Raw genomic sequence first — 57,671 nt, forward strand, 5'->3', positions numbered from 1 at the left:
AAGTAGGGGGTGGACAGTATTACGGACGGGATCAAGTCCCACGGGCGCTTACGTCCTACCCCGACTACCTAAAGAATAACCTATAAAACATAAGGTCAACCAGAAAAATATCATATTTCCGGTTGACCTTATAATACGAACGGGCGCTTTAACGGAATAAAAGAGCGTTCAAATTTCATTATCGGGCCATTATCTGGAATAACTTATTGTGGAGCGATGCCTTTAAAGAAAATTAGATTTGTAGGTTCAAGGTTGTGAAAATTTTGTATTTAAAGTAACGGGTAAAAGAATTGAACAAGGAATTTTAATTCTAAACAGAGAATGTTAAATGTTTTCCAGACGAAAGGGGATATTTATATGACCAAATGGTTAGGGTCTGCAGGAGTTTGTGTTATAGAAAAAAAGTACTGATGGTACTTCAGGGAACAACGGATGAACCAAAGCGTTGATCTGTTCCTTCTGGTAGCTTAGAAGAGGGTGAAACTTTTGAAGAATGTTGTGTTAGAGAAATAAGGGAAGAAACAGGTTATGATGTTGAAATACTTCGACCTATTTTTAAAAAGGAAAGTCAATACGGAGAAGCTAAATATTTTGAAGGGAAGATTATTGGTGGAAAAGCAAAAATTCAAGACCCTGATAATCTAATTTATGATATAGCTTGGAAATCAGCAGCAGAAATAGAGAACTAGATTTATCATTTCCAGAAGAAAAATTTTTTTAATCGATTACATTCAAAAAATATAATATTCAGCTAATGGGGGGCGATAGTAGGGACAATAAATCCCATAATATAGTTATTATTTTGAACAGGAAAGGAAGTTTATAGTAATGAAAGAAATAATGTTTGTTACCACTAATAAAGGGAAGATTGCTTCTGCTCAGAAAGACTTAAATAATATAAAAGTATTACCTATTGAAGCAGACTTGATTGAACCTAGAAGTGATGATATCAAAGAAATTGCTAAACATAAAGTTTTACAAGCGTATGAAATTGTAAAACAGCCTTGCATAGCCCTAGATTCAGGTTTTTTTATATCCGAATTAAACGGATTTCCCAAAGCTTATGTAAATCATATGTTGGACACTATTGGAATAAAAGGAGTTCTAAAATTGATGAATAATGTTCAGAACCGATATAGTGAGTTTAGATCTTGCTTAGCTTACTATGATGGAGAAATAATGGCATTCTTTGAAAGTAAATCTCCTGGTATCATATCAAATGAAATTAAAGGAATTGAAAATGACAAAAAATGGTCAGATCTTTGGTATATTTTCATTCCAGAGAACTTTGGTAAAACATTAGCTGAATTTAATGAAGAGGATTTTATGAATTATAAAAATGTAAAAGAAGACTCTTGTATGATTAAATTTAGAGAATGGTATAACGATACCTTTTAATTAATAGCTTTATTAAGCAAACGGGGCTTTTCAGGAATAAAAGTGCAGCCTACATACAGTAAAACACTCTTCCGCAAAAGTTTAACCAGAAATATCTGGTTAACCTTATATTACGAACGGGCGCAAATAAGGAATGAGCGCCCTTTCTTGCAGAAATAGGCAATTTTGCAAAACAAGGGGGGATTAAAATGCCTACTTGCGAGAATTGCAACAATAAATGGAGCTGGAAACAAACCATCAAAAAAACTGCTACATTGGACTCTGCAATAACCTGCCCTTATTGTGGAGAAAAACAATATCAAACACAAAAATCAAAAACAAAATGCGCTTTATTAACTCCTGTTATTCTACTACCTATGCTATTGAACTTTTTCTTTGAACCAGGAATACATGTGCCAATTTTACTTGCTGTTCTCTTCCTGTTAGCTATGTCGCTTTTTCCGTTTTTAGTGGAGATAGGTAATAAGGAAGAGTACATTAACTTTTTCGATAAGTAAGGACAAGAAAGACGGGATTTCCGGAATCGGGCTATATTGTCGCGCATATAGTGGTCATTTATTTTCAGGAAACGTTGTAAAAAGTCTAAAATAATTGAGTGGGTGAATTTATGAGGACTAGCCTTGTTAAAGCAACAGAAAATGATGCAGAATCTATTTTTGATATTCAAGTTAAGGCATTTATACCATTGTTAGGGTAGTACAGAGAATAAAAAGACCTAATGGTGGTTTTTATAAGATATTAGTTGACGGTGAAATTGTAGGCGCTATCTGCATTTTTTGGAAAGAGGATGCATAGTTTTGGATTAGTCCAATGCTTATTTTACCTTCTTATCAAGGCAAAGGAATAGGGACGTACGATAATGTAATTGGGATACGATGATGTAGCTGGTTCCAAGTATCATAAAGGAAATGATACAATTGCTTTATTAGTCGAGAAATAAGTCAAAAGGATAAAAGGTCATACGACAGTATTATTGTACTAAAACCATAGAAAAGGTGAGGCGGTTAAACCTCACCTTTTGTTGATTTTGGTTCAAAAGAGATCTTTTCATTTTTACCTGCAATTGTACCAAAAAAGGCAATACATAAGGAAGCTGTCATTAGAATAGCTAGCGGCACAGCCCAACCGTTTGTCCATCCCGCAATCGATCCAAGAAGAAATGGTCCAAGTGCTGCAATCATATATCCAATCGATTGTGCCATACTTGATAACTGTGAAGATTCCGAAACGGTGTTCGTACGGAGAACAAAGAACATCATTGCTAAGCTAAATGTTGTTCCAGCACCGATACCAGTTAATATGAGAAAAGCAATGATTACATCAGATGATGTGAGAGTAATTCCCAATAAGCCAAAGAAAAAGAGTAGACCAGAAATACATGCAATCAGGCGCTGACTTTGAAGTCTTGCAGCAATAATTGGTGCTATAAAAGTAGTCGGGATGAGCCCTAGTTGATAAATAGCAATGAGCCATCCAGCTTCACTCTCAGTAAATCCTTTTGTTAGTAAAATATCTGGTAACCATGTAAATAAACTATACGGTATTAAAGATTGTAGTCCCATAAAGAATGTTACTGCCCATGCAATTTTTGATTTAAATATAGCTTTAGATGGTTGGCTTTTTACTTCCACAAACACTTTTTTATTCGATGAACGAATCGCTGGTAGTCGAAGCAATAACACAATTATCGAAAGAAAAGAAAGTAAACTCCAAATTTGCATTGCATTTCGCCAATCTAATGTAGCTATTGAAGCTATGGGTACGGAAACGCCGGAAGCGAGCGCACCAAAAATATTCATAGAGACGGAATAAAGTCCTGTCATCAACCCGATATGAAAGGGAAAACTGGATTTTATTAACCCTGGCATGAGGATATTACCAACCGCAATCGCCATACCAAGCAAGAGTGTACCAAAAAGTAAGATGGAAATGCCACCTAGTGATCGAATAACGATACCTAAGGATAAAAATATCATGGCAATGAAAAGCGTTATCTCCATCCCAAATTTACTTGATAATTTTGGAACAAATGGTGAGAAAATTCCAAAAGCAAGTAATGGAAGTGTATTGACTAGACCGATCATGGAATTGGAAGCCGCTAATTCCTCACGAAAAAAGGGAATGAGTGGTCCAACAGAAGTAATCGGGGAACGTAATGTTGCAGCAATAAGTAAGATAACTAAAATTAATAATATTGTATAATAACGTTGTTTTGTGTATGTTGAAAAGGTAAAGCGAGGCATATAGATACTCCTTTAACAATAGACTTAATTTTTGATAATAAGAATATAATCATAACAAAAATCAAGGACTTGCGGAAGAAAAAGTTTATTTACAATTCGTGAGGATCATTTGTTGTGGAGATTGAGGAAGCAACAGGGGCACTGCGCTATTAAATGGGGTTACTATTGTATATACTGGTATAAGAGAAATGCTTCGTTCCACAGTTAGAAAAAAGGAGGTTTAATATTGGAATCAAAAATTCATGCTCATTTTTTAGAAAGATTGTTGGCTCGTTTTTTAGACTTCAATATCTTAACCGTTCTCATTAGTTTATTATTTTTTGTGTTAACAGGAGATTTCTCCATTGATTGGAGAAGCGGGATGACTTGGGATATATTTTACGCATTGTATTTAGTTGTTACTCCGGTACTTTGGTCAGGATTTATTATTGGAAAACGTATTTGTAAAATTAGATTAATACGTACCGATGGTAATAGTGTTCAGCTTTCAAATACTTTTTTTAGAGAAGTTATTGGTTTTCATCTAATTGGCATACTTACACTTGGATTATCGTTATTTATAAGTGTTTTTATGGTTCTATTCCGAAAAGACAAAAGGGCTATTCACGATATGTTGGGCGGGACTTACGTAGGTAAAGCCTATCCATCTTTTTAAAATCAATGAAAATTTGTAAGGGTTGATCCAAATGGAGAAAATGAAGAACGATTAAAAATTTGGAGAACTTCTGAGCTTTTTAATTTGTGCTAACGCTTTTGCAGCATTAAGAAAGGAGGGATAGTATGAACAAAAAATTCTTACGAACGGTTCTTTGGTCACTATTTGTATCGATCTTATTACTAGCATGTATATGGTTGTTTTTTAAAAATATGGAATTAGAAGATGAAAACGAAAGATACGAAAAATATATCGAAAATATTGCTATTCAATATATGGAAGAAGTGGATCAATCGGTTTTATTCTTAGATGATATTGTGCAGGAAGTGTCCAAACAAAATAGCTTAACTCAACATCAAAAAGAGGACCTTGTTGAAACGTTTAATAATTTTTCATTGCATATTCAAGATATGCAAGAACTACTTGTTGAAACCACTCCTATTGAAAAAGAAGAACTTCCAATTCAAGAAACAGTTAAGAAAGCCAAGAAGTACTGCAACCATTTCAATCGAGTAGAAATGTCTACGAAAGAAATCTCTTTCGATTATATGGAAATATCAACGTTAGAAGAAGTCAAGGATTTTACAGAGCAATTATCTAAGGTTGCAACAGTAAAAGAAGAAGAGAAAGAGAATACATGGACAAGTACCTATTGGAAAAGTAAGCTAGATTCGTATGAGAGAGCTACGTATGAATTTAAAAACAAGTATCACTTTTTAGATGCAGGCGATTTTTGGACGGAAACAAACAAGACTTGTGGTTAATGGGCTTACTAGAAAAAAGAACAATATGGCATCGATACAAAGGACAATCTATAGGAATAAGTAGTAATGGAAGGATGGAAGAAGGAAAGTGAAAATATAGTTATAGAATAGAAGAATTGGTTTATACCCATTTGCCATTCCCATTTTTAAAAAGTTCACCGTCTCCTATTGCTTCCATAATGATCAATATAAATTATAATTCATCTAATAGATAAATTTATCAAGAAATCGATTTTGAAAGGAGGAACAGCCAGATGTCAAGTGGTCAACCGGAAGAAAAGCTATCAGGAGGGAATATCTCTAGTGTCTATCGTTCTGGAGAAACGGTGAAACGAGACTTGAACCCAAATAGTACAAAGATTCATAAGTTATTAAAGCATTTGGAGGACAAAGGTTTTAGCTATTCTCCAAGATTTTTTGGAATGGATGAACAAGGAAGGGAACTATTATCATTTATTAAAGGGGAGGCAGGAAATTATCCTGTAAAAGAATACATGTGGGCGGATGATGTTTTAAAAGAAATAGCCAGCATGCTCCGTCTATATCATGATTCGGTTCGTGACGTTTCATTTAATGATTGGGAGTCAATCGATAACACCCCACAACCATATGAAGTTCTATGTCATAATGATTTTGCGATTTACAACATTATCTTTGACGATGAACGACCAGTAGGAATTATTGACTTTGACGTTGCTGGACCTGGTCCAAGAATGTGGGATATAGCGTATACCCTTTATACTTGTGTTCCCTTAAGTAGATTTTATCTTACAGAAAAAGGTGAAAAAGTGTATTATCATGCATCAAAGCACGCCGACCGTATAAAACAGCGAGTTCAATTGTTTCTTGAATCATACGGCGAGCGAATAGAAGATAAGTGTTTGGAAATGGTATTGTTACGATTAGAAGGATTAACCCAAACCATTATTAGAAAAGCTAATGAAGGTGATCGTGCTTTTCAAAAGATGATAGACGAAGGGCATCTGGAACATTATTATAAGGATATTTCCTTCATTCGTGAATATGGGAGAGATTGGATATAACTGAACTTCATTGGAGAATAGTAATACAATAGGTTAGCCAAATAACAAGGGGGATTAAAAGTTGGACACGTTAACTATAAAAGAACTTCAGTCAAAACATGAAATGATGGAAGCTTTTCCTGTCATGAAACAATTACGAACTCACCTAGATGAAGAAACCTATTTGGAGCTTAGCTTAGAAGCAAAAGAGAAAGATAGATATAAAATGTTTGCATTATTAGATGAAGGCGAAATAATCGCAGTAACTGGATTTAAACCGATGGTAACACTATATTATGGCAGATTTGTTTGGGTTTGTGATTTAGTAACAGACAAGAATAAACGTTCTAATGGCTATGGTGAAAAACTGCTTTCATATGTTCATAATTGGGCAAAAGCAAACAACTATGAAAGTGTTGCGTTATCATCGGGGTTACAACGCACGGATGCACATCGCTTTTATGAGAATAGAATGGACTATGACAAAGTCAGTTATGTATTTAAAGCAGCTATGGAGTAATATCAATTTTTGACCTTTTGCTTAAAGATAAATACGAATGGCTATATCTTAGTAGAGTTACATATGTAGGGGTAATGAACGCTAGTATTAAAAGATCCAAAAAAGGACACCTTTGGATAGCCAACAGGGGGAGAGCAAGCCAATAGTGATATTTCGGAATATTATCATTAAAATAATAATTATTATTGATATAAAGTATAATGATGGTATACTAATATATAGGAGAAATACGGAAGGTGGAATTGGAATTGCCAACATACTTGTAATGGTTTAGCAACTAAATAGTACATTTCTTTTTTGAATATTATTATTCAATGACAGGAGAAGTGTGCCTATTTTTAACCATTACAGGGAACGCAGGAAAGTCAGTTGTTTTACTTCCAGCGGGATGCCTATAAGGTATTCCGCTTTTTTATAGGAAATCTTTCTCCATTCAACCGTATTTTGCGTTCCTCTGAATAAATAGGAGGAATGAGTGTATGGGTTTCATTAATTTATTCACTTATGAGATTATTGCTCAGGAAACGCCTTTTATAAGAAGAAATTGTAATAAATGTAAAACGAACACAGAATTTTATTGTAGTGAGAAATTCAGGATGAATGCGAATCAAAAAATAGTTGATATTTGGCTTATTTATAACTGTATACATTGTGAGGGGACTTGGAATTACCCCATTTTATCGAGAGTAAATATTAATAAAATGGACTCTAAGGTAATTCGAAAATTTATGAATAATGATAAAGAGACAGTCTGGTACTATGCTTTTCAAATCAACAAATTAAGGAAACTATGTAATGGCGTTAATACAGATATACGATTCGAGTTAAGAAAAGAAAAGCTCGCCATACTATCTAATGAGATTACTATTAAACTTTGCTATAAATATGATTTTGGTCTTAGAACCGATAAGCTACTAGCAGAAATTTTTGGCATTTCAAGATCAAAACTAAAAAAATTGTATCAGAATGGAACTATTCTGCTAAATCCAAACATTAATATAAAGAGCAAAGTTATCGATAATTTACAAATTACAGTCATAGGTGATGGTACAAAGTTGATGCTTTGACAAAATAGTTTAAAAGGAGGTTGAAACAGCAAGGCATTCTCTAAAAAGGGGGTCAGCCAGTTTATATTGAGCAATCAGATGCGATAGTTACAAAGCGATCATCAAAAATGTTCGCTTTGTTTCTTTTTGTGAAAGTTCTATCGTATGTTTGGGTCATTCTGTTGAAATTAAATTAGCACAGCAGAATAGTTGGAGAATGTTTTTAACTTGTGTCAACGATAGCTGTATTACTTCCTTTAAGTATATTATGCAGATATTTTTAAAAATTAATTCTTGTGATAATATATGGAATAATAAAATAATGTAGATATATCATTGAAGGCTAACAGAGGAGGAATAAATATGGCTATTCACGCTAGGGGTGACCTCGAAGGTTCATCTGAATTAGGTAAAAGCAAACTAGCATTAGTTGGACCAGGATTGGTTGTTGCGGCGGCAGGTGTAGGATCAGGAGATTTAGTTGCTGCACTTATCGTAGGGGCCGATTTTGGTTTAGTGTTGATATGGGCAGTTATCCTAGGAGCTATTATAAAATATTTTTTGAATGAGGGAGTAGGGCGTTGGTATTTAGCCACAGGTCAAACCATTTTGCAAGGTTGGCGATCATTAGGGCGTTGGGTATCTGGTTATTACGTACTTTATGTCGTCTTATTTGGACTAATTTATGGTGCCGCGGTCACATCAGCATGCGCATTGTTTATGTCAGCCATGTTTCCGATTCTTCCAATATGGGGGTGGGCTATCATTCATGCCCTCGCCGGGTTGGTTGTAGGATGGTTTGGTCGTTATAGGAAGTTTGAACGGATCATGCAGGTTTTAGTGGTAGTCATGTTTATTACAGTAGTAGGGTCAGCTTTACTCGTATTTCCAAGTATAGGAGGACTAGTTAACGGACTCATACCTAGGATGCCTGAGGGATCTTTTATTCAGACGCTTGGACTCATTAGCGGTGTAGGCGGTGCTGCTTCAATCCCTTATTATTGCTACTGGATTCGTGAAAAGGGGTGGCGTGGCAGTTTGTGGATATCTGTGATGCGTTTAGATTCCGCTATAGCATATATTTTTACTGCTATTTTTTGCTTTTCACTTATAATAGTTGCAAATGAATTTTTACATGGTAGAGGGTTGACAATTAGCGGTACTGAAGGTCTTGTCACAATGGCAAATATTTATGGTGAGAGGTTTGGAACAGTGGCTACTTGGCTGCTACTCATTGGTTTTTGGTCTGCTTCATTTACGTCATTATTATCTGCTTGGAATGGTCTTCCTTATATATTCGCAGACTTTGTACAGATATTAAAAAACAAAAATTCAAACAAGAATATTTCAGAAAAGGATCCTGCCTTTCGGGCTTATCTTTTATGGCTTACATTTCCTTCCATGCTGTTTTTATTTGTTAATGATCCTATATTGCTTGTTTTTATAGGGTTAGCATTTAGCGCAACCATTTTGCCCTTTCTTGCGTTTACTTTGATGCTACTGCTAAACTCAAAAAAAGTAACGGAAAAATATAAAAACGGAGTAATCAATAATCTTATTTTAGGGGCTATAGTCATTCTATTTATAACTCTATCAGTTATTGAATTGTATCATTCTTTAGTATAAGTCCTGTTTTAGCATGTAACTGGCAGTACCCTTCTTTTTAACAGGAAAAGGCATAAAAAGGTAGCTAGAGCCTATCGATTCATCCTAATGATACTTCCTAAGCGCCTCCTGGAGGAAAGGAAGGCTTATTTGAAAATATGATTCGATATGGCATCGAACGATAAATAAAGGGGGGAATGACCGATGGGAAACTATGTTCTCAATTTTAAAGAAATCAATGAAGGTGATCTACTGTTCGTCGGTGGTAAAGGGCTAAACTTGGGGAAGTTATCAAGGATTGAAGGTATCCAGGTTCCAGAAGGTTTCTGTGTTACGACTGATGCCTATAAAAAAATAATCAATCAAAATGCAGAGGTCAATACCTTGATCGATCAGCTTTGCACGTTAAAGGTAGAAGATAGGGAGCGTATCACAGAAATCAGTCGAAAAATTCGATATGTGATCGAAAGTCTAAAAATTCCTACAGTGATAGAGGAAGAGATTTTCTACAGCTACACAAAGCTTGGCGAAGGTGAGGCTTTTGCAATCCGATCGAGCGCAACGGCTGAGGATTTGCCGAATGCCTCCTTTGCAGGGCAACAGGACACGTATTTAAACATCGTTGGGAAAGAGGCAATCCTGAAGCATATCAGCAAGTGCTGGGCCTCTCTTTTTACTGATCGGGCAGTGACCTACCGTATGCAAAACAACTTCGATCACCGTAAAGTCTATCTGTCTATTATCATTCAGCGAATGGTTTTTCCAAAAGGATCTGGGATTTTATTTACTGCAGATCCAGTCACTTCGAACCGGAGGGTATTGTCTATTGATGCAAGCTTTGGCTTGGGAGAGGCACTCGTATCTGGGCTAGTAACAGCCGATAATTATAAGGTTCGTGAAGGTGAACTGATTGAAAAAATGATTTCTACTAAAAAAATCGCTATATATGCATTGAAATCTGGCGGTACGGAAGAGCGTGAACTTGACCATGCGCAACAAAATCAACAAACGTTAACCGATGCTCAAATCGTAAATTTGGAACGTATGGCAAGGAAGATCGAGAGCTATTTCGGATCGCCGCAGGATATCGAATGGTGTCTGGCTGATGGGATGATCTATATCGTCCAGAGCCGACCCATCACGACATTATACCCACTTCCTGAGAAGAGTGATGACCAACTAAGGGTTTATATGTCGGCGGGACATCAGCAGATGATGACAGAGCCGATCTATCCACTGGGGATGTCCTTTTTCGAATTCATGAATTACGAAGTGATTACTGCAGGTGGAAGACTGTTTATCGATTTGACGCATGATCTCGCGTCACCGATTGGACGTAAAATCGGCCTTAAAACGATGGGGAAGAACGACCCCTTGATGTATCACGCCCTGTTCAATTTGCTGAAAAGGAAACAGCTCATTAAATCTCTTCCTAAAGGGAAGCGGATATTCAAGTTAGGTTCTGAGGAACTTTCTTGGTCATTGCTCGTTCATGCAATAAAGGTTTACCAGAGGAATGATCATTCGCTCGTCAAACAGCTTATTGCTAAAAGTGAAGACTCGATAAAGACTGTTCAGAGCGAAATCACAAATAAATCTGGGGATGAATTGTTTGCATTCATAATAGAAGATCAAAAACAGCTGAAAAGAGACATGTTTGATCCACGGAGTCTAGGCGTTATCATGACCGCGATGATCACAGCGTACCGGATCAATAAGAACATGGAAAAATGGCTGGGAGAAAAGAATGCAGCTGATACTCTATCCCAATCGGTCCCTGATAATGTGACGTCTGAAATGGGGCTTGCGCTTCTCGATGTATCGGATGTCGTACGGAAATACCCGGAAGTTATCGCCTATTTTGAAAAGATGGAAAACGGAGACATTTTTGATGAACTTCCGAAGCTGGAAGGCGGGGAGGCCGTTCGTGATTCGATGCAGGCCTTTCTTGATAAATACGGTATGCGCTGCTCTGGTGAAATCGATATCACGAAAACCCGATGGAGTGAACAGCCTTCTTTACTCGTTCCTGTCATTTTGAACAACATTCAGAACTTCGAGCCAAATGCGCGTATAGCGAAATTTGAAAAGGGGCTACTGGAAGCAAAAGCGAAGGAAGGTAATCTCTTAAAACGCTTGGAGAATCTGCCCAAAGGAAAGAAAAAAGCCAAAAAGACAAAGAAAATGATCTGTGTTCTGCGGAATTACATTGGTTATCGGGAATATCCAAAATATAACTGGATCTTCCGTATGTTTGTCTATAAAAGAGCATTGATGAAAGAGGCTGCCAAATTAGTCGAAAAGGGCATCATCAATGAAAAGGAAGACGTCTATTGCTTATCTTTTGAGGAATTCAGAAATGCAGTTCGCACCAGTCAGCTTGATTATAAGATCATCGCCGAGAGAAAGGAATCATACGAGTATTTTGAAACATTAACACCTCCACGGTTGATGACATCCGAGGGGGAGGTCATTTTTGGAGAGTACAATATGGAAAATGTGCCAGAAGGCGCATTGGCGGGAATTCCGGTTTCATCCGGCATGATCGAAGGCAGAGCCAGAGTTATAATGAAAATGGAAGATGCTGAAATCGAAAAGGGGGATATCCTCGTAACAGCGTTTACCGATCCGAGTTGGACGCCGCTGTTTGTATCGTTGCAGGGGTTGGTTACAGAGGTCGGTGGAATGATGACGCACGGTGCCGTCATTGCACGCGAATATGGTCTCCCGGCAGTAGTCGGGGTCGAAAGCGCTACGAAGGAAATCAAGACGGACAGCGGATCCGCATTAATGGGACAGAAGGATATGTTGAAATTTTAGATGAAACAGATTAACCTAAGTTTTATTGTAATTCCGAATAATCTCCGTCGTGTGTTGGGATTAACATAGAAATTATATTGACTTTTTACGAGATTTTATATGGGGAATATATCCATTATCCCCAAAAAGTATTCGATGTGTTTTCGATATAGTGATCGATGCCTATTTAGTATATAACGGCTACTAGACGTATTTGAGAAAATCATAAAGACGCTGTGACTACTGAAGAAAAATAGAGGTTTTAGGCCTGTACCAGCAAGTGAAAAAAGTCTGTATCCCTGATACACAGGGGATACAGACTTCTGCTTTATAATGATTCCGATTGGGCTCGAACCAACGACCTCCACCCTGTCAAGGTGGCGCTCTCCCTGCTGAGCTACGGAATCATAAATATGAAAAGATTAGATACTCTATTAATATACCTTCTAAATCATTATACTGTCAATTAGTATCTATCAGTTTTTATTAGCGCAGGATACTACGCTTTTTCTTCTAGTTTTTTTATTCGCTCTTTTAACCTTTTGGTTTCAGATATATTGGATAGAGAAAAGACAAAAGCAATGATTGCGAAAACCATCCACACCGTATCCATAATACAAAGTCCCTCCTTATTTATAAGTTGATCTTAATGTATATAGGAACTTTTTACAAGATAGTTAAATAATTGAAACAAACATAATCGATTATTTGTTATACTATTCCTAATAAAAAATATTTTTAAGTGCTTCTAACAGACGATATGGAGATGGGATATCGAATGAAAGTAAGGCTTGCTGAAGTGGAAGATATAAAACAATTAATAAAAATGAGATGGGATTTTACTGTTGAGTATGATAAAAGTAAGGGAGATTCGTCTTTTCGTGCATTTGAAATGGAGTGTCACTCTTTTTTAGAAAAGGCTCTTATTAACAATGATCAATGGTTCATTTGGATTGCGGAAGTTAATGAGGAAATTGTTTCACATATTTATATAGAATTAATAGATAAAGTACCTCGCCCTGGAAGAATAACATATCCTTTTGCATATATGACAAATGTATATACAATACCTAAGTATAGAAATAAGGGGATTGGAAGTAAATTACTTCAAGTGGTAAATAAGTGGTCGAAGAAAAATAATTTTGAGTTTATTATGGTATGGCCAAGTGAGGATAGTAATCATTTTTATCAGAAAAATGGGTATACTCCTTGCTCTGAACAAATGGAATTTTTTCCTCGCTAAGCAATAAGCTACTAAATTTGGAAAAGGAGCTTAAATCATGCATGCTGTCCTTTTTGGTTTAATAGGGATCTATATGTTCATGTGCCTTATTTTGTTCATCACATTAATAAAAGCAGCACAAACAAAAAACACTCCCAATAAAAAGTTAGCTTTGTGGGCTCTATTTACTATGTTCAGTGGTGGTGTATTGGGGTATCTTTTTACTAATGCAATCAGTTAGAAAAATTAAAGTATCATAGTTAAATGAGAATGGATAATTAAACTTAATATCGATATATTTACATCTACGATGATAGAAAGGGAGAGTACATTGGCAACTTGTCAGAATTGTAAAAGTAAATGGACGTGGAAGCAAGTGTTTAAGAAATCTTTTACACTAGATACCGGAATGTATTGTTCGTATTGTGGACGGAAGCAATATGTAACCTCTCATTCAAGAAAAAGATCCATGCTGATTACTATGGCCGTATTAACATTTGTGTTTATAATGAATATTTTGTTCGGTCCATCTACCTTTTATTTAATCCTGTTGTTGCTTTCTATTCCTTTAATAATGTTGCTTTATCCCTATTGGATAGAACTATCCAATAAAGAGGAGCATCTTTTTTAGCAAGCTTCCATTTAACATATTTTTGGGAATTTAAGATATATGTAGAGAATGAATAAAAAGGAGGGCGTTGTCCCCTCCTTTATTTATTAAACAGGCTTTTTAGTGTTCAAAATAACTTTGTCTGCCTCTTTATTATCCTTTTTTACAAAGAAAGAGCAGATAAGTCCAATAATCGAAATGCCTGTGCCTGTAATAAAATAGAAGGCATATTTAATTCCAGCAGCTAATATTTCTAGTTGAGAAGCGGCTGGAAAATCAATAGCAAAATTATGTTGACCTGCTGTAAATATCGTAATTGCTATTGCTGTACCACATGCTCCAGCTACTTGATTTAATGTATTCATAGCGGCTGATCCATCCGCAAATAACTCACGCGGTAACTGATTAAGTGCATTCGTTTGTAAGGGCGTGGTCACCATGGTTTGCCCAATGAATAAAATAACAAACGCGAGAATAATTTGCCAAACAGAGGTTGTTGCTAAAAACAGGATAAAGTTTTATAAGTAGAATAAGGTATTGCTGTCTTGTTCATGCAATTTCCAATTAGTTGTAAAAGTAGGTATAATTAATTATCTAGCGATTAATTAATAGAATTCAATATTCACCTAACAGGAAAAATGTTTATTTTGTCGTATAGTTACTATGAAAGGAGAGCTAAGGATTTGGAAGTAATTTACATCACCCTTATTGTCTTATTATTAGCCCTTTGTATATATATGATTGTTAAACAGAAGAAACAGAATAAAAGATATTTTGAAGAGTTAGCAGAGAGCCAGTCCCAAGCGGCAGCAACGATGGAGCGAACTGCACAGATGCATCAAATGGAATTTGAAACGATGCAGCAGCAATTAATAGATAAACATGAGAGTGAAATGGATAGAAAGAATGAAATATTTGCTGAAGAAATCTATAAGAAAGATCGTTATATACACATGCTTGAAAACTTCTCAATTAATAGAGGCGAGGTACAAACGCATAAGCTGCTTGTTAAAATAAAAAAAGATCTAATACAGCAGGGGTTAATTAATCAAGAGGAAATGATCTTATTAGGTAACCTGTTTGTTCCATTTTGGGTGAATGGAAATATACGTACGAGGCAAATGGATCATGTCGTTTTATTACCTACAGGGGTTTACATTATTGAAACGAAATATTGGTCAGGTACGATTTTACACGGCGTTTCCTATCAAGGAGAAGATCGTCTGTCGCCTGTTTTAGAAGCAATGTTCACTGCAAAAGAGTTGATAAAAGAAAAAACACTTGTCTTAAAAAGAATCGATAACAGAGATAAAGAAATAGATGACAAAACAGAAGTGAAGGTAGTCTCATACGGGGATCCAGCATCACAAGTGATGAAATCAGCTCTACAATTAAAAGAGCTTCTTCATAAAAAAAATGAAAAATATAATTTTGTGACTCCAATCGTGTACTATGGTTATCCAGCTGGCAAAGAGAATCGAGTAATTAATTACTCCAGTGATGAAAATGTAAATGTCTGTACAGACGAGAATCAGTTATACCACTTTTTTGAAAGAGTAATTGATCAAGATCAACATAGATATACCTCCTGGGAATTAAGCGACATAGAACAAATCATTAAAAACAAAAATGCTATTGCTGATAGTTAACAGTGTACTCGTAGAGGTGCTTGTTTAACTTAAATTTAACGAATTTGAAAGGCACGGGTGTTATAATGAACGGTATGATGATTGTTTTCGTATTTGTTATTTGCATGTGTATTAGTTCTATTTTAAATATCCTTTTAAAAACTACAGAGAAAAAGCACTGGGTGACTTCTTTTTTCGTTAGTCTAGCATTAGCAATTATATTTGTTATGTTAGATAGATGATACATTAAACAATGGTGGAAGAATCTTTAGTTATAAGCGAAAAAATTCCTTGAGCAAATGATCACTTACACTATCTATACAAAAACGAGACACGAAGGGTCTCGTTTTTGTATTCCATATTTAGGTATCTGAACTTACCGAGGGCATGTTCGCAAAAAGTATGACCTATTTCAGGCCTTTTGTTCACTGTTGTGGTCATTCTTGTTATTTTTCATAAACATATAGAAAGATGCACCAAAGATGATAACATAACCGATAATACTTAATATGTCCGGAATTTGATCAAAGAGAATAATACTAATTAATGCTGAATATACAACTGTTGAATAGAAAAAGATCGATATTTCTTTAGCGGGTGCGTACTTATACGCAATGGTAATGCCAAATTGACCAACGGTTGCGAAAACCCCAGCTGCTAGTAAATAAACCCATTGTTGCCATGACATGGTTTGATAAAACAAAATCACGAATGGGAGCAAGATCATTGTTGTAAAGAAAGAGAAATAAAAGACTACGGTATAGTATTGTTCTTTACTTCCGAGAACACGTAATACCGTGTAAGCTCCCGCGGCAAATACTGCTGATAGGAAACCTGCTAAGTACGGAACGGTATCTAAGGAGAATTCGGGTTTAATTATAAATAACGTACCAATAAAAGCAATAATAATCGCGACAACTTGGAATACCCTTGTCCTTTCCTTTAAGAAAATTGCTGCAAAGATGATGGTAAGGAATGGGCTTAGCTTATTTAACATATCCGCATCTGATAAAACGAGATGGTCGATAGCGTAAAAATATAAAACAATACCAATTGCACCTAAACTTGACCGAAGTAATAGTATTTTTTGATTCTCTTTTCTACCAAAAAGACGTTCTTTGTAATATTTAACGAAACCAAAAGCGATAATCATCGAAATGGCGTTTCGGAAAAAAGTCTTTTGAACAGTTGGTACATCTCCAGATAGTTTTACAAAAGCTGCCATCATTGAAAAGCCAAAGGCACTAAATAGTAATAAAATAATTCCTTTATTTCGATTGCTCAAATTACTCATGATGTCCTCCATAGTAAAGGTTGATATAAACAAACATATTCTTACATAAACAAGTTAGCTTGTCTAATAAAAGGGGTTAGGCTATAGATGATTGAATAATTAAAATTATATGAAACCCAATCTCCTTCATTTCCGTAATTATAATAGGTTATCACGAAAGGGGATTGTAGAGATGAAAATGTATGTAAAGTTGTCGATCCTGTTGTTGCTGATAGTCATAGGACTCATTGCATGTTCAGGAAAAAATAATAAGGAAGACGATAAAAGCGATTCTTCTAATGAAGCAACCATTCCTCCAAAAGATCTCCCCGACGCTTTCTTAGCTGGAGATTTTGAAAAAATTTATAATCAGACTAGCGAAGGTTTTCAATCACAATTGACTTTAAAGGGATTCGTTCAAACTACAGAAGCGTTCCATAAAGATATACGTAATTACTCGCTTGTTTCAACGATGCCATTACAAGGAATGTCAGAATATTTATGGAGAAATACGAAAGGTAATAAAGGGTTGCGAGGAATTTTTGCTGAGGATCATACTATTGAAGGATTACAAGTAATGCCACTTACATCAAATAAGGATACAGATAATCAATATACCGAAAATACGTACCAGTTGCCAATGGAGGGAGAATGGCTTGTTTTCTGGGGTGGAACCAATGAACTCGTCAACTATCATTATGCTACTGTATCACAACGATATGCATATGATTTAGTTATTCAACAAGAGGGTACAACGTTTAAAGGGGATCCGACTAAAAATAAAAATTACCATGCCTTTGGCAAAAAAGCCGTTGCACCTTTTGATGGGGTCATTGTTTCCAGTGAAAATACGATTCCAGATAATACACCTACCATCGACACGAATACGGAACAACCATTAGGGAATCATGTGGTTATTGAGCATGAAAACAATGAATACAGTTTTATCGCACATCTTCAGGAAGGCAGTCTAATGGTGCAGGAAGGAGACGAAGTATTTTCTGGAGAGGTAGTTGGTTTGGTTGGTAACTCTGGTAATTCGAGTGAGCCACATATTCATTATCATGTTGCAGACAATGAAGAGCTGCAAGAAGCAACGTCAATACGGATACGTTTAACCCAAGATAGGGAACCAATTCGAGGAGATATGACTGAAGGGTTTAATTTGGAGTAGGCAGACTTTAGTTAGGGGCAAAGTGTTAGAATTTAATTTTCCTTTCCGTCTCTTTACTACAAATATTGGGGAAGAGTAAATGTGATGTAATTACGTATCTGATAAGTATGGTTATGGTGACTATTAGCCTTATTGGTGCTATTTTATCTGCTAGGGAGGTATTTAAGGCGAAAGGCATCACATATAAGATAACGTTCACGGTTTTCTTATTATCCACTATATTCAATTATATGATAGGAACAACTAAATGATTAATTTTCATCCGCATGCAAAAAATGAATATGCTTTCCTTTAAGTTGTCTATGTTTGATGTCTTCGTTTTCTGGGAAAAAAATAGATACCAAGCTAGATTGAAGGAGAGATTCAAAAATGATTAAAATGACTCCAGCAGAATTCGAGAATGCGATTGAAATTGAAATACAAGGAAAAGTGACAGAAGAAGATATTCATAACTTTGAAGAGTTCTTCTTATTAAAAAGACAGCATCATGATAAAGTGAATATTCTAATGGTTTATAATGATTGGGAAGGGATTTCCTTGAAAGGATTACTGGAAGACTTAAAACTAATGAAATATACGCGCGATATTAATAAGATAGCGGTAGTTAGTGATAAGAAATGGATCGAGAAGGGAGCGAAGTTAGAGGGACTGATCCCAAGTATTTCAATGGAACATTTTCTCCCGGAAAATAAAGCACAAGCGAATCGGTGGCTAGCCACTTAAAATTTAAAAAGAGCTGATCGGTCAGGTGCTGCCGATCAGCTCTTTTTATCTTGCCAGTAATCTATTTATTTCCAGTATACCTAACTTGTCACGCCGCCAAATTACGTCACGCCAAGCGGGGTATACTAGTTATTTCATCAAAGAGAAAATAAAATGGGCAACGCCATTTTCTGTATTTGATAAGGTTACTTGTTGACAAGCCTCTTTAATTGCTTGTGGTGCATTTTCCATTGCTGCACTTTTGCCCGCGATACGTAACATGGACAAGTCGTTGAAACTGTCGCCCACTGCAGCTGTGTCAGTTAGATTAAGTTGAAAATGGTTAGCAAGTAGTTCTAAAGCTTGCCCTTTGGATGCATGCTTATGTTCTAGTTCAAAATTATGATCAGCTGAAGAAACAATGGACATGTCCTCAAATTGTTTAAAATACTCCCTACCTTTTAATAATCTATCTTGAAAGAAGGAAAACACTAAAATGTTATAGATATTTATATCCTTATTTTCTAGTTCTTTATAAGTTGGAATAAAAGAAAAGCCAGTTTGACTAAATTGTTTGTTCGCAGCATCGGATAGTTGGTCAACATCTATATCTGGATTTGCACTTTTAATTCTATCCACTTCAATTGCCAGTAAATCTCTTCCGTTCTCTGGTGTGTAAATCGCGCTATTACTAAAAATTTCATAATAAAAGTTATGCTTTTCTAGCCAAGCTAGACTGTTTAACGCAACTTGTTTGTCGATTGGTACAGAATGAAATACTGCACCATCTGGCTGATGAATGGTTGCACCATTTGCACCAATAATCCATGGCCGGAAGTTTGTATGTTCAAAGAGCGTTTGAACATCAAATTGGGCACGCCCGGTAGCAATAACTACTTCACTGCCTTGAGACTGTGCGAATGAAATTGCCTCTAAATTTTTTTCGCTTATCTGCTGCTTTTCATTAAGTAGCGTGCCATCTAAGTCAATTGCGATTAATTTTGTCAATTTAGTCATTCCCTTCATCTTGTTAATTCGCAGTTAGTAATTCTACTTTATATTTAATTAATAAGTCTCGAAACGATGGGGGCGGGATTTGATCGGTAATTAAAATATCAATGTCTTGTAAATCAGCAAACCGGTAAAAATCGGTAATTCCTAATTTGGTGCGATCGGCTAACACAATCACCTGTTTTGCCTGTTCCATCATTTTTCTTTTAACAACACCGTCCTCCTCATGAGCAATGGTTAAACCATGTTCTGATATACCAACAACACCAATAAAAACCTTATCAACAAGGTACTCGGATAGTTTATCAATAACCGTAGAACCATAGAGATACCGATGATCCTTTTCCAGTGTCCCTCCGAGTAGATGAATGTTTAATTTTGATTTGTTTGATAGCACTTCTGCTTGATTAATTGAATTTGTAATAATCGTACAGTTCAAATTCTCTAGCTGCTCGGCACAGGATTGTACGGTGGTTGATGCATCTAATATGACTCGATCACTGGGAAAAATTAATTTGGCAGCTGTTCTGCCAATCCTTTTTTTTTCTTCTGATACGAAGTTTAAGCGATTTGAATAACTCTTAATTTCGTCACGATAAGATGGAAGAATGGCACCACCTCGAGTACGTAAAATTGCTTTCTCTTCTTCCAAGCGGACGAGATCCCTTCTTGCAGTGTCTCTTGAAACATGAAATAAAGAGCATATTTGGTCTACAGAAATGCGATTATGCTGTTTAAGAAACTCGATTATCGAGACTAATCGTTCTTCCTGATACAAGTAAATCACCACCTATCAGTCATTATACATTATTAATAAGTGTTTGTAATTATTTATAAGTAATTTTAAGTAAAACTAGGTGTTGGTTAGATAGGGAGGGGAAAAGGGAACAATCGTCGAATACTTAAGTGAGAAGGATTGTAAAGGAGGAGAAATGTTGAGTAAATTTGGCTTAATTAATAAATTTACAGCTGTAGCCGGAAAAAGAGAGGTATTAGCAGAATACTTCATAGATGCTGCGAGTACAATGAAGGAATTAAACGAATGTATTTTATATGAGGTGGGTCTGTCTGAAGAGAATACCGAGGACATTTACGTATATGAAGTATGGATTAACAATAAAGCGCATCGTACTTCCCTGTCTATGGGAGCAACCCAAAAATTAATTCAAAACGCAAAGCCTTACATTCATGAAATAGAGAGAATCACTACATTTAAGCCTGTTGGTGGAAAAGGTATATAGGTACGTAAGAAGTAGAAGCTAAGCTTAGGTTACATATAATTCTTGGAATAGGGGGTCGATGGAAATAAAATTAGTACCCATTTATCGGATTAAAACCTATGTGCCACCTGAATATTTACAAAAAGTGATGGAGGGTATTCTGCAGGTTGATTCGTTGCGTTACGGAAATTATCAACAAGTCATGTGGCATTCAAATGGTGGGGCAGAACAGTTCGCTCCATCTGAGGATGCAATACCGACACAAGGTGATATTGGTGCGACAACAAAGCTAACATCCATACGCTTAGAGTTTTCTATTCCTAGAGAACAACCATTACTAGTGAGTATAATTGAAGAAGGGATCTATCCGAATCATCCCTGGGACGAACCTGTAATTCAAGTTGCAGAAGAGTTGGAAACGAGAAAATGGGAATAAGCGTCAGTTGGAATCATTTTGCATGCAGGGGAGGTTTCAGCATCCTTTGATTCTGTTGATATTTACACACATATTATTCCAATGTAACTACTTTATCTACGTACTGAAGTAGAGGAATGACACCTATGAAAATAGGTGTCACTTTTAGTTAAAGCAACTTTCAATTACGTTTACAATGATTTTTAACGTGGTATTACAAAAAATGTATTAATCATCTTGGAGGTAATTGATGTGAATGAAACAGGAAAAGAATCGAGAAAACGAAAACTAATTGATCACAAGATTTTTGCCCCTGCACTTATTATTATTATTGCAATCAGCATTCCATTATCCATGTATGAAGACGAATCGCTGCAATTATTAAATACTATTTTTGATAAACTTGTAGACGTATTTAGTTGGGGATATCTCTGGTATGGGCTTATTTTACTAGGAGCTGGACTCTACCTTTCATTTTCAAAATATGGAAAAGTTGTATTAGGTGATCCTACGGAAAAACCACGGTTTACTTTGTTTGAATATGCTTCTATTTTAATTGCGATGGGATTAGGATCCACCATTATGCGTACAGGCATAATTCAATGGGCAAATGTTGCAGTTGATCCACCTTTTGGTGTAGAACCGCAATCGACAGAAGCATTATTATGGGGGAATTCGTATAGTATGTTTCTGTGGAGTTTCCAAGTATTTGCTGTTTTTGTTATGGCTGCTCCAGCAATGGGGTATATTTTGCACGTGAAAAAACGTCCACTTATGCGTATCTCTGAAGCATGTCGTTCCATCTTTGGCGATCGCTTTACAGATGGTCTAGGTGGAAAAATTTTAGATATTATTTTTCTCATTAGTATTTTAGCAGGAGCAGCAGTGACCTTAGGATTGGGTGCGCCTATTGTGACATATAATCTGGCTGAATTATTAAATGTCGAATTAACTTTCGGATTAACCTTGATTGTGACCATTGTATGGGTATTTTTATTTTCAATAAGTGCCTATTTAGGAATAGAGCGTGGAATAAAACGATTAAGTACATTGAATATGTATCTAGCTGGGGCATTTGCTTTATTTATTATGTTTGTAGGTCCAGGAGTTTTTATTCTTAATTACTTTACAGACAGTGTTGGTTTTTTATTATCGCATTATATTGATATGTCATTTCATACAAATGCTTTAAATCCTGGGGAATCCTCCCATATTGAAAGTCATACTATATTCTGGTTTGCTTATAATGCGACATGGGCAATGTTGCATAGTGTTTTTGCAGCAAAAATCTCTCGTGGTAGAACGATTAAAGAGATGATTTTAACATACCTTATGGCACCAACATGTATTTCTTGGATTGCGACTGGTGTTCTTGGTGGTCTTGGTATACACAGCTATCAATCGGGTGAAGTGCCGGTGTTAGATATCGTCTCTAATCAAGGTGCAATGACAGCGATCCCGGCAATTTTAACATCATTGCCATTATCGAATATTATTCTAGTGTTGTTTATTGTCATCGCAATGATTTTCTTAACCACAACACTAGATTCAACTACTTATACGATTGCTTCCTATGCGGGTACTGAAAATATGAGTAAAGCAGAGCCATCAAAGCATCTTCGGATTATTGTAGCTGCGGTAATCGCTGTGTTATCACTTATTTTAATGAGAATCGGTGGTTTAGCACCATTAGAAGTCGTCTCAGGTTTGATGGGAATACCGATAATTGCAATTCAGTTACTAACCATTTATGCAGCTAAAAAAATGATCGATGAAGATAAAGCTTGGCAAACAAATGTGAGAGCAAAGAATAAGTAATAAAAACTTCTCGTTGGTGGGACGATACTGCCAAATGAGGATTAGTCTTTCTGAATGTGCTCGTTTCAGTAGAATTCTGCTTATTAGCATACAGATGAGGTCACGCTATTATAATCGTTTTATTAGTATCGTATTATTGGTATACTCTAAGTGACAAGCTAGAAAAAATGGTAAAGTAAAGAATTCACTTATAAAAGGAGAGTGTGCTCATATTGGTTGGCGTAGAAATTGATATGGTTGTTAAAGATAGTTTAAAAGCATTGGAATTATACGAAAAGATATTTGACATTGAACGTGTTGAGGTTTCAGATTTACCCAAAGGTGAAAACGAAGTAATTTTTAGCCTTTACGGTGTACGCTTTCACATGTTGGATGAAAATGCTGAATTTCAATTGATTGCACCAACCCAAGATGACCCAAAAACAATTTGGTTCAATGTCTCTGTCCCTGACATCAATGAAACGTATACAAAGGCAATAGATTTGGAGTGCACGGAGATACAACCGGTCACGGAGCTACCTGACTACGGAGTATCAAATGCAATATTTATGGATGCTTTTGGATATGTATGGATGCTTCACCAAATCCATAAAGTAGTGAGTCATGAAGAACGTATAAGACTCTGGGAGGAAAAAAGGGGTCGTTAATATTGGGATGATAGAATAAAAAATTGGTTCTTCAGACAATGGGTGCAAATATCACTATACAAGAATAGAACTTCCAATTTTATGGAAGTTCTATTCTTTGCGTAAAATAACTATAACCTTAACAGGATCTAACTATTCATAAAGCCTATTCCCGAAGGAGTGAGTTTTTCATCAACTTAATCGGTTTATAAAGAATAAGAGGTATAGAAGTTCTACTCTTTCTCTTTATCCGCTAATCGTACAAATCCTTCTTGTTGTAAGTAATCTGCAGCGCTTCTGTATGTCTCAAACGTTCCATCAAGCATATCACCAGCATACACATTCCACAAATCAAAGTCATGTACCAAGGAAAGAGTTTGTTCTTCTCTATTTACCCATGTTTCTGTAAACGGTTCGGCTTCCGAAAGTGAATCAATCGATTGTTGGATAATATGACGCAGTTCCTGTTCGCTGAAATTACGAATATTAACCATCCCTTTAGCGTCCATTGGATATTCTTCACTAATCATTCCTGCATAAACAAACCCATTTCCATTTGGATGTAGACGATAGACAACAATCTGCTTATCCATCACACTCCCTTCATAATGAAAATTCACTCGACCAAGCGACACATGATGACGTGTTAACGCAGGAAAAGATTCAATAATTTTTAGTTTTTCTTCAAATGTAAGCATGTTACCTCCAACGACTTGTTATTGTTCAATTTTTCATTATAGCATGTAGCAGGTCTGAAAGACGAGAGAAAGCTAATTCTCAAGTACAAAACGTTATGTTCGTATTAAGGTTCAAATGTGATTCTCACCTCACCTATATTGGTGAAAATGGCATTATAAGTTCCTATTTCTACAGGTACGGGTGAAATAAACGTCCCAGAGGAAATTACCATTCCTTTTTTTAAGTAAACATTACGTTGAGCAAGTTTGCTTGTTAACCAGGCAACAGAGGAAGCTGGATTGCTAAGCACTGTCGCAGAAAGACCTTCATTTATTTTTTTCCCATTATGGTATAGATCCATATGTATGGTTCCTAACCTGTCAAAGTTAGGCGTATCAATAGGGGATGATAGAACAACATGACCTGTAACACCATTATCGCAAAGCAGATCAGTAAGATTAAAGTTTGGAAACCAATTTTTATATCGAGAATCAGGAATTTCCAGGCCAGCAGCAATGGTGCTATTTGCTATAATTTCATCTTCTTGAGCACCAAGTGATAAGTCATTCGTAAGTACAAACATTAATTCAGGTTCCACAAGCGGCTCATTCATTTCCGCAAGTGAAAGCTTTGATGCATGATGGAGAAGATTAGTGCTTGTTAATGTACCATAAGCTGGTTCGTGCGTATCTGCCAAAGCTTGTGTTTCTGGACTAGTCATACTTATTTTTATAACCTGCAATTTGCTCATTAAATAGTTTACATTTTTTTAGGATCAATTGATCTTGAACATCATAAGCTAAATTTTCATCCAAGGTATGATTGTTTCTAATAAAATCGATTGGAATCCTAGATTCATATGCTTGTAGTATCTTCTCGGCAACTAATTCTATATTTTTTGACAATCCAAACACTTCCTTTGTTATGAAATAGCAGTAGTAGTTTTTAAATATAACATACATATGATTTGAAATGTTTCTCTCTAAAAATATTTATTCATTTTCTAAATATAAGTCAACCAATATTGAAAAGTTAGAGCAGAAGGTTATATTCGTTATAAAAGAAAAGTAGAACCTTACCAATCGATGTATCTGTGCTTGATTACGTAATTTGGAAGTGAACAATTGTCACAAGTGGACGAGGCTGATTATGAGCGAGGTTTCAAGCTACTTGTAAATGATGAAGTGATTGCTCATCAGCAATTACAAGCGGAAAATTCGGGTATTTAATCTGTGTTATCCAATTCCTACAGCGTTAACAAAAGGGAAAAAAAAGTTGCTGGAGGTATATATGAAATTCGTGTATAAATCGATATGCCACTTTTAACATGGAATAGCTTAACATGCGTTAATAACTGCTACCTGATTGACTTTACTTCATATTCATTCAAGGAAAGGTGTACTAATAAAACGAGACCGCTGAAGAGCAGGTCTCGTTTTATTATAAAATAGCTTATAATCTTACTTGCTTCCCCCGTTTTATTCTTCTTTAAAACCATTTTTTATAAAGTTTCCAAGGTCGTTAAGTACCCCGATATCTTTAAAAATAACACCGATAATCAAGATCAGTGGACCTAGGAATATACCTACACCACCAAATATTTGCAGCCCTACAAATAGTGAAATTAGAATAGCCAGGGCATGGAGATTCAAGCTCGTCGATAATATTTTGGGTTCAATAATTTGTCGAACTGCTGCGGTGATTCCGTATAGTAAACCTAATCCAATGCCCATTCCTATATCTCCGGTAAACAACATATACACCGCCCAAGGAATCAAGATTGTACCAGAACCTAAATAGGGAATGATTTCTGCAATGCCAACGATAATTGCGATTGTCAAAGCGTGTTCAGCTTTTATTATTAACAGCCCAATGAAAACAATAAAAGAAGCGATAAACATTAAAATTATTTGTGCTCGAATAAATCCAAATACACGATGTTTAAGAATATTCCAGAATGAAGTTGCTTTTTCCATTATCGATGTAGGAATGCTTTGATGAGCGCGATAGAAAATACGTTCCCAATCCTTTCCGATAAAATAAAATGCAATAAATATAAATAAAATAGCAAGCAAAAAGGAAGGGACAATTATAAACAATTGTGTTAATCCATCAACTATGCTGCTGCCTATTTGGGTTAACGAAGCTGCTAAACGGTTCCCTAATGATGCGATGCTGTCCTGAAGTTGGGCTTGTTGTTTAGGTGTAAACACATCCATCGCATTTCCAATTTTTTGCCATAATGGAAAAATAGAATCATTAAAGAAATGCTGTGCCTGTGTAGATGTTGTTTGAATCCATTGTGGAAGCACTTCAGAAATTCTTCTTACTCCAAAGATGATTAAGAAAACAATTCCGGTAATTGCACCAAACAAAACTGCTAAACTGATTAGTAAAACAACAAATACGGCCAATCCATTAGGAACGCGTACTTTAGAACGGATCAACCGAACCAGCGGATAGAACATCCAAACGAGAAGAGCAGCTATCCAAAAAGGGTAGGATACTTTAAATATCCACGTAGCAACCCAAGAAAGTGAAAGTATAGAAAGAAGAACGATTGTAAATCGTAATATAATCATCGCATGGTCTCTTGTCATGATATGCCCGCCTTACATAGTAAATTCATTGATGTATACTATGATATCAGATAATTGGTTTGTAGAATATTTTCAAGTTCGTAAGGGAAATTATTTAAGAACAGGTGTATGATTGGTATACTACGATAATAAAATTTAATGGTCAATATCTAACGAAGTAAGGAATGATGAATCATTGGCACAAACACATATATTTACGAAAGGTGAGGAAATAGCAAATGCGATAACACATGGCATAGGCGCATTATTAAGTATAGCAGCTTTAATTGTGCTTATTGTATATTCATCCTTATATGGTACGGCATGGCATGTTGTTAGCTTTACAATATTTGGTACGACGATGGTGATTCTTTATTTCTCATCGACCCTCGTCCATGCCTTCCCACCAGGAAAAGCGAAAGATCTGTTTGAAATCTTTGATCATTCATCCATATATTTGTTTATTGCGGGTACGTATACACCATTTACTTTTCTAGTCATTCAAGGAACTTTAGGTTGGACAATGTTTGGCATTGTTTGGGGACTTGCAATTGCTGGAACCGTATTTAAAGCATACTTTGTAAAAAAGTATTTGTTTACTTCAACCATGCTTTACATTGCTATGGGGTGGATGGTGACATTGGGTTGGAATCAGATCATTGAGAATTTACATCCGGGTGGGGTAAAACTGCTAGTTGCTGGAGGTCTCTGTTATACGTTTGGGGCTGTCTTTTATGTTTGGAGAGGATTTAGTTATCACCATGCAGTTTGGCATCTATTCGTTATTGCTGGAACAACAGCTCATTTCTTTTGTGTATTACTCTATTTATTGCCAATAAATAGTTGAAGAAGAATGGAAGGGGTATAATAAAGCAAGAAAATTTTTATATACGATGTACGATGTAAGTAACTTCTTCTAAATAGAAATCTATTGCCTTAAACCTGACTAAGGAATGGATCCATGCTGTAAGTGTTGCTTGACGTATAAATAGGTAATAGAATGAAAATAAAAACAGAAAGAAGTGAGATACATGCTTACAGAAGCAGAGATGAAAGCAAATATGCAACGTTACTTAGATGGTTTCAATAAAAATGATCCTGAGAAGGTAATCTCCCTTTTCGCAGCGGATGCTCAGGTAGAAGACCCCGTAGGAAGTGAGAAACTAATCGGAAAAGGTAGCCTCGCAGATTTTTTTCGCCAGTCAGTAGCTTCCGTTAAGCAATTAAAATTAGAAGCTCCGATTCGGGGTTCACATGGTAATTCTGCAGCGATGGCTTTTAGCATTCATGTAGAAAAGGAGGGAATAAAGACCATTATTCATTGTATTGATGTCATGACTTTTAATGATGCAGGAAAAATAATTGATATGAAAGCATATTGGGGACCAGAAGACGCTCAACAATTGTAATTGATGATTTTAAACAAACAGCAATATGATGCGTAACGAGAAAATCAATACTTTAATCTAGGATAGATATTGTAATATGGCTTTCCAACTAGCTTTGGGATACCTCTATTATCATTATAAATAATATGTCTAAAGGAAGGATATCAATAATAGTATAAAGTAGGAGGAAGGTAAGACGTGAAAAACGCCCTTCTACTGAATCGCACAAGTTATTTAAGGGGTAATCATCATGGCTATTATTAGGGTGCTACGTGAACTGTTGAGCCGTTATTTTTCTTTTAAGGTATATGATCTGTCTGCACAAATGGCCTATTATCTTCTGTTGTCTATTTTTCCATTTCTAATCGTAATCTATTCTTTACTTCCATATCTTCCATTAAGTGAAGATTATATTATTGAATTGATTCGGCCATTTGCACCACAAGGGACATATAGTCTTATTGAGGGGACGGTATCAAATATATTAGCAAATCAGCAAATGGCTTCACTTAGTCTCTTAATTAGTGTTTGGCTGTCTTCCATGGGCGTACAATGTATGAAACGAATCTTCAATGATATCTATGCTATTGAAGAAAAAGAACCTTTCCTTAAGCAAATTGTAGAAGGTCTTTTATTAACAATCGGATTAATGTTTGCTATTTTATTCACGGTTGTCATTCCTGTTGTTGAACGTATCATGCGTCAATATTTGCAGGATGTTCATTTTATGGAACGATTTCAAGGATATTGGTTTGTCATTCAATGGGGAGTAGGGAGTGTATTTATTCTCATTTTCTTCATTGGTTTATACTATTTTGCCCCAAACCTTATATTAAGAGTAAGGCAAGTGTTGCCAGGAGCAATATTTTCAACGATCGGCTGGCAAGTTGTCTCTATTATATTTTCTACTGTTGTCAGTCATAATAATTATTCGGCTTTTTATGGGCAGTTAGGGAGCATTGTTATTTTAATGCTTTGGTTTTATTTTTCTGCAATGATCATAATTACTGGTGGATTGCTGAATACGATTATTTATCCAGTAACCTCCAGCGATCGAATTTGATACTGAACTTCGGATAAGTAATCATAAGCTATGTATGCATTCAACTATAAAATGCGCGTACAAATTCTGAAACTTCCCCATTAGGTGTACGTAGTCTAATGGGGTTTTTTAGGTTAAAAATAACATCATGATATTTGAATCTTGAGCCATATTGTTGAGGAAATGGATGTGGCATTGAAAAATTTACAGTTGTTCATACTTACGGTTTACAAGAACGAAGCCAGTTAGTTATATTAAAAGTAAGATTTGGAATAGGGGGGAAAGAGAATTGAAAATGGATGTGAGATACCCAATTGGTAAATTACAGGTTCCTGAAAAGGTAACATTTGAAAACATTAAAGAATGGTTAAAGCAAATCGAAACATACACGATTCGATTAGGGGATACTGTCAACGCATTAAGTGATGAGGAATTAAGCAAAACGTATCGTGATGGTAGCTGGACAGTTCGACAACTTGTTCATCATATTGCTGATTCTCAGTTGAACATGTACCAGCGTTTGAAGCTGGCTTTAACAGATGAGAGTCCAACAGTACCAGCCTTTGATGAAGAAAAATGGGCTATTCAACCGGATACAAAGCTTCCCGTAGAATGTTCTATAAAAATGTTGGAAGGTATCAATGAGCGCATCGTATCTTTGGGTCATCGTTTAACTAAAGAGCAGTTAGATCGAGCTTTTGTTCATCAGATGAATGGTAAAATAACAGTTGCAACAAAGGTTGCAAAATTAGCTTGGCATGAAGAGCATCACTTGGCCCATATAAAAATCGCATTATCAAAATAGCATCTTAGTTAAAAATTGGTTTATCAAACTTGATAAGCCAATTTTTAAAATGGGGAAAGAAAACAGTAGTTCTATTCAATGTCCTTGAAGGGGTGTATGTATGCGAAAGTTGTTTGTTTTACTTTGTTATTCTGGTGCTCTTCTATTTTTAGTTAGTGCTTGTGGAAACACAGACGAGGATGCTTCAGATTCTACAAATACTGCAGTGGGGCTTGGTCAGCGTTTTATTGAAGAATTATATAGTGTTGACAACTCTAGTTTTGATTATAATGGTATGACTGCTGAATCACTTATTCATGCTCAAAACGAATTTTCATCTTATTTTACAGAAAAGGAATTTGAAGAACTAGCAAACAAACGATTTTTTTTAATGCCATTAGAGGCGGCAAGCAATCAAAATAATACCATTTCCGTTCAAAATATTGAATTCGAAAAAACTGGCGGTGATCCAGAAGAAAGTAATTCACTTGATTTTGATCATTCCTTCACGTTGATATTTAAGGATCAAGAAGGAAACGAACAAGATAAGGTGAAGATTGAGGGGCAGATGACTGTTATAGATACAGAGAATGGATTAAAAATAGATAGATACCATGATAGTGAAATTCCTATTGAGAAGCTAAACCATTAAAGTTGCCATTATTGTGATAAATATCGGTGAGTTATAATGACACCAGATAAACCAGATAAGGACATAAATAGAGGGATCTTAATGATATAAATAGAAATTAGTAATAAAATTTACTAATAAGTTCTGTGTACCTTTATTATGGAGGAGATGAAATATATTGCAGGTTCAAGATGTTCTATTGGATCAGTTTTTAGCAAATGCCAATGACCCAAGCTGGTACCTTCCATTTACAGGATCAGTTCAAAATTTATCAGAGGAAGAAGCATTTTGGAGGCCTACTGAAGATAGTCATAGTATCGCTGAAATTGTACAGCATTTAATCTACTGGAATGAAACATGGCAAATAAGATACCAAAAATCAGATTTTAAAGCTGTTCCGTCTATGGAAGATAACAGTAAAAGCTTTATTGTTCCAGATCACAAAATGTTTCATGAATTAAGTGGGGAATTATTAGAGGTACTGTTACAATGGCAAGGTCTGCTTACAGAAAAACAACTCGAGAGGGATGTAAAGGGATTCCCTGTATCCGCTAAATGGTATGAGTTACTTGGAAATGCGATTACTCATAATGCCTATCATATTGGTCAAATTGTTTATATACGGAAGTTGCAAAAAGGTTGGAAGCGTAGTGATAAGTAATTTTATTAATTCTTCTACTAGTGGGGGTAGCAATTAGGCCATTTCATCTATTTTAGCGTATCCATCTTGAGACGGAGTGATTACTACAACTTAAGTTTATTGTTCAAGCTTTTTATTTAGGATATATTCAACTTAAAAAGAATATATAGAGAAGGTAATCATATGAAGAAGAAAAATAAAATGAGTCTCTTGAAAATGATTGGATTTTTTTTGCTATTCATCATTTTAATCAGTCTATTATGGTTCATTTCCCATCAGGCAATGAACATATATGAAAAAAATTATTATCCTCCCATTGGTCAATTAGTCCGAGTGGACGGAGATCGAATGCATGTCTATACGAAGGGGGAAGGGGAAAACACAATTGTGTTGCTGCCCGGTCTGGGGACAACTGCTCCTGCATTAGATTTCGAGCCATTGGTAGATGAAATATCTAAACAGCATAGGGTTGTAATCGTAGAACCATTTGGATATGGGTGGAGTGATATAACGAACAAAGAACGAACTGTAGAAAATATAGTGGAAGAGATTAGGTTCGCTTTGCAAAAAGCGAATATAGAAGGTCCATATATATTAATGCCTCACTCTATTTCAGGGATTTATAGTGTGTATTATTCAAATAAATATCCGGACGAGATCGAAGCAGTAATTGGAATCGATGCTACTTTGCCGAAAGCAACAGCGTATTTTAATGAAGATCTACCTGCAATGCCTAGTATTATGAGATATGTTGCACCGACAGGAGTGGCAAGGTTATTATTATATATCGAAGCAGATGCTTATCTTCCTTTAGCGGAGACCGGAACATACACCGAAGAAAACCTACAGAAAACGAAAGTAATATCTGCTTGGAAGGCTTATAACAAGAACGTTGTTGATGAAGCAAATGAACTAAATAATAATATTGATAAAACAGATAATTTGTCATTCCCGATAGATATGCCAGTTTTATTTTTTACTACTAAAAAAGATAACGTAAATGATGAAGGCAAATCAAATGTAACCTTTTATCAATCCCAGTTAACAAAATGTCCTTTGAGTAAAATAGTCACTATAGAAGGGCATCATTATCTTCACTGGACTCACTATAAAGAGATGAGCGTTGAAGTAAACGAGTTCACAGAATCATTTAATGATAAGTAAGTATTATCTTAGGGGCTTTCCTTCAGAAATGTCTTCCAAATGATCTGCACCTGTTTAGAATTGTAAGATTGTTGAAGAACACAAGAATGATTTATTATTATATAAATGTTTGGTACTATAAAACCATGAAAATAACTATGTTGATGTTATTTCTGCCTAAACAAACGTTAAATTATTTGAAGTAGTAGAGAATAGCCAGACGTCAGATTGAAGGTCAGGGAGGATAATATGATGAATCAACTTGGAACACTACATGGGTCAAATGGCCGTTATGCTATAAGATTTAAACGTTTTTTCTTTTATCAACCGAAAGAAGTTTTCCGTGTCATTACGAATCCCAGTTACTTCTCCCAATGGTACCCTTTTGCAACAGGGGAGATGAACCTTAGATTAGGAGGTAAGATTGCCTTTGATGATGGTGAAGGGACGACATATGAAGGTATCATAACAGAATTAAAGAACCCCCATACTTTTGAGTTCCGTGAAGTTGATGATCTTATACGAATCTCATTACTGGAAGAGGATGAAGGATGCCAAATGGTCTTCACCCACATTTTCGATGATAAGGAAATGGCAATGTATATTGCTGCAGGATGGCATAGATGTCTGGATGCACTTCAACAAATAGTTAACAGACAACCAGTTGAATGGAAAGATAATTCAGCTGAGTTAAGGAAATTATATCGAGAAGCATTTGATAGATTTTGATAAATAGTATAGAAAAATCGTTATAGGAAGTTTCATTCTATATAAGGGCGCAATTCCAGAATATGAATTGTGCTCTTTTATATTAATATGTTCTCATATAATAGAGGGGGATTTATTTCGTAGTGATAATCAAAATGAAACAAATATAACTAAAAGTCTAGTATGAAGAATATTTCAAAAGTCTGCTGAAGAGCTGCTAAATATCCCAATTTTCTTATACAGTAAGCGAGGGTTTTTGAAAGTGAAACATTATATATTTGTAAGCTTAGTAACGTGGTTGTGTTTCGGTTTAATACTATCTGCCTGTAAAAATCAAGAAGACTCTAACAATGATTACTTGTTACTAATGGGTGAAAGTGAAAGCTGGAACTTAAATAGTTATGAAATTGAGATAACACAAAAGGAGTTTAAAGCAGGCCATGGAACACTAAAAATGAAAAATAACAAAGAATACAATACAGATTCTTTTCAATTCGAAACACATGCTATCATTAATGACGAAGATAAAACGGTTCATTCTGGTTCGGTATCAGGGTTAGGGATTGACATAGCAGAAAAAACCACGGGAACCATTGAAGGTGGTACATACCTAAAGGAAAATGGGGAACTTATTTCACTTGACGACGTCAATGATATATATATGATTATTGAGTGGTGGAATCCGATCAAAAACAGAAAGGTTAAAGAACGGATCGATTTATATCATTCAAAAAATAAATCTATTAGTTACAGCAAACATGTTGAAAACAACGAGGGGGAGTAAATGGATCCGAATGATTTAAGAAGAATGAGGACCCAACAAATGGCTATTACAAATGGTTTATTAATCATTTTTCTAATGCTTCTTTTTGTTATTACCTGTATTATGGATGTATCACTTTTTGTATTTGTTGGTGTTTTCCTACTGATTCAATCAATTATGGACTTGTTAAAGGGGGAGTCTACAAACAAATTCATTCCTGTTTTTGAACAGATAACAATTTATGAGAAACAAAAGATGGGAAAAGAATGGCTTAAACAACGGAAAATGAGCTATATATGGAATTTTATCCTCAGCAGTTTTATGTTTTTGCAATACTACTTTTACAGGAATTCGGAAGAGGTTCTATTTGAAGTAGATGTTACTTTTATGTTCATAATCACCTTTACTGTTATTATTCTAGTAAACATTAGTCTCCTTCTACATTTCAGAAAAGTTGATAGAGCTAACTCAGAGGCAGATTTGCAAGGTTATACATGGAAAACAATTCTTCTATCTATTGCTATAGGTGCTGTACTTGGGCTTTTATTATTTTTTATTATTCTATTTTATATCCATTCATCTATCTCATATTTTAGTATAAAAGGAACTAATTAAAGTAACTGCTTGCTAATCCATGCTTAGACTGTCTAAATTAAATGGGCTTGTTTCTCAAATGCATAAATGTGCCTTTGTATCATTAATTACAAAAAGTGACGAAGAAAAGGGAGGGGGAAAAATGAGTACACATAAACTTTTAAATGTAATTGGTTTAGTAACAATAGTGTCAGTAATCATTTATTTTATGGCTTATAACCACGAATATAGTAAAGATAAAATCATTTCAGGATTAATTTTTTACTTAGCAGCAACCGTGATTTATTTTTTATTTGTGTATCTTTATCACAAAAGTAAACAGGGACAAAAACTCGTATTATATGGGTTAGGAATCATTACTTTGATTCTAATTTTTCTTATCTTAGGATGATGAAATTCAAAGCTTTTAGGGGGAAAGACATTATGTTTAAGAAAAGCTTGAGATTTAGTTTAATATATTTTGCCATATTAACTCTTTGGCAGTTATTTGAAAATAAAAAGGTTAATTGGTTTGATAATATAGGGATAGGTTTTACGATGTTTTTAATTCTTCTATTTTATAATTGGTCAAAAGTTCCTTATAAATGGAAGAAACGCAAAGAGGAATAAGTGCATCTGAAAAGAGGGGAAGCAGGAATAAGAATGAAGCTATTTTTTAAATCAACTGGGCCTGTTACCGGAATAAAAGGAAAGATTCTGGATGTAAATAGAGAGGAAAGGCCTTGTAAAGCTAAGTAAACTGTATGAACAAAGCTGAAGTTCTTATTTTCCTTGGATATAAAAAATAAAAACCCCAATTACTAAGTATAAAAATGAAGAAATTGGGAGTCTAGTGGTGACATAAAAAAGGTTTTAATTGTTGTTCGAAGGCTCTTGAATTCGACAATTGTGGAATGCTGTTATCTTCCATTCTCCTCTATTTTTTACGACAACATTTGTGTTAATTGACTCTCTCTCGTCTGAATCGTGATTAGGGTCAGCAAGTTTCACTTCTCCCTCGCCATGAACAATGGCTACATCGGAGGTCACAAATCGAGGTTGTAACTCCATAGTAGAGTCTAGTTCCATCTTAGACCCTTTAAGTGGACCATCAAAAAGCCATTGATGAACATCGGAAATTTGTTTTCTCCCTTTTAAGTGCTGACCCATGAACGTAACGTAATCTGCGTCTTCAGTAAAACAATCTCCATATAGTGTACCATCCCCTTTGTTCCACGCCTCACCAAGATTTAAAAATAAGGTCTCGATATCCATGATATCTTTTTGCTTTGCCATATTTGGTGAACCCCTTTCTGTATTAAATTTGAATGCACATACGCGGTGTGATATAGTGAAAAGTATCTTGATGAATCAATTATCTCGATTAATCAAGATAATTTTATTATATGTAGGGAGGTACATTATGTCAAGTAATCATTTTTCTTCCGCGGAACTTACTTCAACACAAAGAGAGTTGATCCATGAATTACGTCTAAACAGCGGACGAGCTGTTATGTTTCACGAACTCCTCTCAGATAAATTAGGTTTGAATGCCACCGATCACAAATGCCTAGATTTTCTAAATCGCAGTGGACCAGTAACTGCAGGGCAGCTTGCTCAATTGACTGGTTTAACTACTGGGTCAATTACCAGTGTAATCGACAGATTGGAAGCTTCGGGATATGTTGGTAGAGATAAAGATCCTAAAGATCGTAGACGTGTTATAATTAAGGTGGTTTCCGAAGAAATGGAGAAAATTTCACCTATGTTCCAATTAATCTTTGAATCCACTGTTAAGATTTTATCTCAGTACAACGAAAGAGAAACAAAACTTATTCACGATTTTATCAAGCAATGTAATGAAATGACTTTAACTGTTATGAATCAATTTAACCAAGGGGAAAACGAGTCTCGTAAATGTTAAAGAGCCGCCGTTTCATTACATATCGAATGAAGTAATTTAAACTGTGTTAAATAAAGGTTTTTCATTTATACTAGAAATAAATCTAAGGGGAATGTGGAAGTGCATACTAATGTATGATTATTTAAAATCAGATTGTAATAATTGTTTTGGTTTATGTTGTGTAGCCTTACCTTATGCCAAATCGGCAGATTTTCCATTCAATAAAGACGGCGGAGAACCATGTCGAAATTTATGTTTAAATAATCGTTGTAGTATACATGATCAATTGAGAGAAAAAGGGTTTCGTGGTTGTGTTACTTATGAATGCTTTGGAGCAGGACAACATGTATCACAGAATATCTATGATGGTGGTGATTGGAGAAATAACTTAGAGCGTGCTAAAGAAATGTTTGCGGTATTTCCAATCGTTCAACAACTACATGAAATGCTTTGGTATCTCAATCAAGCTCTAAGCTTAAGGGAAACACAGTCATTTCATTCAAGTCTGCAAAACATTTATAAGGAAACGTTAAAATTAACGAAGAGAGCGCCTGAAGAAATTTTAACGTTAGACATTGCTGCACATAGAAGTAAAGTTAATGTTTTATTACTGAAAACAAGTGAATCGTATCGTATAGATCTAATTAATAAAGGTCAAAAGAAAAGAATAAAGAAAGGTTTAGATTACTTGGGAGCAAATCTAAAAGGGGAAGATTTACGAGGGATTAGTTTTCGAGGAACACTATTAATAGCAGCTGATTTAAGTCATGCTGATCTAAGAAAAGCTGATTTTATTGGTGCTGACCTCAGAGATGCAGACCTAAGTCATGCGAACCTAGCAGATGCTATTTTTCTGACACAATCTCAAATAAATTCAGCTAATGGAAATATCCATACGAAAATACCAAGCTTCTTAGAAAAACCAGAACATTGGTTGAAATAAAATTGCGTCACCGCATAACTATTATCGAACCATTTTTTAATTACAATCTTAAACAAAAAGGCGGAATAAGTTTTTAGTATAGAAAGGTCTATCTGAAATAAGGGGCAGCACCTCTATTGCTTATAGGGCCATGTTGTAGAGGAGACTTAATTTTATTTCTTGGGAGGAAGCACTGGTGAAACTAGTTCGAATAATTTTGGCGATAGTCGGGATCGCTTTATCCAGTTATGGTTTGATAACTGGTAAAACTGGAATAATATTACCTTATGTTTTATTGTCAATGGGAGTCATGCTTCTTGTAATGGGGATGACTGAATTTCAAAAACGAAAACCAATCGCTTTTACAACATTCCTTGCAGCTGGATTTAGTCTTTTCGTTGGAATCTATACTTTATAAAGCGATCGGTCACTTTTCCTGCATAAGGATCCGTGCTCTATTTTAGAGCCATATTGAATAATATAGGGAGTCACGTTTATGATAGAAAACGTAAAGAATTGGAAACATCCTTCCATATTGTTGTCTTCGATTGGAATTTCAAATATCGGCGACTTTATATACTTAGTAGCGATAAACATCATTGTTTTTCAGCTTACCAATTCAGCAGCGGCGGTTGCAGGGCTTTGGATTATCGGTCCAATAACGAATATCATAACAAAATTCTGGACAGGTAGTTTTATCGATTATCGAAGTAAGCGGAAAGTAATGGTGATAACTTACATCGTTAGAGCGGTGTTCATCGGTATGATTCCATTTACTTCAAACATGGTAATAATCTACGGGATTCTCGTTGTTTTAAGTGTGGCAAATGCTTTTTTTTATCCATCATCAATGACATATGTTACACTGCTCGTTTCGAAAGAAAAAAGAAAGCGCTTCAATTCAATTCGTTCATTTGCGAGTTCTGGAGCATTTATTATCGGACCTGCGATCGGTGGTTCGCTTATATTATTAACATCTGTGGAAACAACATTATGGCTCAATGCAACATTATTTGTTATCTCTGCGATTTTGTTATTTTTTCTCCCTGAAATTGAAAACATTGATAAAGGAACCATACCGACATTGACAGTTTCACAAGTAATTCATGACTTTAGGGTTGTTGGTAAGTTTATTTTTAACCATAAATATGTATCTTTTATTTATTTTGGTTTTATGATGATCATGATTTTTTCATTTGCCATGGATACACAAGAAGTTGTTTTTACTCAACAAGTAATTGGACTTTCTGAATTTGATTATAGCTTGTTAATTAGCATAACCGGGATTGGTTCTGTTGTTGGTGCCATTTTTCTGTCGATTTTTTCGAATACATTTTCACTCAGGTATATGATTTCAATTGGTCTAATCATGATGACTATTGGTTATGTCATCTATGCATTCTCGTGGTCTTTTTCATCAATTGTTGTCGGCTTCGTAATCTTGGGCTTTTTTAACGTGTTCTTAAATGCAGGAATGATGACTTTCTATCAAAACAACGTCCCTGTTGAAGTAATGGGAAGAGTCACAAGTATTTATCAGTTAGTCCAAAGTGCTATTCAGGTAATTTTTGTTCTTGCCATTGGAGTTGTAGCAGATTTTGTTCCCTTGCGGATTACGATTGTCACCTTGGCACTTGTTATGTTAATTTTATCTTTTATCTTTTCAATTTTAGTGCTAAAGCCAAATAAAAAATCGATTTACCGAGAAGACGATAGAGGAAAAGAGAAATTATATAAAGTAGTAAGTAGTAAAATAGATTGTTAAATCAAAAGGCCACTTAACATAAAAACAAACAGGTTATGAATAGCGCTTTGTTAAGTATATGAACGTATGAAATCGCAGATGGATCCAACAACTATAACTAATTTAAATTCCTTGCCCCTGACGTTACGTTAGGGGTTATGCTATGTATAAAAGATATGATGGAGGGGAGGTAATGATGGAGAAAAAAGCGTATGATACACCGAAAGTGATTTAGTTAAGCTACAAGACACAAAACCTGCTTCCTGTAGATACATTTTCCATTGTTGCACCTAAACCTAAGGGTGTGGAAATGTCCATTACGACTCAGGAATTTAAATGTATCACTTGTGAACCACTCTATCGTTTAAGTTGACGGTTAATTGAAGGAAAGCAGCATTATCTGTCAAGAATGTTTAAAGGAGTAGACTAAACAAGTGCTACAAAAAATCAATAACGTTTTGAGTTAAAAGTTTAGGGAAGATATTTATTGATTAAGAAGTATTTGAATGCCGTTTGAAAAACAGTGTTTATAAAAGACTTAAGAATCAGTATAACTGTAATTGGAATTAAAATTAGGTTCCTGTTTTTAAAGGGAAGTTAGTTTTACCGTTTTCATGTTATAAATCTTTTGGAGTTAAGGATGGTATGGAAATGAATAATCAAGAAAAAAAGAAGCAAAATTACAATTCAGAAATTGATATTGATATTGGAGACCATGAAATTATTATTAAAAAACGTTATGAATTCTACTACACGTTGAATGACATTCTTATTGCCGTTTGGTTTATAATTGGAAGTACGTTCTTTTTTTGGGAAGGTACTAAAGAGGCAGGAACATGGTTATTCCTTATAGGAAGTCTTGAACTTCTTATTCGACCGTTCATTCGTATTAGTCGAAATATCCATTTGCAACGCATTAGTACCAATGGTTCCGATTCATCCGCAAATGACTGGAAGATTTCAGAGATGATGGAAGAGACACAACAAAAAGTTAACAGCCTTGAAAGAGAAATCAGAAATCTAAAAAACAATAACAAATGATGTGATATTAACATTAAGGGGATCAAGAAAGGGATAAGGACTTGCACCAGCTTTACATTAATGTGAGAACGAGTAGACTAAATGAAGTCTACTCGTTTTTCATTCGCCAATAGACTGGTATTAACAGAAAAAATTAAGTCGAAATAATTCATCCATTTAATTGAGAATCATTATCATTTATAGTATATTAGATAATAACAATACAAATTCAATAAGTAAGGAGAATATATCATGCAAATATACTGGACTAAAATAAATAAGATTATTGAAGAAACGCCTGAGGTTAAAACGTACATGCTAGATTGCCCGGAAGACTTTACATGGGAAGAAGGTTCACACACCCACTTTGCAATGGAAGGATTTAATGCCGGAGAGAAACCAAACCGGAGCCTGGTTCGCCACATGTCCATCTCCACTTTGCCCTACGAAAATTCCATCGGTATTACAACGCGTATCAGAGAGCAGTGCTCTGAGTTTAAAATAATTTTAAGAAATCTTGAGGTCGGCAGTGACGTTGCCCTATTTAAAACGCATTCGAATGTACCATTGAAAAGAGAAGATAAAAATGTGTACCTGCTGTCATCAGGTGTTGGCCTGGCAACTTTCAGACCGTTAGTACTTGATTATTTCGAGCGTGCTGACAACGTTAATCAAATGCATTCATTGAACATCGATTCATCAAGTAATTTCTTATTCACTGACATATTTAAATCTGCACCTGACAAGCAGTTCACATCACATTTCGTTGATAACCGTAAAGACTACTATAATGAAGTGAAAAATCTTGCTGCGGACAAGGACGGCCTCTTCTATGTTGTCGGCAGCGACGAATTCCTCGTGCAGAATATTGAAGTATTGCATGATCAAGGGATCAAGCCGAAACAAATTATGCTAGACAAGCATGAACAACAACTGCCTGAGTTTTTGTCATTTGATTTGTCAATTTAAGTGAGACAAAATAGTTTCTTCGTAATCACTAAAAAGATGTTCCATTAAAGCGTAGCAGATAATCAATGAAAGGGTGGCTACATGGGTGTTTTTTAAAGAAAAGGGTGCATATCCGGAGGAGGGATATGCACCTTTTTTGCATGAAAGAGTCAGATTGTTGAAGGAATTTTTTGATCGGACCAGATTTGTTTGGAAGATTAAGTTGAAAAATTGCTGATTTTACTGTTAAATAAACAAATATAAAATTTTAAAAGGAGGAATCCCATATGAATAAAAGACAGTGGAGAGTAGGAATTTTTTTATTTGATGATGTAGAGGTTTTAGATTTTGCAGGTCCATTTGAAGTTTTTTCTGTAACAACATTAGAACATGATGTAAAGCCTTTTATTGTTGAAACGGTATCCGAAAAAGGCAACTTAGTATACGCTCGAAATGGTTTAAAGATACAACCAGATTACAGCTTTGATTATATACCACAATTTGACATTCTCATCATTCCTGGCGGACTAGGGGCAAGAGAACGAGAAATACATAATGAGATTGTAATAAAGTGGATTGTAAATCAAATGCAAAAAGTTCAATTAATGACATCTGTATGTACAGGTGCCTTACTGCTAGCAAAAGCAGGTTTACTACAAGGAAAAAAATGTACAACGCATTGGGCAAGTCTTGATAGACTAGAAAAAGAATTTCCGGAAGTAGAAGTACAGCAAGGAGTTAAATTCGTAGATGAAGGAGATTTAATTACATCTGGAGGAATTTCAGCAGGGATTAATATGTCTTTTCATATAGTAAAACGATTACTAGGTTCCAAAATAGCTCAAAGCACGGCTAACAGAATGGAATACGATATGGTCATTTAAATCATTAATAACAATCGAATACGCTGATCGAATCGTGCATCCTTCTGAATAGGTCAATTAGGAAGGAAGGATTTTTACATTGAAGATTGAGCATTTCTTAGTGAGATTGTAATTAAAAAATTGGAGGTCTGATAATGAAAATAAGATTAGTCCATGAAGAAGAATATAGTTTTATTGAAGACTTTGTATATGAGATATTCCAAAATACCAATTATTCGGACGGAGTAGCTGAAAAAGCGTTAGTAAGAGAGATCCGAGAAAAACACTATTATATTCCCCAGCTTGATTTAGTGGTTGAGAAAGAAGGTGTGATCATAGGTCACTTTATCCTATCAAAACTTCCAATTAGTAATAAGTATAAAAATAAGATATTGATGCTATCCCCAGTTTCAGTAGCAATTAATCATCAACGTCAAGGAGTTGGTAAGTATATGTTGCAGGAAGGTATTAAATTAGCTGCTAAACTGGGATATAAGGGAATAATTGTTGAAGGAGATAATCATTACTATCATCGCTTTGGATTTAGAACATCAACTGATTTCGGAATATATGCATCCGAGAAAAATCTTCCACCTTCTGAAGAGAATTTAATGGCTATGGAGTTATGTGAAAATGGTTTGGCCAATATTTCAGGTGAAGTGGATTATTCGATTTATGATGCATTGAGACATTGACAAGCAGTACGCAAGTTCCTTTTTTATTTTTTGTATTCATTTTTTGATCTAATTCATTTCCGTAAACGGAATTTTTGTGGATGATCATAGGAAGAGAATGATCAAACTAAAGTTAGTTGTTGGCTTCGCACAGTTGCCTATGCCCTAGAAAAAATACGTTTTAACGAACTTTCTGGATTTAAAAACGATATAAAGTTAGAAGAAGCTTTGTTGACAAACACAGAGCTTCTTCTTTGTTGTATTTTTCCTAATAATGTTTTTTCCTTTATTTATTTTCGGGTATAACTTCCACAGCGATTATCTGTGTGATTTGGCTTCGATTGAAGTTATTGTCTGAAACCAAAATTAAGGTTTCATTTCCGTTTGGAAGCTTTTTGCCCCAGCTCATTGCCTCTACATTGTCCACTTTATCAAGGCCAAGGGTATTTAAGTTAACGACCAGTTCCTTCTGCAATGGATTGATATTCTCTTTGTCTATTGTTTCCATGCTGCTGATGTCCGTTGCTCCGTTTACATTTATTTTATAAACCCTTATATCGTTGCTAAAGCTACCATCTTCTGCTTGAATACTGGCACGTTCTAGCACTAAAAGTTCCTGATCATTGATAGCTAAAATCTCAGTCACACCATTGTCTGCATGCTTGCCTTCGCCTGGTTGTTCAGGAATAGCATCAATCGGGTAGGCATATTCACCCAATGTATTCCCATTTCTGTCATACTGGGTGATACGTGATAATGATCCTGATCTAGTTGTTGGGATGGAATCATCTTGCAGGAGCGGCCCTTCCATTGCCGTCCAGTAAGTTTTCCCATCCGCAGAGAATGTGCTTCCCTCCAATGCTAAGTTATTCCGAAAGCCTCTTTCATTTTGTTCATCCATTTTTATAGTCCCTGTTAAAGGCAATTCGGAAAGAAAGCCGCCATTTGGTGTGGCTTGATGAACCAATGGATCCAAACCAAGGGAACGATCGCCTTCACTCGTATACCAGATACTGCAGTCCATTGGATCAAAGCGAATGGACTCTGGGTCTAAAACAATGCCATCTGCACCGTTAAGATACTGATTTTTATTCGGATAAACGGTCTCATCTGACTGTTTTAAGTAATTTACATCAACGAATCGAATTTTTTGAATATCTCTGGAATTGTAGTTCACTCTTGCTTCATAAAATCTTGCTGGATTATGGGCAGACCTATCATCGCTAATAATTAGCCATTTATTGTTGTAAGGGTTGTACGTGATACCGGAAAAACCGCCAACCACCGTCCCTTTGTAGGTCATTTCATGCGGGAGATTATAGGAGCCGATTAATCTTACATGGTTAATAGTTCGGGCCTGCTCTTCTTTTTTCTTGCTACCTAATTGCATGGCGGATTGAATTTCTTGGCTGCCGTTGGTTACTGAGTGAGATAGTGCAGAGGTCATCACTGCGTTTTGCCCTGAAAGGAACAAAGCTATCAAACCCATCAATACATACTTGCAAAACTTAATCATAACATCACTCCTCTATTAAACTATGATTGAAAACCATTATAGCGGAATGATATTAATAGTATTTAACTTTTTATTATAAATTGTGTAAAGCTAGAGTTAGGACTCCTTATACTTATGAACTTGAAGAAGGGGAAATAGAAATAACAAAACTGAGAAAAAAACGATTGAATAAAAGTAAGTAATTCTAATGAAGGAGTAGTACAATAAAAAAAATTAATACTTATATCGCCTCCGGTTATCCATACAGACAAAGAAAATTACAACAATGATCTGAATTCTTGCGTTCGTTTAGCAGAAAATGGGTGATTTAATTGTTTGTTTGTGTAATGTGAAGGATTTTTATTTTGTTTCAAATTCTCCTCTCTCCATTAACTTGTACACATGATTCCTTCTACCCTTGAATAGCAATAGTATAGAGATGTGAAATACATGCTATAGGGAGGAAATCAAATGGTGCAAGCCATTCTTGAATTATTTACAAGTGAGCAAAAAGCAGAAACAATCCTTACTAATCCGATGATTGAGTTTATTTTTATCGTTTTGTTTGTAACGTTTCTTGCCGCTTTGTTCATTCATTTGTCGTTGTTTAATAAGTTGAAGAAATTAAGAAATTACTTAAAAGAGACCGATCGGATGGATATCGAACCATTAGCTTCTTTTAAAGATCAATATAATAAGAAACAAAAACAGGAATCCGTAAAGGCAGAAACGTTTGTACAAGAAAAATTCTCAAGCTGGCGCTTGTTTCATATGCCAGTGGTCAGCTTAATTAAAATGATTCAAATGACTGTGTCGGCATTTATTCTCATTGGGGTATTAGGAACATTTATTGGGTTAACATCATCATTAGGAAGCATTGATATCGAAGGGAATGATCTAGTTGAAGGGGTAGCTGGTGTTCTAGCTGGTATTGATGTTGCATTTTATACCAGCATTGCGGGGATGGGTTTTTCATTGGTTATGACAGTATTGATGAAAGTCCTTAATACGGAATTTATGCTGACAGATATTATGTTAATGACAGAATCTAAGCTAGAAGGACATAAACAACATGGCATGAATCGACTAATTGATGTATCGGAAATGATAAATGATTCCATACGTAGTTTGCAAGAAACCAATCAACAATCATTATCAAATATGGAAGCTGCATTTTCTGGGTTTCAGGAGTATACAACAGGACTTCAAAAATCTGCAGAAGACTTAGCGGCATTTAATGACGGACTTTCTGAAAACCTTCATCAATTCCAACAATTGTTTGACTATATGACAGATGTTACGGATGGTTTTGCAGAAGGAACGAAACATTTGAACGAGAATTTTGATTCGTTATTTTCCTATTTCAAACGTATGGACGGTAGAAATGAACGAATGGCAAAAGCGTTTGAGAATACGTATGAGAAAGTAAGAGAAGTATCTAAAGCTCAACAAGAAACATTACAGCAATTTGATGATTCTGTTGGCGATATAAAACAATTTACTTCTTCGTTATTAGAAGATCAAAGCGGAATGCAGTCTAGATTTGAACAAATACAGGAAAAAAGCAAGCATCTTGTTGATCGCATGGATGAACATAACCATACATTTAGAAAAGTATTTGGTGAGGATGTTTCAACAAAATTAACAGGGATAATGACACAGTTACGGGAACTTTCCACAGAATTTGATAAGATGGGACACTCTATGGTCAAATTACCAGAGGCACTTCAGGTAATTAATCAAACACAGTCCGAATACAAGCATCTACTATCTGATCGGTTTACTGAATTAAAAGAATTTAATCAGCAGTTTAACCAACATTTAAAAGCTCATTTGGCTGATTCTATGACATTTGAGAAGCATATGCAAGAAGCTGCAAGCACCTATGAACAGATGGGGATGAAGAATAATCAGTTTATTCAAGAAATAAACGCAACAATGAATCAAATGAGTCAAGCTTTTCAACAAAGAGAGAACCAACTAGAAACGAGTGTAGGAATGATGAAAGATACCTTAGCTAATTATGTTAGTAATTTAGAAGGTTCGCTTGGTAATAAGCTGGATAAAGTTGGTCAGGCAATCCGCGATTATATGCAAGGGGCCAATGATGGAATTCGTAATGAGTTTCAAGAATTACGTCGGGTATCCGATGCAAATGAGCAAAATCAGGCCCGGTTTATTCAACAGACATTACAAGATTTAAATCGCGAAATTCAAATCTTAAATCAGCAGTTGACGGCTTTTGCACAACGGACAGCAACATCGAATAATCCGATAAGGCTGAGTCAAAATGAATACTAAGTACCAACGTCTGTTTAAACAAGACCAGGAGGATGGGCATTTCTGGCCCTCTTTTACGGATTTACTGACGACGATTTTACTTTGTTTTATGCTCATTTTTATTTGTATGATGGTGATTAAATCCTTACAAATTGAAGAAATGAAGGAAACGTTAGATCAAATTATGGGTGTGCGTGCAAAACTGGTGAATGATTTGAAAGAAGAGTTTAGTGGATCTGAACTCGGCGTAGAGGTTGATGAGAAGACGGGGGCAATTATTTTTAATACAGAAATTCTCTTTGAATATAATGAAGATAAATTAAAACCGGAGTCTTTTACTTTTTTAGATGAATTTGTGCCGAAATATTTGGACATTTTATTGCAAAGCGGTTATGAAGAATATATAGCGGAGATTATTATCGAAGGCCATACCGATCGAGATGGGACGTATTTGTACAATTTAAAACTCTCACAGGATAGGGCGTATAGTGTGGCATCGTATATATTAGGAGGTGACTTTCCGTATAAAAATATACAACAACATCTAAAAGATAAGCTTACTGTAAATAGTAAATCATTCTCGGATATTCGTACGGATAATAATGGTGATTATAGTGCAAATGCATCTCGCAGAGTAGAATTTAAATTTCGCTTAAAGGATGAAGAAATTCTTGAAAAAACACGAGAGATTTTAGGGAAATAAGATTGATAGATGCATATAAGAATTGTAGACTATAAGAAAATAGTTTTGCAATTCAGAATAAACATTGGTGCGGGAGTGGTTGGATTGAAAGTGATTGTTGTAGGTACGGGAATTGTAGGAGCAAGTGCTGCTTATCAGCTAGAAAAAGCAGGCGTCGATGTAACAATGATTGACCGGGTTCAAGAAGGAAAGGCTACATCAGCTGGTGCGGGTATTGTCTGTCCTTGGATTTCGAGTGTAGAGAATCCAGATTGGTATCGTATTGTAAAACGAGGGGCAGCATTTTATCCGTCATTGATTGAGAGTCTTCAAGCTGACGGTGAAACAGAAACTGGGTATAAAAAAGTAGGTGCGTTAAGTATTAGTACAAGTATGGACATATTGGATAGTATAGAGCAGCGAGTAAGAGAAAAACAAAAAACGGCTCCTGAATTAGGTGATATTCGACGATTAAACAAGACAGAAACACAAAACTATTTCCCTATGTTAGCTGATGAGCTCGAGGCAGTCTATGTATCTGGTGCAGCAAGAGTAGATGGACGTTTCTTGCGAGAAGCATTAAAGAATGCAGCACAAAAGCATGGAGCACAATTGATTCAAGGTACAGCAGGGTTAAAAGTTGAAAAAGGTCAAGTGACAGGAGTTGTAGTAGAGGGAGCGTTTTTCGAAGCAGATGCCGTACTTCTTACAGCAGGAGCATGGGCACCTGAATTACTAAAAGACCTGGGGTTGGAATTACATATAGAGCCTCAGCGTGGACAAATTGCCCATATTAAACTATCAAATCAAGATACCTCTAGTTGGCCAGTTGTGTTACCACAAACGAGTCATTATATGCTCGCTTTTGATGATTCGCGTGTAGTAGCCGGTGCGACAAGAGAAACTGGGTCAGGATTCGATCATCGTCTAACGGCCGGAGGTGTACATGAAATACTGCAGGAATGCTTGGAGATAGCACCTGGTCTACAGGAAGGCACATTACAAGAAATACGTATTGGTTTCCGGCCAATGGGACCCGATATTCTACCGTTAATTGGATCGATTAATAAGGTAAAGGGTTTATATATCGCAAATGGACTTGGGGCTTCTGGTTTAACTATGGGACCTTACGTTGGGGCTTTGGTGTCAAAATTAATCATGGGCGAAAGTTTAAGTATTGATTTAAGACCTTATGATCCAATGCGCGCCATCATTACAAAACCCGAGAGAGTTAATTGAAAAGTGCTGTTTACTGCCTCTTTGGCGCAGTAAACAGCACTTTTCTACTTCATCTAGTATAGGGATCGATTTAAAATTCTTCATATGTCGCAGGATCTTGGTCCTTATTTCTACCATCTGGACGAGTTAATTCTGATATAGCGTTCATATCACTCTCTGCTAATGAAAAATCGAAAATGGAAATATTCTCAAGCTGCCGATTATGGGATGCTGATTTAGGAATGGCAATTGCTCCGAGTTGATAGTGCCAACGTAGAATAACTTGAGATATGGTTTTCTGATGCTTGGCTGCAATTTTTCCGATTGTTTCATTTTGTAGTACTTCATTTGCCCGCGCTAACGGACTCCAAGATTCAGTCACAATATGATGCTGTTCATGCCATTTTCGCTGTTCTTCTTGATTAAAGAAGGGATGCAATTCGATTTGATTTATACTTGGCAGTACTCCAGTTTCTTTCTTCAGTCGTTGCAAATGATCGGGGAGAAAATTGCATACTCCAATGGAACGAATCAATCCCCATTTTCTGGCATCGATTAATGCTTGCCATGCTTCAACATACATGTTTTGTTTCGGATTAGGCCAGTGAATGAGGTACAAATCATAATAATCTAATTTCGCTCGATATAATGACTCTTGAATGGTAGTAAGTGCCTTATCATAGGCTTGATAACGACCGGGCAATTTTGATGTTATTTTTAACTCTTCTCTTGGAATAGCGCTTCGGCGTATCGCTTCACCTACTGTCCCTTCATTTTCATAGTTATACGCTGTGTCTATTAATCGATAGCCTGCTTGAATGGCATTACTGATTCCATTTGCACCTTCATTCCCATTTAATTTATATGTACCAAATCCAACCATAGGTACACGTAAACCATCATTTAGTGTGATTTCAGGAATTATTTGTTGAACCATGTAGAAACCTCCTTCTGCATTAAGCGTACACATTTAAGGATAAAAGTTCCAACTATTTAACTGCGATAATTCTACGAAAATAAACAATCGTAATGATTACTATTTACAAAATAGGGATCAGCAACTATAATGATAAAATCGTAATTATTACGATTCGCCTTTTAATAGAACAAAGAGTGGTAGGATATTTTAACAAAGAGAAGACGCATAGTGAAAAATCAAAGGTGGTTAAAGGTCAAAACACCAAGCCATTAAAACTTTGGAACTGCGAAAATTCAGGATGTTCCGATAGGCATTTAGAGAACATCTCATCAAAGGCAAGTTCCTGGGGGAAAAGTAACCTAGGTAAAGGTAAGAATATGTAAATGGTCAATATCATTCATTTTTGAGTTATTTCTTGCATATAAATCGTAATGATTACGAATTGATTTTTGATGATGGGGAAGTAAAAATGAAAAATTACGCTCGATTTAGTTTGTTTATTGGTTTGGTTATTCTACTTTTGACTTGTCGTGGCAATGCAGTGAAAACAGCAACTGTAAATAAAGAAAATATGCATGATGTATTACAGATATAAACAACAATGTATCCGTTAGGATATTTCATGAATGAAATTGGAGGGGGAAATCTCCTCGATTATATCATTTGACGCTGATGCCCATACATATACACCAAATTCTCATATCACAGGTGCAGATGGCTTTATCTATAAAGGTCCGAGAGGAATCTAGAAGTATGACCTACAGCCTTAGAAGATTCGTATTTTAGTAAATGAAAAAAACATACATGAGAATGATTGTCCTAAAAATTGAATGAAGGAGGAAAGAAATGCTTGGTAAAATTAGATCAACAGTAATTGATGTAACAGGGGTTCTTATTATTGGGTTAGCAATCTATTTAATTTCAATCAGTGGAACGATTCAAGGGGGCATTACATTGCCGTCCTCGATTTATAATATGAATACAATCTTTCTAAGTATTTTGATCGAGGCACTTCCCTTTGTATTAGTAGGTGTTTTAATTGCTGGGGGGATACAGATATTCATAACCGAAGACCATATTAAGCGATGGATACCAAAAAATCGATTCGCAGCAATTTTAATGAGTTGTGTAGTAGGTGCATGTTTTCCCGCTTGTGAATGTGGAATTGTTCCGATTGTTCGCAGGCTAATTGCCAAAGGGGTGCCAATTTATGCTGGTATTGGTTTTCTTCTCACTGGACCACTTATTAATCCAATCGTTATCCTGTCTACGTATATGGCATTTGGAAATGATTTGAAAGTTGCCCTGTCACGTATGATTATCGGGTTTATTGTCGCTGTTATTGTTGCATTTTTAATTAGCCTATTGTTTCGTACCAATCAACTGAAACAAGAGCTTAAAAATGCAAACCATTGTGAACATGGAACCGCTGCGGTAGGACAACCTGTTACAATGAAAATTTTCCATGTACTGACACATGCTGTGGATGAGTTTTTCGATATGGGAAAATACTTAATAATTGGTGCTTTACTGGCTGCTTTTGTACAAACATATGTATCTTCAGAATCGCTTGTAGCTATTGGAAATGGCCAGATTGCTTCTTCGACAATCGTGATGATGGGGCTAGCATTTCTATTATCTCTTTGTTCTGAAGCAGACGCTTTTATTGCCGCGTCATTTAGTAATTTATTCGCACCTACTGCAATATTGGCCTTTCTTGTATATGGTCCGATGATTGATTTAAAGAACATGATGATGATGTTAAGTGTTTTTCGGGCAAAATTTGTTTTTACCTTTGTAAGCATTGTAACCATTGTTGTTTTTGTAGTATTCATACTTTTAAACCAATTTTATTAGGGGGCAACCATGCGTTTTTATTTCCAACAGGCTGTACGAGCCTTCATATTAATTTTATTTACGATATATATCGTTAAATTGCACTACACAGGAGATATTTTAAAACTAATTAATCCAAAATATGGAACGATCAGTATGATTGGAGTAGTCATCTTACTTATATTGTTCGTCACTCAGCTTCATCGTGTGTTTTCTAAACACGATGAACACAAGCATAACCATGACCATGAAGACCATCATCATGACCATGGTTATTCACCACTAAATGGGAGAAAACTCGTTTCCTATTTTATTATTGTATTGCCACTAATTACCGGATTTTTACTACCACCCAGTACTTTAGATGCTTCCATTGCTGCCAAAAAAGGAGCAATGTTGTCAATTACGAATAACGCGATGCAAGAGCAGAATTCAGGTCAACCACAGGAAAAAGAAGAATCAGCAGATGAGAATATGGAAAATGAACAACCGATCCACCAAAATGCACCCGATCCCAATCTCGATTCCAACACGATAAGTATGGAAAAATATGACCAAATCGTTAATCAATTAGGGGAACAAGATTCCATTTTAATGTCAGAACAGGTTTATTCAACGTATTATGAAATGATTAACAAGGAAATGGATTCGTTTGTAGGAAAAGAAATTTCATTAAAGGGATTTGTCTATAAAGAAGATGACTTTAAAAGTAACCAACTTGTTTTGGGCAGGTTCTTAATTACTCATTGTGTAGCAGATTCAAGTATTATTGGTTTTTTATCTTCGGTGGAAGATGCGACAGAATTAACCGAAGATACATGGGTGGAGGCAACAGGAACAATCTATATCGAAGAATATAATGGTACACGGATGCCGGCAATAAACATTTCCGATTATCAAGTAATTGATGAACCTGAACAGCCGTATTTATATCCCATCACGATCAAATATAAATAAATGGGAAGCCTCTATTCAGATTTACTGGAAGAGGCTTTTACCGTAAAATTAAATTAACAGCAATAAAAATATCCTTGAATTAGACTAGTCTGAAGTACATGTGGAATATGTTTAGAATGAGAATATATAGGGGGGAAAGACGCATATGAAACAGTATATTGATTTAAGTCATACAATTGAGGATGGGCTTGTAACATATAAAGGATTACCCGCACCAATTATCTGTGACTATTTAAGTAGAGAAGAATCTCGTAAGCACTATGCGCAAGGCACCGAATTCCAAATTGGCAAAATTGAAATGGTGTCAAATACGGGAACATATGTGGATGTACCATCTCATCGCTATTCCGATGGGAAAGACCTAAATGAGACAGCAATAGATAAGCTGGCAGGTTTGGATGGTGTTCTCTTCCAGATGAACCATAGTCAACAAGCAATTGATGAAACAGTATTTTATAATTTTGATTTAAAGGGAAAAGCTATATTAATTTCAACCGGCTGGGATAGATATTGGAATACAGAACAGTATTATGAGAGGCATCCCTATTTAACGGAAAACGCCGCAAAGTATTTAGTAGAACAACAAGCAGCAGTAGTGGGGATTGATTCTGTCAATATAGATGATACTTCAGGGAATACCAGACCTGTACATACGGAGTTATTAGGTAATGAAATATTAATTGTGGAGCATCTATGCAATTTAAATAAGTTGTTGGATAAGCAGTTCTTGTTCTATGCTGTCCCCCCTAAAATAAAAGGAATTGGTACATTTCCTGTTCGTGCATTTGCCGAAGTAGTATCTTAATGAAAAATTATACAATACAAGAATAATCGTGTAAGCCAACAATGATAAAGGTTGAAGATAATTGGATTTTTCACAGATGACTTCTGGATAACAAATGAAATAGGCATGACTCCAATGGAACAGCACGGTTTGTGATGATCCACTCGGGTAAACAATCGTAGTTAACCCGAGCTAGCTGAAGTCATGCCCAGAGGAGCATGCTCTATTTCAGATGTAACGAATAATTCAATGATTCGAAGTTAGAGCTACTTCTGCTAGTATCCATGATATTAATTGGATACTACTTTATTGCGAAAGAGTCTCACAGCACCTCGTTCTATTGGACCATCTTTTATGAGGAAATATGAAATAATGAATGCTACAATACCAAATCCTGCAACGATATGAACAAAAGCCAAATGATCAACTACAATAAATTGGATTACCTTACTGATGTCACCGAATGTAACATACGTAATTAGAAGTAAAAGTACAACGGTGCTGCCCATTAATAAGCGGAATGTTCCAAAGTATTGCCATACACTATTAATAAGAAAACCAATACCAAACAGAAAAATTCCCCACAAAATATCAACCCACAAATAGAGGAAAAAGCCTGACTCATTTACTAAATCTCCCATATGGAATAATGTGCCTGAGCTAATTCCCTGTTCAATTAAATAATTATTTAAAACGTAAAGCCCATTTAGGACAAGCGATCCAATAAGGATAAAGATCCCCGCGTTGATAAATGCGCTGAACAAGAATTGTTTTCTTGTACCGCCAAACGAGATGATATATTTAAATCCTTTTGTGAAAATAAAAAATGGATATATAAGAAACATGCCGTAATACGGTCCAAAGCTAGCTCCTGCGTTAAATGAACCGTCTGATGAGAATAACATACCTAAAATGATATAAAAAATAGATAATACGGCTGTAATTGTAGTTAGAATATAAAATTGGACACGTAAATCTTCAAACATGACGCGGAAAGGTCCTTTAAATGTGTTCATTTCTTTACCGGCTCCTTTTTAGAAGTTATATTTACGAGATAATCTTGCAGTGGTGCCTTTTCAATATTAACTTTTGCTAGTTTGGCGCGAGCGATCCAATCTTCGTTATAAGGTACATCTAGCATGACATGTACTTGATTGCCTAATTTTCGTTCTTCTAAAATGGTGCTACCAGTAGTTAATTCATCTATTGCGTTTTTTGGACCGTTCAGAATAATTCCTTGCATTTTTAAAGATTCGGTTTCTTCATAACGTGTGATTGTTTGATTGTCGACAATGGCAATCATCTCACATAATGGTTCGATTTCATCAATATGATGTGATGATAAAATAATTAATCGTGGCTGCTCTTCATACGTGTCTAACAGTACATCATAAAATAGTTTTCGCATATGTGCATCAAGTCCATTTGTAGGTTCATCCATAATTGTAATTGGAGATTTGCTAGCTAAACCAATTACAATGCTTATCATTGTTTGCATTCCTTTCGAAAAATGCTTAATCTTCTTTTTCCTTGGTAATTCAAATAAAGACACAAGCTCATCTGCTAAGGCTTGATCCCAGTTTGCACTAAAGTAAGAACCGAATCGCAGGGCATCATTTACATTCCATAGCTCTGAAAAAGGATGATTCTCTTGAATATACGTTACTTCTTTCATTGTATTATTATTGTTATAAGGTGAGATTCCATTAACACGTATTTGTCCGCCATTAGGATTTTCTTGACCTGAAAGGAGTTTCATTAATGTGGTTTTACCAGCTCCATTTCTTCCCCAAAGCCCCATTATAATTGGTTCTGTTTCATGTAAATTCACCTGCTTTAATGCTAGGGAATCCCCATATGAAAAAGTCATGTCATGAATATCAATCATTGGAAGTAGCCTCCTTGATAAATTGAATAATTTGTTCTTCTGACAAGTGAAGTCGTTTTGCTTCAGCCACTAAGGGTTTAACATATTGTTTAAAAAAGTCTTGCTGACGTTCTAAAAGTAATTGACGAACTGCACCTTCAGCCACAAACATGCCTACACCTCGTTGTTTGTAGACTAAACCGGCATCAACGAGCATCGTCAATCCTTTTTGTGCTGTAGCCCGATTTATCTGATAAAACTTGGATAATTCTGTTGTTGAAGGAATCTGATCTCCTTCTGCTATCTCGCCATCAATGATGTCATCTGCAATCATTTCTGCGATTTGCTGAAAAATTGGTTTTGTATCATCAAAATTAGATTGCACATCTGTCTCCTTTCTACAACAAGACATACATAAGGTTGATATGTTGATTGGTTGATCACTCGTGTAATCAACTATACATTGATAATCAAATTTTGTAAAGTTCTTTCGTATATTTCCATATCTTTCTTTAGATATAAAAATCCAGTAAGGTTTGGAATTCCCTTACTGGCAGCAAAAATAAATTTGATTACTGCAACGTATGGGCTCAACCGTCTTTCTGTATTCCGTAATCGAAGCACGTCATGAAATCATTATTATGTACTAAAGCAGGTGCTATCCTATAAAAAAGGAAGGGACCTGTTTGAATACCTGTCATTGCTATCTTTAGTCCCCCTTTCCCTAATGAGTACCTAAGAAAAGAAAATTCTTTACTCTAAAAATGCTATTCACCTAGGTTAAATAAGATTTTATATCTTCCATTTATCATCCAATTCAAAAAATACTAGAAAAACATATTGAATGTACGTACGTTTTGTATTATTATTAATTAAAACGGAAAATATATACGTACAAGTATATATTTGGTTTAGGAAAGGTGTTGAATTTAGGATGCTTTACCAATTGAAAGAACAAGTACTTGAAGCAAACTTGGCTTTACCAAAACATAAATTGGTAACGTTTACTTGGGGTAATGTAAGCGGTTACTGCGAAGAGGAAGGAGTAATTGTAATCAAGCCAAGTGGCGTGCCATATAAAGATTTGACGGTAGAAGATCTTGTTGTTGTTGATTTAGAAGGAAACGTTGTGGAAGGGAACAAAAACCCATCTTCGGATACACCGACGCATTTGATGCTATACAAAAGTTTCCCCAATATTGGTGGAGTTGTTCATACACATTCGCCATGGGCAACGAGTTGGGCTCAGGCTGGAAGGGATATACCAGCTTTAGGGACGACACAAGCTGATTATTTTTATGGAAGTGTTCCTTGTACGAGAAAAATGACTGATGATGAAGTAAAAGGTTCGTACGAGTTGGAAACAGGGAAGGTTATTATAGAGACATTTGAAAATAGGGATCATCTTGCTGTTCCCAGTGTTTTGGTTCATAGCCATGCGCCGTTTAATTGGGGAAAAGATCCTCAAGATGCAGTACATCAAGCAGTTGTATTAGAGGAAGTGGCAAAGATGGCTTTGCATACGTACCAAATTAATCCAGAAACGCCAGTGATGCAACAAAGTCTATTAGATAAACATTATTTAAGAAAACACGGGAAGCATGCGTACTACGGGCAATAAACGATAAGGAGGGAGTTTCTAATGAAAGAAAAATATACAATTGGTATTGATTATGGAACCGAATCAGGGCGTGCTGTATTAGTCTCTTTAAAAGATGGTAAAGAAATCGCAGACCATGTAACTTCATATCGACATGGGGTAATAGATGATAGATTACCTCAAACAGGAGAAAAACTAGGGCATGAATGGGCGCTTCAACATGCTCATGATTATATAGAAGTCATACAGACCTCCGTTCCAGAGGTTTTACAACAATCTAATATCCACCCAGATGAAGTAGTTGGTATTGGTATTGATTTTACAGCATGCACGATTTTACCTGTTGATAAGGATGGACGCCCGCTTATGTTCGATCCAAAGTGGAAAACGGATCCCAATAGTTGGGTGAAATTATGGAAACATCACGCTGCACAAGCTAAAGCAAATAAAATAAACGAAATAGCGGAACAACGTGGTGAAGAATTCTTACCACGGTATGGTGGAAAAATCTCATCCGAATGGATGGTTGCAAAAATATGGCAAGTTCTAGATGAGTCTCCAGATATTTATTATGCAACCGACAAATTTGTTGAGGCAACCGATTGGGTTATTTCCCAATTATCTGGAAATCTTGTTCGAAATAGTTGCACAGTAGGATACAAAGCAATTTGGCATAAACAAGATGGTTTTCCAAGTAAAGAATACTTTAAGGCATTAGATCCACGCCTAGAAAATCTAGCAGAAACGAAATTACGTGGAGAAATCGTTCCATTAGGGACAAATGCAGGTGGTTTAACTGAAGAGATGGCTGATGTTACAGGGCTAAATCCAGGGATTGCCGTTGCTGTAGGAAATGTGGATGCTCATGCTTCTGTTCCAGCGATGGGGGTGACATCGCCTGGGAAAATGGTAATGGCAATGGGAACCTCTATTTGCCATATGGTATTAGGTGATAAAGAGAAAGAAATAGAAGGCATGTGTGGAGTTGTAGAAGACGGAATCATACCAAATTATTATGGATATGAAGCAGGCCAGTCAGCAGTAGGAGATATTTTTGCTTGGTTTGTTGATACATCGGTGCCAGCTTATATTAAAGAAGAAGCTGCACAAGCTGGATTAGATGTTTATCAATATTTAGAAAAAAAAGCAACAGGATATAAACCAGGAGAAACGGGGTTATTAGCACTAGATTGGTGGAATGGAAATCGTTCTGTTCTTGTTGATACGGAACTAAGTGGTCTTCTGCTAGGTATGACCTTACAAACAAAACCGGAAGAAG

General features: G+C 35.7%; 61 protein-coding genes, 1 tRNA gene and 3 pseudogenes (1 of these 65 running past the window's edge). 49 read left to right on the forward strand and 16 right to left on the reverse strand.

The genetic code is table 11. The features are described 5' to 3' along the window. Positions 1-357: 357 nt before the first annotated feature. From JKP73_RS20170 to JKP73_RS23730, 4 genes and pseudogenes are all read left to right on the forward strand, one after another. Positions 358-721 (forward strand): annotated as a pseudogene (locus JKP73_RS20170) (NUDIX hydrolase). A gap of 107 nt (positions 722-828) precedes the next feature. Continuing rightward, complete coding sequence (locus JKP73_RS20175; protein ID WP_200411735.1) at positions 829-1,398, forward strand: non-canonical purine NTP pyrophosphatase; 570 nt, start codon at positions 829-831, stop codon at positions 1,396-1,398. A gap of 188 nt (positions 1,399-1,586) precedes the next feature. Continuing rightward, positions 1,587-1,895: a TIGR04104 family putative zinc finger protein gene (locus tag JKP73_RS20180; RefSeq protein ID WP_200411736.1), complete on the forward strand. Its 309-nt coding sequence runs from the start codon at positions 1,587-1,589 to the stop codon at positions 1,893-1,895. A gap of 110 nt (positions 1,896-2,005) precedes the next feature. Beyond that, a pseudogene (locus JKP73_RS23730) lies at positions 2,006-2,190 on the forward strand (GNAT family N-acetyltransferase); the annotation flags it as partial. Positions 2,191-2,402: 212 nt separating this feature from the next. Here JKP73_RS23730 and JKP73_RS20185 read toward each other — a convergent pair. Next, on the reverse strand, positions 2,403-3,641 hold the full coding sequence (locus tag JKP73_RS20185; RefSeq protein WP_200411737.1) for a CynX/NimT family MFS transporter: 1,239 nt from the start codon (positions 3,639-3,641) through the stop codon (positions 2,403-2,405). A 226-nt stretch (positions 3,642-3,867) separates the two neighbouring features. Between JKP73_RS20185 and JKP73_RS20190 the strand changes: the two genes are divergently transcribed. The 7 genes and pseudogenes from JKP73_RS20190 (at position 3,868) to ppsA (ending at position 12,087) form a co-directional block, all read left to right on the forward strand. Beyond that, the gene (locus tag JKP73_RS20190) at positions 3,868-4,296 is read left to right on the forward strand and encodes an RDD family protein (protein ID WP_200411738.1); all 429 of its coding nucleotides are present in this window, start codon (positions 3,868-3,870) and stop codon (positions 4,294-4,296) included. 125 nt (positions 4,297-4,421) lie between these two features. After that, positions 4,422-5,060 (forward strand): hypothetical protein, encoded by a 639-nt coding sequence (locus JKP73_RS20195; RefSeq protein WP_021292334.1) that lies wholly within the window; start codon positions 4,422-4,424, stop codon positions 5,058-5,060. A 254-nt stretch (positions 5,061-5,314) separates the two neighbouring features. Then, on the forward strand, positions 5,315-6,103 hold the full coding sequence (locus tag JKP73_RS20200; protein ID WP_038245599.1) for a phosphotransferase: 789 nt from the start codon (positions 5,315-5,317) through the stop codon (positions 6,101-6,103). Between the two features lie 61 nt (positions 6,104-6,164). Next, a complete protein-coding gene (locus JKP73_RS20205; protein WP_021292336.1) occupies positions 6,165-6,602 on the forward strand; it encodes a GNAT family N-acetyltransferase in 438 nt (145 codons plus the stop codon). 479 nt (positions 6,603-7,081) lie between these two features. Beyond that, positions 7,082-7,669 carry a DUF1062 domain-containing protein gene (locus JKP73_RS20210; RefSeq protein ID WP_188944288.1) on the forward strand — a complete coding sequence of 196 codons (588 nt, stop codon included), beginning with the start codon at positions 7,082-7,084 and terminating at the stop codon, positions 7,667-7,669. A 342-nt stretch (positions 7,670-8,011) separates the two neighbouring features. Next, positions 8,012-9,274: an Nramp family divalent metal transporter gene (locus JKP73_RS20215; RefSeq protein ID WP_021292338.1), complete on the forward strand. Its 1,263-nt coding sequence runs from the start codon at positions 8,012-8,014 to the stop codon at positions 9,272-9,274. Between the two features lie 183 nt (positions 9,275-9,457). Beyond that, positions 9,458-12,087 (forward strand): annotated as a pseudogene (ppsA, locus tag JKP73_RS20220) (phosphoenolpyruvate synthase). 299 nt (positions 12,088-12,386) lie between these two features. On the opposite strand, the gene JKP73_RS20225 reads toward ppsA, so the two are convergent. Then, positions 12,387-12,459 (reverse strand) — tRNA-Val (locus tag JKP73_RS20225). Positions 12,460-12,830: 371 nt separating this feature from the next. On the opposite strand from JKP73_RS20225, the gene JKP73_RS20230 reads away from it, so the two are divergent. Together JKP73_RS20230 and JKP73_RS23660 are read left to right on the forward strand one after the other, a co-directional pair. Beyond that, positions 12,831-13,295, forward strand: a complete 465-nt coding sequence (locus JKP73_RS20230) for a GNAT family N-acetyltransferase (RefSeq protein ID WP_021292363.1) — start codon at positions 12,831-12,833, stop codon at positions 13,293-13,295. 289 nt (positions 13,296-13,584) lie between these two features. Next, complete coding sequence (locus JKP73_RS23660) at positions 13,585-13,905, forward strand: TIGR04104 family putative zinc finger protein (RefSeq protein WP_074436688.1); 321 nt, start codon at positions 13,585-13,587, stop codon at positions 13,903-13,905. An 86-nt stretch (positions 13,906-13,991) separates the two neighbouring features. On the opposite strand, the gene JKP73_RS20240 is transcribed toward JKP73_RS23660, so the two are convergent. Next, complete coding sequence (locus tag JKP73_RS20240) at positions 13,992-14,324, reverse strand: MFS transporter (protein ID WP_021292365.1); 333 nt, start codon at positions 14,322-14,324, stop codon at positions 13,992-13,994. Between the two features lie 243 nt (positions 14,325-14,567). Between JKP73_RS20240 and JKP73_RS20245 the strand changes: the two genes are divergently transcribed. Beyond that, complete coding sequence (locus JKP73_RS20245; protein ID WP_200411739.1) at positions 14,568-15,533, forward strand: nuclease-related domain-containing protein; 966 nt, start codon at positions 14,568-14,570, stop codon at positions 15,531-15,533. Between the two features lie 391 nt (positions 15,534-15,924). On the opposite strand, the gene JKP73_RS20250 is transcribed toward JKP73_RS20245, so the two are convergent. Continuing rightward, on the reverse strand, positions 15,925-16,797 hold the full coding sequence (locus tag JKP73_RS20250; protein WP_187370475.1) for a DMT family transporter: 873 nt from the start codon (positions 16,795-16,797) through the stop codon (positions 15,925-15,927). Positions 16,798-16,978: 181 nt separating this feature from the next. Here JKP73_RS20250 and JKP73_RS20255 point away from each other — a divergent pair, with 181 nt between their 5' ends. Next, the gene (locus tag JKP73_RS20255) at positions 16,979-17,959 is read left to right on the forward strand and encodes a M23 family metallopeptidase (protein ID WP_200411740.1); all 981 of its coding nucleotides are present in this window, start codon (positions 16,979-16,981) and stop codon (positions 17,957-17,959) included. Between the two features lie 369 nt (positions 17,960-18,328). Continuing rightward, on the forward strand, positions 18,329-18,682 hold the full coding sequence (locus tag JKP73_RS20260) for a SpoIIAA family protein (RefSeq protein WP_021292369.1): 354 nt from the start codon (positions 18,329-18,331) through the stop codon (positions 18,680-18,682). Between the two features lie 129 nt (positions 18,683-18,811). On the opposite strand, the gene JKP73_RS20265 is transcribed toward JKP73_RS20260, so the two are convergent. Beyond that, positions 18,812-19,678 (reverse strand): Cof-type HAD-IIB family hydrolase, encoded by an 867-nt coding sequence (locus tag JKP73_RS20265; protein ID WP_021292370.1) that lies wholly within the window; start codon positions 19,676-19,678, stop codon positions 18,812-18,814. 13 nt (positions 19,679-19,691) lie between these two features. Continuing rightward, complete coding sequence (locus JKP73_RS20270) at positions 19,692-20,450, reverse strand: DeoR/GlpR family DNA-binding transcription regulator (protein ID WP_021292371.1); 759 nt, start codon at positions 20,448-20,450, stop codon at positions 19,692-19,694. Positions 20,451-20,604: 154 nt separating this feature from the next. Between JKP73_RS20270 and JKP73_RS20275 the strand changes: the two genes are divergently transcribed. The 4 genes from JKP73_RS20275 (at position 20,605) to JKP73_RS20290 (ending at position 23,772) form a co-directional block, all read left to right on the forward strand. Next, positions 20,605-20,913 (forward strand): putative quinol monooxygenase, encoded by a 309-nt coding sequence (locus JKP73_RS20275; RefSeq protein ID WP_200411741.1) that lies wholly within the window; start codon positions 20,605-20,607, stop codon positions 20,911-20,913. Positions 20,914-20,971: 58 nt separating this feature from the next. After that, positions 20,972-21,328, forward strand: a complete 357-nt coding sequence (locus JKP73_RS20280) for a YqfO family protein (protein ID WP_021292373.1) — start codon at positions 20,972-20,974, stop codon at positions 21,326-21,328. A gap of 231 nt (positions 21,329-21,559) precedes the next feature. Continuing rightward, positions 21,560-23,125, forward strand: a complete 1,566-nt coding sequence (locus JKP73_RS20285; RefSeq protein ID WP_021292374.1) for a BCCT family transporter — start codon at positions 21,560-21,562, stop codon at positions 23,123-23,125. A gap of 212 nt (positions 23,126-23,337) precedes the next feature. Continuing rightward, entirely contained in the window at positions 23,338-23,772 is a 435-nt protein-coding gene (locus tag JKP73_RS20290) for a VOC family protein (protein WP_021292375.1), read from the forward strand. Positions 23,773-23,984: 212 nt separating this feature from the next. Here the strand turns inward: JKP73_RS20290 and JKP73_RS20295 are convergent, their stop codons facing one another. From JKP73_RS20295 to ytvI, 4 genes are all read right to left on the reverse strand, one after another. Beyond that, complete coding sequence (locus JKP73_RS20295) at positions 23,985-24,449, reverse strand: hypothetical protein (protein WP_038245595.1); 465 nt, start codon at positions 24,447-24,449, stop codon at positions 23,985-23,987. A gap of 104 nt (positions 24,450-24,553) precedes the next feature. After that, positions 24,554-25,150 (reverse strand): 2-keto-4-pentenoate hydratase, encoded by a 597-nt coding sequence (locus JKP73_RS20300; protein WP_234447148.1) that lies wholly within the window; start codon positions 25,148-25,150, stop codon positions 24,554-24,556. After that, positions 25,143-25,334 carry a hypothetical protein gene (locus JKP73_RS23265; RefSeq protein ID WP_234447149.1) on the reverse strand — a complete coding sequence of 64 codons (192 nt, stop codon included), beginning with the start codon at positions 25,332-25,334 and terminating at the stop codon, positions 25,143-25,145. Before JKP73_RS23265 ends, JKP73_RS20300 begins: the two co-directional genes overlap by 8 nt. A gap of 573 nt (positions 25,335-25,907) precedes the next feature. Next, entirely contained in the window at positions 25,908-27,029 is a 1,122-nt protein-coding gene (ytvI, locus tag JKP73_RS20305; RefSeq protein ID WP_038245592.1) for a sporulation integral membrane protein YtvI, read from the reverse strand. 175 nt (positions 27,030-27,204) lie between these two features. Between ytvI and trhA the strand changes: the two genes are divergently transcribed. The 12 genes from trhA to JKP73_RS20365 all read left to right on the forward strand — a co-directional run bounded on the left by trhA (position 27,205) and on the right by JKP73_RS20365 (position 35,310). Continuing rightward, complete coding sequence (trhA, locus tag JKP73_RS20310; protein ID WP_021292380.1) at positions 27,205-27,855, forward strand: PAQR family membrane homeostasis protein TrhA; 651 nt, start codon at positions 27,205-27,207, stop codon at positions 27,853-27,855. Positions 27,856-28,039: 184 nt separating this feature from the next. Further along, complete coding sequence (locus JKP73_RS20315) at positions 28,040-28,417, forward strand: steroid Delta-isomerase (protein ID WP_038245590.1); 378 nt, start codon at positions 28,040-28,042, stop codon at positions 28,415-28,417. 229 nt (positions 28,418-28,646) lie between these two features. Continuing rightward, positions 28,647-29,459: a YihY/virulence factor BrkB family protein gene (locus tag JKP73_RS20320; protein ID WP_021292382.1), complete on the forward strand. Its 813-nt coding sequence runs from the start codon at positions 28,647-28,649 to the stop codon at positions 29,457-29,459. 274 nt (positions 29,460-29,733) lie between these two features. After that, complete coding sequence (locus JKP73_RS20325; RefSeq protein ID WP_031335794.1) at positions 29,734-30,243, forward strand: YfiT family bacillithiol transferase; 510 nt, start codon at positions 29,734-29,736, stop codon at positions 30,241-30,243. Between the two features lie 100 nt (positions 30,244-30,343). Further along, positions 30,344-30,874 (forward strand): hypothetical protein, encoded by a 531-nt coding sequence (locus JKP73_RS20330; RefSeq protein WP_021292384.1) that lies wholly within the window; start codon positions 30,344-30,346, stop codon positions 30,872-30,874. 154 nt (positions 30,875-31,028) lie between these two features. Then, positions 31,029-31,514, forward strand: coding sequence for a DinB family protein (locus JKP73_RS20335; RefSeq protein ID WP_031335795.1), 486 nt, complete (start codon positions 31,029-31,031; stop codon positions 31,512-31,514). A 162-nt stretch (positions 31,515-31,676) separates the two neighbouring features. Further along, entirely contained in the window at positions 31,677-32,657 is a 981-nt protein-coding gene (locus tag JKP73_RS20340) for an alpha/beta fold hydrolase (protein WP_021292386.1), read from the forward strand. A gap of 231 nt (positions 32,658-32,888) precedes the next feature. Next, on the forward strand, positions 32,889-33,365 hold the full coding sequence (locus tag JKP73_RS20345) for an SRPBCC family protein (protein WP_021292387.1): 477 nt from the start codon (positions 32,889-32,891) through the stop codon (positions 33,363-33,365). Positions 33,366-33,606: 241 nt separating this feature from the next. Continuing rightward, positions 33,607-34,128 carry a hypothetical protein gene (locus tag JKP73_RS20350; protein ID WP_234447150.1) on the forward strand — a complete coding sequence of 174 codons (522 nt, stop codon included), beginning with the start codon at positions 33,607-33,609 and terminating at the stop codon, positions 34,126-34,128. Then, positions 34,129-34,722, forward strand: a complete 594-nt coding sequence (locus JKP73_RS20355; protein WP_038245587.1) for a hypothetical protein — start codon at positions 34,129-34,131, stop codon at positions 34,720-34,722. It begins immediately after the preceding gene. Positions 34,723-34,843: 121 nt separating this feature from the next. Beyond that, positions 34,844-35,092 (forward strand): hypothetical protein, encoded by a 249-nt coding sequence (locus tag JKP73_RS20360; protein WP_038245585.1) that lies wholly within the window; start codon positions 34,844-34,846, stop codon positions 35,090-35,092. Between the two features lie 32 nt (positions 35,093-35,124). After that, positions 35,125-35,310: a hypothetical protein gene (locus tag JKP73_RS20365; RefSeq protein ID WP_021292390.1), complete on the forward strand. Its 186-nt coding sequence runs from the start codon at positions 35,125-35,127 to the stop codon at positions 35,308-35,310. A 243-nt stretch (positions 35,311-35,553) separates the two neighbouring features. Here the strand turns inward: JKP73_RS20365 and JKP73_RS20370 are convergent, their stop codons facing one another. After that, positions 35,554-35,976 (reverse strand): SgcJ/EcaC family oxidoreductase, encoded by a 423-nt coding sequence (locus JKP73_RS20370; protein WP_200411743.1) that lies wholly within the window; start codon positions 35,974-35,976, stop codon positions 35,554-35,556. 127 nt (positions 35,977-36,103) lie between these two features. On the opposite strand from JKP73_RS20370, the gene JKP73_RS20375 reads away from it, so the two are divergent. From JKP73_RS20375 to JKP73_RS20410, 8 genes are all read left to right on the forward strand, one after another. Then, positions 36,104-36,604, forward strand: coding sequence for a MarR family transcriptional regulator (locus JKP73_RS20375; protein WP_200411744.1), 501 nt, complete (start codon positions 36,104-36,106; stop codon positions 36,602-36,604). A 109-nt stretch (positions 36,605-36,713) separates the two neighbouring features. After that, a complete protein-coding gene (locus JKP73_RS20380) occupies positions 36,714-37,526 on the forward strand; it encodes a pentapeptide repeat-containing protein (protein ID WP_200411745.1) in 813 nt (270 codons plus the stop codon). Between the two features lie 175 nt (positions 37,527-37,701). Then, positions 37,702-37,923 carry a DUF3953 domain-containing protein gene (locus tag JKP73_RS20385; protein WP_021292395.1) on the forward strand — a complete coding sequence of 74 codons (222 nt, stop codon included), beginning with the start codon at positions 37,702-37,704 and terminating at the stop codon, positions 37,921-37,923. 78 nt (positions 37,924-38,001) lie between these two features. After that, the gene (locus JKP73_RS20390) at positions 38,002-39,270 is read left to right on the forward strand and encodes an MFS transporter (protein WP_200411746.1); all 1,269 of its coding nucleotides are present in this window, start codon (positions 38,002-38,004) and stop codon (positions 39,268-39,270) included. Positions 39,271-39,900: 630 nt separating this feature from the next. Continuing rightward, the gene (locus tag JKP73_RS20395) at positions 39,901-40,290 is read left to right on the forward strand and encodes a YrhK family protein (RefSeq protein WP_021292397.1); all 390 of its coding nucleotides are present in this window, start codon (positions 39,901-39,903) and stop codon (positions 40,288-40,290) included. 231 nt (positions 40,291-40,521) lie between these two features. Further along, entirely contained in the window at positions 40,522-41,238 is a 717-nt protein-coding gene (locus JKP73_RS20400) for a ferredoxin reductase domain-containing protein (RefSeq protein ID WP_038245582.1), read from the forward strand. A 266-nt stretch (positions 41,239-41,504) separates the two neighbouring features. Further along, positions 41,505-42,101 (forward strand): DJ-1/PfpI family protein, encoded by a 597-nt coding sequence (locus tag JKP73_RS20405; protein ID WP_021292399.1) that lies wholly within the window; start codon positions 41,505-41,507, stop codon positions 42,099-42,101. A gap of 134 nt (positions 42,102-42,235) precedes the next feature. Beyond that, the gene (locus JKP73_RS20410; protein WP_021292400.1) at positions 42,236-42,775 is read left to right on the forward strand and encodes a GNAT family N-acetyltransferase; all 540 of its coding nucleotides are present in this window, start codon (positions 42,236-42,238) and stop codon (positions 42,773-42,775) included. Between the two features lie 265 nt (positions 42,776-43,040). Here the strand turns inward: JKP73_RS20410 and JKP73_RS20415 are convergent, their stop codons facing one another. Further along, positions 43,041-44,270, reverse strand: coding sequence for an esterase-like activity of phytase family protein (locus tag JKP73_RS20415; protein ID WP_101953559.1), 1,230 nt, complete (start codon positions 44,268-44,270; stop codon positions 43,041-43,043). 450 nt (positions 44,271-44,720) lie between these two features. On the opposite strand from JKP73_RS20415, the gene JKP73_RS20420 reads away from it, so the two are divergent. From JKP73_RS20420 to JKP73_RS20430, 3 genes are all read left to right on the forward strand, one after another. After that, positions 44,721-46,550 carry a MotA/TolQ/ExbB proton channel family protein gene (locus JKP73_RS20420; RefSeq protein WP_021292402.1) on the forward strand — a complete coding sequence of 610 codons (1,830 nt, stop codon included), beginning with the start codon at positions 44,721-44,723 and terminating at the stop codon, positions 46,548-46,550. Beyond that, positions 46,540-47,232 (forward strand): OmpA family protein, encoded by a 693-nt coding sequence (locus JKP73_RS20425; protein ID WP_021292403.1) that lies wholly within the window; start codon positions 46,540-46,542, stop codon positions 47,230-47,232. The genes JKP73_RS20420 and JKP73_RS20425 overlap by 11 nt, the downstream gene beginning before the upstream one ends. An 84-nt stretch (positions 47,233-47,316) precedes the next feature. Beyond that, positions 47,317-48,450 carry an NAD(P)/FAD-dependent oxidoreductase gene (locus JKP73_RS20430; protein WP_200411755.1) on the forward strand — a complete coding sequence of 378 codons (1,134 nt, stop codon included), beginning with the start codon at positions 47,317-47,319 and terminating at the stop codon, positions 48,448-48,450. A gap of 70 nt (positions 48,451-48,520) precedes the next feature. On the opposite strand, the gene JKP73_RS20435 is transcribed toward JKP73_RS20430, so the two are convergent. Next, a complete protein-coding gene (locus JKP73_RS20435; protein WP_038245578.1) occupies positions 48,521-49,366 on the reverse strand; it encodes an aldo/keto reductase in 846 nt (281 codons plus the stop codon). A 385-nt stretch (positions 49,367-49,751) separates the two neighbouring features. Here JKP73_RS20435 and JKP73_RS20440 point away from each other — a divergent pair, with 385 nt between their 5' ends. The 4 genes from JKP73_RS20440 to JKP73_RS20455 all read left to right on the forward strand — a co-directional run bounded on the left by JKP73_RS20440 (position 49,752) and on the right by JKP73_RS20455 (position 52,946). After that, on the forward strand, positions 49,752-49,943 hold the full coding sequence (locus JKP73_RS20440) for a hypothetical protein (protein WP_200411747.1): 192 nt from the start codon (positions 49,752-49,754) through the stop codon (positions 49,941-49,943). 251 nt (positions 49,944-50,194) lie between these two features. Then, positions 50,195-51,205: a permease gene (locus tag JKP73_RS20445; RefSeq protein WP_021292408.1), complete on the forward strand. Its 1,011-nt coding sequence runs from the start codon at positions 50,195-50,197 to the stop codon at positions 51,203-51,205. A gap of 9 nt (positions 51,206-51,214) precedes the next feature. After that, a complete protein-coding gene (locus tag JKP73_RS20450; RefSeq protein ID WP_038245576.1) occupies positions 51,215-52,141 on the forward strand; it encodes a TIGR03943 family putative permease subunit in 927 nt (308 codons plus the stop codon). 145 nt (positions 52,142-52,286) lie between these two features. After that, a complete protein-coding gene (locus JKP73_RS20455) occupies positions 52,287-52,946 on the forward strand; it encodes a cyclase family protein (protein ID WP_038245572.1) in 660 nt (219 codons plus the stop codon). Between the two features lie 269 nt (positions 52,947-53,215). Here the strand turns inward: JKP73_RS20455 and JKP73_RS20460 are convergent, their stop codons facing one another. Genes JKP73_RS20460 through JKP73_RS20470 form a run of 3 tightly spaced genes read right to left on the reverse strand, consistent with a single transcriptional unit; the run spans position 53,216 to position 55,177 of the window. Then, positions 53,216-53,941: a hypothetical protein gene (locus tag JKP73_RS20460; protein ID WP_021292411.1), complete on the reverse strand. Its 726-nt coding sequence runs from the start codon at positions 53,939-53,941 to the stop codon at positions 53,216-53,218. Next, positions 53,938-54,813, reverse strand: coding sequence for an ATP-binding cassette domain-containing protein (locus JKP73_RS20465; RefSeq protein ID WP_021292412.1), 876 nt, complete (start codon positions 54,811-54,813; stop codon positions 53,938-53,940). The genes JKP73_RS20460 and JKP73_RS20465 overlap by 4 nt, the downstream gene beginning before the upstream one ends. Then, positions 54,806-55,177 (reverse strand): GntR family transcriptional regulator, encoded by a 372-nt coding sequence (locus JKP73_RS20470; protein ID WP_021292413.1) that lies wholly within the window; start codon positions 55,175-55,177, stop codon positions 54,806-54,808. Before JKP73_RS20470 ends, JKP73_RS20465 begins: the two co-directional genes overlap by 8 nt. 549 nt (positions 55,178-55,726) lie before the next feature. Between JKP73_RS20470 and araD the strand changes: the two genes are divergently transcribed. After that, complete coding sequence (gene araD, locus JKP73_RS20475) at positions 55,727-56,413, forward strand: L-ribulose-5-phosphate 4-epimerase (RefSeq protein ID WP_160807308.1); 687 nt, start codon at positions 55,727-55,729, stop codon at positions 56,411-56,413. Positions 56,414-56,434: 21 nt separating this feature from the next. Next, a protein-coding gene (locus tag JKP73_RS20480) for a ribulokinase (RefSeq protein WP_200411748.1) crosses the window boundary here: on the forward strand, positions 56,435-57,671 show its 5' portion. The gene runs 446 nt beyond the window's last position; only the first 1,237 of its 1,683 coding nucleotides appear in the window; its start codon is at positions 56,435-56,437; the stop codon falls past the right edge of the window.

Origin of the sequence: Virgibacillus salexigens, assembly GCF_014905415.1 — a bacterium.
Classification (GTDB): Bacteria; Bacillota; Bacilli; order Bacillales; family Amphibacillaceae; genus Virgibacillus; species Virgibacillus salexigens.

Bases quoted from the DNA above. Each gene is read 5' to 3' on its own strand.
- JKP73_RS20175 (WP_200411735.1), top strand. From the start codon at position 829: ATGAAAGAAATAATGTTTGTTACCACTAATAAAGGGAAGATTGCTTCT.
- JKP73_RS20180 (WP_200411736.1), top strand. From the start codon at position 1,587: ATGCCTACTTGCGAGAATTGCAACAATAAATGGAGCTGGAAACAAACC.
- JKP73_RS20185 (WP_200411737.1), bottom strand. From the start codon at position 3,641: ATGCCTCGCTTTACCTTTTCAACATACACAAAACAACGTTATTATACA.
- JKP73_RS20195 (WP_021292334.1), top strand. From the start codon at position 4,422: ATGAACAAAAAATTCTTACGAACGGTTCTTTGGTCACTATTTGTATCG.
- JKP73_RS20200 (WP_038245599.1), top strand. From the start codon at position 5,315: ATGTCAAGTGGTCAACCGGAAGAAAAGCTATCAGGAGGGAATATCTCT.
- JKP73_RS20210 (WP_188944288.1), top strand. From the start codon at position 7,082: ATGGGTTTCATTAATTTATTCACTTATGAGATTATTGCTCAGGAAACG.
- JKP73_RS20215 (WP_021292338.1), top strand. From the start codon at position 8,012: ATGGCTATTCACGCTAGGGGTGACCTCGAAGGTTCATCTGAATTAGGT.
- JKP73_RS20230 (WP_021292363.1), top strand. From the start codon at position 12,831: ATGAAAGTAAGGCTTGCTGAAGTGGAAGATATAAAACAATTAATAAAA.
- JKP73_RS23660 (WP_074436688.1), top strand. From the start codon at position 13,585: ATGATAGAAAGGGAGAGTACATTGGCAACTTGTCAGAATTGTAAAAGT.
- JKP73_RS20240 (WP_021292365.1), bottom strand. From the start codon at position 14,324: ATGGTGACCACGCCCTTACAAACGAATGCACTTAATCAGTTACCGCGT.
- JKP73_RS20255 (WP_200411740.1), top strand. From the start codon at position 16,979: ATGAAAATGTATGTAAAGTTGTCGATCCTGTTGTTGCTGATAGTCATA.
- JKP73_RS20260 (WP_021292369.1), top strand. From the start codon at position 18,329: ATGATTAAAATGACTCCAGCAGAATTCGAGAATGCGATTGAAATTGAA.
- JKP73_RS20265 (WP_021292370.1), bottom strand. From the start codon at position 19,678: ATGACTAAATTGACAAAATTAATCGCAATTGACTTAGATGGCACGCTA.
- JKP73_RS20275 (WP_200411741.1), top strand. From the start codon at position 20,605: ATGTTGAGTAAATTTGGCTTAATTAATAAATTTACAGCTGTAGCCGGA.
- JKP73_RS20280 (WP_021292373.1), top strand. From the start codon at position 20,972: ATGGAAATAAAATTAGTACCCATTTATCGGATTAAAACCTATGTGCCA.
- JKP73_RS20295 (WP_038245595.1), bottom strand. From the start codon at position 24,449: ATGCTTACATTTGAAGAAAAACTAAAAATTATTGAATCTTTTCCTGCG.
- JKP73_RS20300 (WP_234447148.1), bottom strand. From the start codon at position 25,150: ATGACTAGTCCAGAAACACAAGCTTTGGCAGATACGCACGAACCAGCT.
- ytvI (WP_038245592.1), bottom strand. From the start codon at position 27,029: ATGACAAGAGACCATGCGATGATTATATTACGATTTACAATCGTTCTT.
- JKP73_RS20315 (WP_038245590.1), top strand. From the start codon at position 28,040: ATGCTTACAGAAGCAGAGATGAAAGCAAATATGCAACGTTACTTAGAT.
- JKP73_RS20320 (WP_021292382.1), top strand. From the start codon at position 28,647: ATGGCTATTATTAGGGTGCTACGTGAACTGTTGAGCCGTTATTTTTCT.
- JKP73_RS20325 (WP_031335794.1), top strand. From the start codon at position 29,734: ATGGATGTGAGATACCCAATTGGTAAATTACAGGTTCCTGAAAAGGTA.
- JKP73_RS20330 (WP_021292384.1), top strand. From the start codon at position 30,344: ATGCGAAAGTTGTTTGTTTTACTTTGTTATTCTGGTGCTCTTCTATTT.
- JKP73_RS20340 (WP_021292386.1), top strand. From the start codon at position 31,677: ATGAAGAAGAAAAATAAAATGAGTCTCTTGAAAATGATTGGATTTTTT.
- JKP73_RS20345 (WP_021292387.1), top strand. From the start codon at position 32,889: ATGAATCAACTTGGAACACTACATGGGTCAAATGGCCGTTATGCTATA.
- JKP73_RS20355 (WP_038245587.1), top strand. From the start codon at position 34,129: ATGGATCCGAATGATTTAAGAAGAATGAGGACCCAACAAATGGCTATT.
- JKP73_RS20360 (WP_038245585.1), top strand. From the start codon at position 34,844: ATGAGTACACATAAACTTTTAAATGTAATTGGTTTAGTAACAATAGTG.
- JKP73_RS20365 (WP_021292390.1), top strand. From the start codon at position 35,125: ATGTTTAAGAAAAGCTTGAGATTTAGTTTAATATATTTTGCCATATTA.
- JKP73_RS20370 (WP_200411743.1), bottom strand. From the start codon at position 35,976: ATGGCAAAGCAAAAAGATATCATGGATATCGAGACCTTATTTTTAAAT.
- JKP73_RS20375 (WP_200411744.1), top strand. From the start codon at position 36,104: ATGTCAAGTAATCATTTTTCTTCCGCGGAACTTACTTCAACACAAAGA.
- JKP73_RS20380 (WP_200411745.1), top strand. From the start codon at position 36,714: ATGTATGATTATTTAAAATCAGATTGTAATAATTGTTTTGGTTTATGT.
- JKP73_RS20390 (WP_200411746.1), top strand. From the start codon at position 38,002: ATGATAGAAAACGTAAAGAATTGGAAACATCCTTCCATATTGTTGTCT.
- JKP73_RS20395 (WP_021292397.1), top strand. From the start codon at position 39,901: ATGAATAATCAAGAAAAAAAGAAGCAAAATTACAATTCAGAAATTGAT.
- JKP73_RS20400 (WP_038245582.1), top strand. From the start codon at position 40,522: ATGCAAATATACTGGACTAAAATAAATAAGATTATTGAAGAAACGCCT.
- JKP73_RS20405 (WP_021292399.1), top strand. From the start codon at position 41,505: ATGAATAAAAGACAGTGGAGAGTAGGAATTTTTTTATTTGATGATGTA.
- JKP73_RS20410 (WP_021292400.1), top strand. From the start codon at position 42,236: ATGAAAATAAGATTAGTCCATGAAGAAGAATATAGTTTTATTGAAGAC.
- JKP73_RS20415 (WP_101953559.1), bottom strand. From the start codon at position 44,270: ATGATTAAGTTTTGCAAGTATGTATTGATGGGTTTGATAGCTTTGTTC.
- JKP73_RS20420 (WP_021292402.1), top strand. From the start codon at position 44,721: ATGGTGCAAGCCATTCTTGAATTATTTACAAGTGAGCAAAAAGCAGAA.
- JKP73_RS20425 (WP_021292403.1), top strand. From the start codon at position 46,540: ATGAATACTAAGTACCAACGTCTGTTTAAACAAGACCAGGAGGATGGG.
- JKP73_RS20435 (WP_038245578.1), bottom strand. From the start codon at position 49,366: ATGGTTCAACAAATAATTCCTGAAATCACACTAAATGATGGTTTACGT.
- JKP73_RS20445 (WP_021292408.1), top strand. From the start codon at position 50,195: ATGCTTGGTAAAATTAGATCAACAGTAATTGATGTAACAGGGGTTCTT.
- JKP73_RS20450 (WP_038245576.1), top strand. From the start codon at position 51,215: ATGCGTTTTTATTTCCAACAGGCTGTACGAGCCTTCATATTAATTTTA.
- JKP73_RS20455 (WP_038245572.1), top strand. From the start codon at position 52,287: ATGAAACAGTATATTGATTTAAGTCATACAATTGAGGATGGGCTTGTA.
- JKP73_RS20460 (WP_021292411.1), bottom strand. From the start codon at position 53,941: ATGAACACATTTAAAGGACCTTTCCGCGTCATGTTTGAAGATTTACGT.
- JKP73_RS20465 (WP_021292412.1), bottom strand. From the start codon at position 54,813: ATGATTGATATTCATGACATGACTTTTTCATATGGGGATTCCCTAGCA.
- araD (WP_160807308.1), top strand. From the start codon at position 55,727: ATGCTTTACCAATTGAAAGAACAAGTACTTGAAGCAAACTTGGCTTTA.